Origin of the sequence: Helicobacter sp. MIT 05-5293, assembly GCF_000765665.2 — a bacterium.
Lineage (GTDB): Bacteria > Campylobacterota > Campylobacteria > Campylobacterales > Helicobacteraceae > Helicobacter_C.
Genome location: NZ_JROZ02000002.1, coordinates 230,687 through 288,357, shown reverse-complemented (window position 1 = coordinate 288,357; position 57,671 = coordinate 230,687). Strand labels below are relative to the sequence as shown.

At 38.6% G+C, this 57,671-nt stretch carries 60 protein-coding genes and 2 tRNA genes (2 of these 62 running past the window's edge); 30 read left to right on the top strand and 32 right to left on the bottom strand.

Annotation, left to right across the window (positions count from 1 at the left end; genetic code table 11):
* The 5 genes in view from aroC to LS68_RS05925 are tightly spaced (at most 7 nt apart) and all read right to left on the bottom strand, a layout consistent with a single transcriptional unit that may run on beyond the window.
* Positions 1–692: the 5' portion of a chorismate synthase gene (aroC, locus tag LS68_RS05945; RefSeq protein WP_034373340.1), read on the bottom strand. 388 nt of this gene lie to the left of the window's left edge; the window shows 692 of its 1,080 coding nt (coding positions 1–692); it begins with the start codon at positions 690–692; its stop codon lies off the left edge, out of view.
* On the bottom strand, positions 693–1,376 hold the full coding sequence (rnc, locus tag LS68_RS05940) for a ribonuclease III (protein WP_138091216.1): 684 nt from the start codon (positions 1,374–1,376) through the stop codon (positions 693–695).
* Between the two features lie 2 nt (positions 1,377–1,378).
* A complete protein-coding gene (rnhA, locus tag LS68_RS05935; RefSeq protein ID WP_034373347.1) occupies positions 1,379–1,807 on the bottom strand; it encodes a ribonuclease HI in 429 nt (142 codons plus the stop codon).
* Positions 1,782–2,897, bottom strand: coding sequence for a hypothetical protein (locus LS68_RS05930; protein ID WP_034373350.1), 1,116 nt, complete (start codon positions 2,895–2,897; stop codon positions 1,782–1,784). The genes rnhA and LS68_RS05930 overlap by 26 nt, the downstream gene beginning before the upstream one ends.
* Before the next feature lie 7 nt (positions 2,898–2,904).
* Positions 2,905–3,747 (bottom strand): peptidylprolyl isomerase, encoded by an 843-nt coding sequence (locus LS68_RS05925; protein ID WP_034373353.1) that lies wholly within the window; start codon positions 3,745–3,747, stop codon positions 2,905–2,907.
* A 114-nt stretch (positions 3,748–3,861) separates the two neighbouring features.
* Here LS68_RS05925 and LS68_RS05920 point away from each other — a divergent pair, with 114 nt between their 5' ends.
* Positions 3,862–5,034, top strand: coding sequence for an MFS transporter (locus LS68_RS05920; RefSeq protein WP_034373356.1), 1,173 nt, complete (start codon positions 3,862–3,864; stop codon positions 5,032–5,034).
* 37 nt (positions 5,035–5,071) lie between these two features.
* On the top strand, positions 5,072–6,010 hold the full coding sequence (locus LS68_RS05915) for an alpha/beta hydrolase-fold protein (protein WP_052100509.1): 939 nt from the start codon (positions 5,072–5,074) through the stop codon (positions 6,008–6,010).
* 67 nt (positions 6,011–6,077) lie between these two features.
* Here LS68_RS05915 and LS68_RS05910 read toward each other — a convergent pair whose 3' ends face one another.
* Positions 6,078–6,623, bottom strand: coding sequence for a phospholipase D-like domain-containing protein (locus LS68_RS05910; RefSeq protein WP_034373359.1), 546 nt, complete (start codon positions 6,621–6,623; stop codon positions 6,078–6,080).
* A gap of 81 nt (positions 6,624–6,704) precedes the next feature.
* On the opposite strand from LS68_RS05910, the gene LS68_RS05905 reads away from it, so the two are divergent.
* The 6 genes from LS68_RS05905 (at position 6,705) to LS68_RS05880 (ending at position 12,259) form a co-directional block, all read left to right on the top strand.
* Positions 6,705–8,735, top strand: a complete 2,031-nt coding sequence (locus LS68_RS05905) for a hypothetical protein (RefSeq protein ID WP_138091214.1) — start codon at positions 6,705–6,707, stop codon at positions 8,733–8,735.
* Positions 8,732–9,334, top strand: coding sequence for a guanylate kinase (gmk, locus tag LS68_RS05900; protein WP_034374103.1), 603 nt, complete (start codon positions 8,732–8,734; stop codon positions 9,332–9,334). Before LS68_RS05905 ends, gmk begins: the two co-directional genes overlap by 4 nt.
* Before the next feature lie 70 nt (positions 9,335–9,404).
* Positions 9,405–9,641, top strand: a complete 237-nt coding sequence (tatA, locus tag LS68_RS05895; RefSeq protein ID WP_034374100.1) for a twin-arginine translocase TatA/TatE family subunit — start codon at positions 9,405–9,407, stop codon at positions 9,639–9,641.
* Positions 9,642–11,231 carry an arginine--tRNA ligase gene (argS, locus tag LS68_RS05890; protein WP_034374097.1) on the top strand — a complete coding sequence of 530 codons (1,590 nt, stop codon included), beginning with the start codon at positions 9,642–9,644 and terminating at the stop codon, positions 11,229–11,231.
* A 1-nt stretch (position 11,232) separates the two neighbouring features.
* The gene (locus LS68_RS05885) at positions 11,233–11,928 is read left to right on the top strand and encodes an AzlC family ABC transporter permease (protein WP_034374095.1); all 696 of its coding nucleotides are present in this window, start codon (positions 11,233–11,235) and stop codon (positions 11,926–11,928) included.
* Entirely contained in the window at positions 11,918–12,259 is a 342-nt protein-coding gene (locus LS68_RS05880; RefSeq protein WP_034374092.1) for an AzlD domain-containing protein, read from the top strand. Before LS68_RS05885 ends, LS68_RS05880 begins: the two co-directional genes overlap by 11 nt.
* A gap of 22 nt (positions 12,260–12,281) precedes the next feature.
* Here the strand turns inward: LS68_RS05880 and LS68_RS05875 are convergent, their stop codons facing one another.
* On the bottom strand, positions 12,282–12,779 hold the full coding sequence (locus LS68_RS05875) for a flavodoxin (protein WP_034374089.1): 498 nt from the start codon (positions 12,777–12,779) through the stop codon (positions 12,282–12,284).
* 166 nt (positions 12,780–12,945) lie between these two features.
* On the opposite strand from LS68_RS05875, the gene LS68_RS05870 reads away from it, so the two are divergent.
* The 4 genes from LS68_RS05870 (at position 12,946) to LS68_RS05855 (ending at position 20,465) form a co-directional block, all read left to right on the top strand.
* Positions 12,946–15,714, top strand: coding sequence for a TonB-dependent receptor (locus LS68_RS05870; protein WP_138091212.1), 2,769 nt, complete (start codon positions 12,946–12,948; stop codon positions 15,712–15,714).
* A 104-nt stretch (positions 15,715–15,818) separates the two neighbouring features.
* On the top strand, positions 15,819–18,518 hold the full coding sequence (locus LS68_RS05865) for a TonB-dependent receptor plug domain-containing protein (RefSeq protein WP_138091210.1): 2,700 nt from the start codon (positions 15,819–15,821) through the stop codon (positions 18,516–18,518).
* Positions 18,519–18,570: 52 nt separating this feature from the next.
* Entirely contained in the window at positions 18,571–19,638 is a 1,068-nt protein-coding gene (locus LS68_RS05860) for a cytochrome c peroxidase (protein ID WP_034369905.1), read from the top strand.
* 137 nt (positions 19,639–19,775) lie between these two features.
* Positions 19,776–20,465 carry a hypothetical protein gene (locus LS68_RS05855; RefSeq protein ID WP_138091208.1) on the top strand — a complete coding sequence of 230 codons (690 nt, stop codon included), beginning with the start codon at positions 19,776–19,778 and terminating at the stop codon, positions 20,463–20,465.
* Positions 20,466–20,528: 63 nt separating this feature from the next.
* Here LS68_RS05855 and LS68_RS05850 read toward each other — a convergent pair whose 3' ends face one another.
* From LS68_RS05850 to LS68_RS05790, 13 genes are all read right to left on the bottom strand, one after another.
* Positions 20,529–21,362 (bottom strand): MetQ/NlpA family ABC transporter substrate-binding protein, encoded by an 834-nt coding sequence (locus tag LS68_RS05850; RefSeq protein ID WP_138091206.1) that lies wholly within the window; start codon positions 21,360–21,362, stop codon positions 20,529–20,531.
* Positions 21,363–21,391: 29 nt separating this feature from the next.
* Positions 21,392–22,234: a MetQ/NlpA family ABC transporter substrate-binding protein gene (locus LS68_RS05845; protein WP_138091204.1), complete on the bottom strand. Its 843-nt coding sequence runs from the start codon at positions 22,232–22,234 to the stop codon at positions 21,392–21,394.
* A 24-nt stretch (positions 22,235–22,258) separates the two neighbouring features.
* A complete protein-coding gene (locus tag LS68_RS05840) occupies positions 22,259–22,969 on the bottom strand; it encodes a methionine ABC transporter permease (RefSeq protein ID WP_034369118.1) in 711 nt (236 codons plus the stop codon).
* Positions 22,962–24,011, bottom strand: coding sequence for a methionine ABC transporter ATP-binding protein (locus LS68_RS05835; RefSeq protein ID WP_034369117.1), 1,050 nt, complete (start codon positions 24,009–24,011; stop codon positions 22,962–22,964). Before LS68_RS05835 ends, LS68_RS05840 begins: the two co-directional genes overlap by 8 nt.
* A gap of 96 nt (positions 24,012–24,107) precedes the next feature.
* On the bottom strand, positions 24,108–24,872 hold the full coding sequence (locus LS68_RS05830) for a pseudouridine synthase (protein ID WP_034370767.1): 765 nt from the start codon (positions 24,870–24,872) through the stop codon (positions 24,108–24,110).
* Positions 24,873–24,876: 4 nt separating this feature from the next.
* Positions 24,877–25,974 carry a tetratricopeptide repeat protein gene (locus LS68_RS09925; protein WP_034369115.1) on the bottom strand — a complete coding sequence of 366 codons (1,098 nt, stop codon included), beginning with the start codon at positions 25,972–25,974 and terminating at the stop codon, positions 24,877–24,879.
* Between the two features lie 67 nt (positions 25,975–26,041).
* Positions 26,042–27,250 carry a 2,3,4,5-tetrahydropyridine-2,6-carboxylate N-succinyltransferase gene (locus LS68_RS05820; protein ID WP_199741490.1) on the bottom strand — a complete coding sequence of 403 codons (1,209 nt, stop codon included), beginning with the start codon at positions 27,248–27,250 and terminating at the stop codon, positions 26,042–26,044.
* A 12-nt stretch (positions 27,251–27,262) separates the two neighbouring features.
* Complete coding sequence (locus LS68_RS05815; RefSeq protein ID WP_052100542.1) at positions 27,263–27,775, bottom strand: hypothetical protein; 513 nt, start codon at positions 27,773–27,775, stop codon at positions 27,263–27,265.
* Between the two features lie 3 nt (positions 27,776–27,778).
* Entirely contained in the window at positions 27,779–28,105 is a 327-nt protein-coding gene (locus LS68_RS05810; RefSeq protein WP_034374025.1) for an AtpZ/AtpI family protein, read from the bottom strand.
* Positions 28,095–29,390 carry a glutamate-1-semialdehyde 2,1-aminomutase gene (hemL, locus tag LS68_RS05805; RefSeq protein WP_034374028.1) on the bottom strand — a complete coding sequence of 432 codons (1,296 nt, stop codon included), beginning with the start codon at positions 29,388–29,390 and terminating at the stop codon, positions 28,095–28,097. The genes LS68_RS05810 and hemL overlap by 11 nt, the downstream gene beginning before the upstream one ends.
* 204 nt (positions 29,391–29,594) lie before the next feature.
* The gene (locus LS68_RS05800; RefSeq protein ID WP_034374031.1) at positions 29,595–30,155 is read right to left on the bottom strand and encodes a YceI family protein; all 561 of its coding nucleotides are present in this window, start codon (positions 30,153–30,155) and stop codon (positions 29,595–29,597) included.
* Between the two features lie 207 nt (positions 30,156–30,362).
* Positions 30,363–30,439: transfer RNA gene (locus LS68_RS05795), tRNA-Met, on the bottom strand.
* Between the two features lie 67 nt (positions 30,440–30,506).
* Positions 30,507–31,085: a hypothetical protein gene (locus LS68_RS05790; protein WP_052100543.1), complete on the bottom strand. Its 579-nt coding sequence runs from the start codon at positions 31,083–31,085 to the stop codon at positions 30,507–30,509.
* A gap of 222 nt (positions 31,086–31,307) precedes the next feature.
* Between LS68_RS05790 and LS68_RS09580 the strand changes: the two genes are divergently transcribed.
* The 5 genes from LS68_RS09580 (at position 31,308) to LS68_RS05770 (ending at position 37,671) form a co-directional block, all read left to right on the top strand.
* A complete protein-coding gene (locus LS68_RS09580) occupies positions 31,308–31,490 on the top strand; it encodes a hypothetical protein (protein WP_158621827.1) in 183 nt (60 codons plus the stop codon).
* The gene (locus tag LS68_RS05785; RefSeq protein WP_158621826.1) at positions 31,483–33,060 is read left to right on the top strand and encodes a DUF2972 domain-containing protein; all 1,578 of its coding nucleotides are present in this window, start codon (positions 31,483–31,485) and stop codon (positions 33,058–33,060) included. The genes LS68_RS09580 and LS68_RS05785 overlap by 8 nt, the downstream gene beginning before the upstream one ends.
* Before the next feature lie 113 nt (positions 33,061–33,173).
* Positions 33,174–34,385, top strand: a complete 1,212-nt coding sequence (locus tag LS68_RS05780) for an aspartate aminotransferase family protein (RefSeq protein WP_034374136.1) — start codon at positions 33,174–33,176, stop codon at positions 34,383–34,385.
* A gap of 38 nt (positions 34,386–34,423) precedes the next feature.
* A complete protein-coding gene (locus tag LS68_RS05775; protein WP_052100550.1) occupies positions 34,424–35,527 on the top strand; it encodes an SAM-dependent methyltransferase in 1,104 nt (367 codons plus the stop codon).
* A gap of 143 nt (positions 35,528–35,670) precedes the next feature.
* Positions 35,671–37,671, top strand: coding sequence for a methyl-accepting chemotaxis protein (locus tag LS68_RS05770; RefSeq protein WP_138091198.1), 2,001 nt, complete (start codon positions 35,671–35,673; stop codon positions 37,669–37,671).
* A gap of 109 nt (positions 37,672–37,780) precedes the next feature.
* On the opposite strand, the gene LS68_RS05765 is transcribed toward LS68_RS05770, so the two are convergent.
* The 6 genes from LS68_RS05765 to LS68_RS05740 all read right to left on the bottom strand — a co-directional run bounded on the left by LS68_RS05765 (position 37,781) and on the right by LS68_RS05740 (position 42,311).
* Complete coding sequence (locus LS68_RS05765; protein ID WP_052100482.1) at positions 37,781–38,833, bottom strand: acyl-CoA dehydrogenase family protein; 1,053 nt, start codon at positions 38,831–38,833, stop codon at positions 37,781–37,783.
* Positions 38,833–39,363, bottom strand: a complete 531-nt coding sequence (locus LS68_RS05760; protein ID WP_034372832.1) for an OsmC family protein — start codon at positions 39,361–39,363, stop codon at positions 38,833–38,835. The genes LS68_RS05765 and LS68_RS05760 overlap by 1 nt, the downstream gene beginning before the upstream one ends.
* A gap of 97 nt (positions 39,364–39,460) precedes the next feature.
* Complete coding sequence (locus LS68_RS05755) at positions 39,461–40,216, bottom strand: ABC transporter ATP-binding protein (protein WP_034372837.1); 756 nt, start codon at positions 40,214–40,216, stop codon at positions 39,461–39,463.
* The gene (locus tag LS68_RS05750) at positions 40,209–40,970 is read right to left on the bottom strand and encodes an ABC transporter permease (RefSeq protein WP_034372841.1); all 762 of its coding nucleotides are present in this window, start codon (positions 40,968–40,970) and stop codon (positions 40,209–40,211) included. Before LS68_RS05750 ends, LS68_RS05755 begins: the two co-directional genes overlap by 8 nt.
* A complete protein-coding gene (locus LS68_RS05745) occupies positions 40,967–41,932 on the bottom strand; it encodes an ABC transporter substrate-binding protein (RefSeq protein WP_034372844.1) in 966 nt (321 codons plus the stop codon). The genes LS68_RS05750 and LS68_RS05745 overlap by 4 nt, the downstream gene beginning before the upstream one ends.
* A 288-nt stretch (positions 41,933–42,220) precedes the next feature.
* Positions 42,221–42,311: transfer RNA gene (locus LS68_RS05740), tRNA-Ser, on the bottom strand.
* 127 nt (positions 42,312–42,438) lie between these two features.
* On the opposite strand from LS68_RS05740, the gene fabD reads away from it, so the two are divergent.
* From fabD to LS68_RS05715, 5 genes are read left to right on the top strand one after another with little or no spacing between them, the layout of a single operon-like run.
* Complete coding sequence (fabD, locus tag LS68_RS05735) at positions 42,439–43,371, top strand: ACP S-malonyltransferase (RefSeq protein ID WP_034372847.1); 933 nt, start codon at positions 42,439–42,441, stop codon at positions 43,369–43,371.
* A 9-nt stretch (positions 43,372–43,380) separates the two neighbouring features.
* Positions 43,381–44,079 (top strand): 5'-methylthioadenosine/adenosylhomocysteine nucleosidase, encoded by a 699-nt coding sequence (locus LS68_RS05730; RefSeq protein ID WP_034372849.1) that lies wholly within the window; start codon positions 43,381–43,383, stop codon positions 44,077–44,079.
* 3 nt (positions 44,080–44,082) lie between these two features.
* Complete coding sequence (locus tag LS68_RS05725) at positions 44,083–44,610, top strand: phosphoglycerate mutase family protein (RefSeq protein ID WP_034372852.1); 528 nt, start codon at positions 44,083–44,085, stop codon at positions 44,608–44,610.
* Between the two features lies 1 nt (position 44,611).
* On the top strand, positions 44,612–45,055 hold the full coding sequence (locus LS68_RS05720; RefSeq protein ID WP_034372853.1) for a prepilin-type N-terminal cleavage/methylation domain-containing protein: 444 nt from the start codon (positions 44,612–44,614) through the stop codon (positions 45,053–45,055).
* On the top strand, positions 45,042–45,470 hold the full coding sequence (locus tag LS68_RS05715; protein ID WP_034372855.1) for a hypothetical protein: 429 nt from the start codon (positions 45,042–45,044) through the stop codon (positions 45,468–45,470). The genes LS68_RS05720 and LS68_RS05715 overlap by 14 nt, the downstream gene beginning before the upstream one ends.
* Here LS68_RS05715 and LS68_RS05710 read toward each other — a convergent pair whose 3' ends face one another.
* Entirely contained in the window at positions 45,471–46,304 is an 834-nt protein-coding gene (locus LS68_RS05710; protein WP_052100483.1) for a TIGR02757 family protein, read from the bottom strand. It abuts the gene before it with no gap.
* A gap of 76 nt (positions 46,305–46,380) precedes the next feature.
* On the opposite strand from LS68_RS05710, the gene LS68_RS05705 reads away from it, so the two are divergent.
* From LS68_RS05705 to LS68_RS05675, 7 genes are all read left to right on the top strand, one after another.
* The gene (locus LS68_RS05705; RefSeq protein ID WP_138091196.1) at positions 46,381–47,763 is read left to right on the top strand and encodes a TolC family protein; all 1,383 of its coding nucleotides are present in this window, start codon (positions 46,381–46,383) and stop codon (positions 47,761–47,763) included.
* Positions 47,764–47,775: 12 nt separating this feature from the next.
* Positions 47,776–48,753, top strand: a complete 978-nt coding sequence (locus LS68_RS05700; protein WP_034372860.1) for an efflux RND transporter periplasmic adaptor subunit — start codon at positions 47,776–47,778, stop codon at positions 48,751–48,753.
* Positions 48,754–48,821: 68 nt separating this feature from the next.
* Positions 48,822–49,010 (top strand): 50S ribosomal protein L28, encoded by a 189-nt coding sequence (gene rpmB, locus LS68_RS05695; RefSeq protein WP_034372865.1) that lies wholly within the window; start codon positions 48,822–48,824, stop codon positions 49,008–49,010.
* 28 nt (positions 49,011–49,038) lie between these two features.
* A complete protein-coding gene (locus LS68_RS05690; protein ID WP_034372867.1) occupies positions 49,039–50,166 on the top strand; it encodes an NAD-binding protein in 1,128 nt (375 codons plus the stop codon).
* On the top strand, positions 50,159–51,379 hold the full coding sequence (gene argJ / locus LS68_RS05685; RefSeq protein ID WP_034372870.1) for a bifunctional glutamate N-acetyltransferase/amino-acid acetyltransferase ArgJ: 1,221 nt from the start codon (positions 50,159–50,161) through the stop codon (positions 51,377–51,379). Before LS68_RS05690 ends, argJ begins: the two co-directional genes overlap by 8 nt.
* Positions 51,380–51,492: 113 nt before the next feature.
* Positions 51,493–51,720: a YdcH family protein gene (locus LS68_RS05680; RefSeq protein ID WP_034372873.1), complete on the top strand. Its 228-nt coding sequence runs from the start codon at positions 51,493–51,495 to the stop codon at positions 51,718–51,720.
* A gap of 159 nt (positions 51,721–51,879) precedes the next feature.
* Entirely contained in the window at positions 51,880–52,584 is a 705-nt protein-coding gene (locus tag LS68_RS05675; RefSeq protein ID WP_081950963.1) for an endonuclease, read from the top strand.
* Positions 52,585–52,588: 4 nt separating this feature from the next.
* On the opposite strand, the gene LS68_RS05670 is transcribed toward LS68_RS05675, so the two are convergent.
* The gene (locus LS68_RS05670; protein ID WP_034372877.1) at positions 52,589–53,494 is read right to left on the bottom strand and encodes a J domain-containing protein; all 906 of its coding nucleotides are present in this window, start codon (positions 53,492–53,494) and stop codon (positions 52,589–52,591) included.
* Positions 53,495–53,670: 176 nt separating this feature from the next.
* Between LS68_RS05670 and LS68_RS05665 the strand changes: the two genes are divergently transcribed.
* Positions 53,671–54,438 (top strand): sulfite exporter TauE/SafE family protein, encoded by a 768-nt coding sequence (locus LS68_RS05665; RefSeq protein WP_034372880.1) that lies wholly within the window; start codon positions 53,671–53,673, stop codon positions 54,436–54,438.
* An 85-nt stretch (positions 54,439–54,523) separates the two neighbouring features.
* On the opposite strand, the gene LS68_RS05660 is transcribed toward LS68_RS05665, so the two are convergent.
* From LS68_RS05660 to LS68_RS05645, 4 genes are all read right to left on the bottom strand, one after another.
* Positions 54,524–56,182 (bottom strand): cation acetate symporter, encoded by a 1,659-nt coding sequence (locus LS68_RS05660; protein WP_034372884.1) that lies wholly within the window; start codon positions 56,180–56,182, stop codon positions 54,524–54,526.
* Positions 56,179–56,538 carry a DUF485 domain-containing protein gene (locus LS68_RS05655; protein WP_034372887.1) on the bottom strand — a complete coding sequence of 120 codons (360 nt, stop codon included), beginning with the start codon at positions 56,536–56,538 and terminating at the stop codon, positions 56,179–56,181. Before LS68_RS05655 ends, LS68_RS05660 begins: the two co-directional genes overlap by 4 nt.
* 156 nt (positions 56,539–56,694) lie before the next feature.
* Positions 56,695–57,243, bottom strand: coding sequence for a hypothetical protein (locus LS68_RS05650; RefSeq protein WP_034372890.1), 549 nt, complete (start codon positions 57,241–57,243; stop codon positions 56,695–56,697).
* A gap of 9 nt (positions 57,244–57,252) precedes the next feature.
* On the bottom strand, positions 57,253–57,671 hold the 3' portion of the coding sequence (locus tag LS68_RS05645; RefSeq protein ID WP_034372893.1) for a cytolethal distending toxin subunit B family protein. Its footprint extends 406 nt past the window's final position; the window shows 419 of its 825 coding nt (coding positions 407–825); the start codon falls outside the window, past its right edge; its stop codon occupies positions 57,253–57,255.

Genomic DNA, 57,671 nt, shown 5'->3' with positions numbered 1-57,671 from the left:
AGAGATTCAGCCAATGCACCATCAAGCTTATGATACAAAGGCTCTCCTAAACCGATAGGCAAATGCTCTGCGCAGACTATTGCTACCCCACCGATACTATCGTGCTGATTTCTGACTTTGTGAATCAATGCTTTTTGTGTCTCTTCGACTTGGTGATCAAGTGCGTAAATCTCACTCTGCGATGCAAATGCAAAATCATACTCGTTTGCTTCTATATCGCCAATCGCGCTGATACCGCTCTTGACCACAATACCAAACTCTCGCAATAACATTTGAGCTATTGCTCCTGCGGCGACTCTTGCTGCACTTTCTCGAGCCGAACTACGCCCACCGCCGCGATAATCCCTAATACCATATTTGTAAAAATATGTAAAATCCGCATGTCCGGGACGAAAAATGTCTTTGATATTATCATAATCACGACTTTTTTGAGCTGTATTCTGCACCCAAAGTGCAATTGATGCGCCTGTGCTTTGCCCTTCAAAGACACCACTTAGAATCTCAACTTTATCAGATTCTTTGCGTTGTGTGCTAAAAGCATTGCGTCCGGGCGATCTACGCTGCATCATTGAATCTAAAAATGCTGTATCAATCTCCAAACCTGCAGGCATTCCATCAATCACACAGCCAATGCCTGCGCCGTGAGATTCTCCAAAAGTCGTAACACGCAATCTTTGACCAAAAGTATTCATTTACAAATTCCTTTCTAATTGTTCAAGGGCAATTTTTGCACATTTTTGTTGAGCGTCCTTCTTAGAATTTCCCTTTGCTTGAGCATATATTTTGCCATCAATACTAAGAGAGATTTCAAAACTTTTCTTATGATCAGGACCGCTTTCTGCGATAAGAGTATAAACGGGGATTTGCCCAAAACGCGCTTGAGTGATTTCTTGCAAAGCAGTTTTATAATCCATAAATAAAGAATCTAAATCAATACGCGCGTAATTCATCTCTAAAAGACGATTGACGATTTTTTGGACACATTGCAGATGAGATTCTAAATAAATCGCGCCTATCAACGCTTCAAACGCATTGGAGAGAATCGATGCTTTATGACGCCCTTTATTATTTTCTTCACTTTGAGAAATCAAAATATGATCCCCCAAATCAATTGATTGGGCAATTTTCATAAACCCTTTTTCATTCACGATACACGCGCGGAGTTTTGAAAGCTCTCCTTCTTGTGCAAGAGGAAATTTTTTAAATAAATATTCGCCCACAAGTAAATCCAAAACCGCATCTCCTAAAAATTCAAGACGCTCATTATTATAAGACTTTTTACAACTCCTATGTGTGAGAGCTTCGATTAACAACTGATGATTCTGAAATTTATATTGTAAAGCAGATTCTAATGCAGTAATTGAAGTATTAGACATAATCATATTCCTTGTGCATAACGATAAGCTTGTTCTCTAGCGAGTTTGTCGCACAGCTCATTTTGTGCATTACCCGCATGCCCTTTTACCCAATGTGCGATGACTTGATGAGACTTGCTACAATCACAATAATGACGCCACAAATCAGGATTCTTGACATTCTTAAAATCCTTTTTTATCCAATTTACAAGCCATTGATTGATGCCCTCGCAAACATATTTAGAATCACTATAAAGCATCACTTGACAAGGCTCTTTAAGTATCTTGAGAGATTCTATCACCGCAAGAAGTTCCATACGATTATTAGTCGTATGTGATTCTCCCCCACAGAGAATCTTTTGATGTTCTCTAAAAGATAGAATCCCGCACCAACCGCCCGGTCCGGGATTACCCAAAGAAGAGCCATCACAATAAAGAGTAACTTGTTTCATAATCAACCTTTTGGATTTTACAAATCAAATCATTGCAAAGTAATTCACCGCAATGAGGGCATCGAGGATTCTCAAAGGGAAAAATATTATTGCAGCTGTGGCAACGATATTCAAAGTTTAATGTTGTTTGAAACTTACAATAACGTTGCAAGATTCTCATATTATCAAGCTCAAACATTTCGCATGCTTTTTCATCATAAATCCAACCTTTAGCACGATACACATCGAGAATCTGTGGATTTGTGATGCGCTCAAGTGGAACATCTTTGCGCTCAAAATCCCATAAAATATCAATCATATTATTGACTTGATCTTGACTTAAAGCATTGGCTTGCTCCCAAAAAAGCGTATGACTGACACTTTTAAAATAAGTTAAAATAATTTTTGCCAACTTAGGTTGCTTGGCTTTGATGTCATTCAGACTTTGAATCTTGCTTGAGAAAGGCAGAGTATGGTCGTTTATCAACAAAAGCGTAGAAAGGTAAAATTTATTCAACAAAAGCATATTTTCAAATCGTTTCTGTTCGCTGACACTCAAAGGCGCAAAGGTAAATGATGAACGCGAAAAATCTGAAGCTTTTTGCACATCATAAATCTCCTCAATACATTCTAGCGCATCAATAGCGTTTTTGTATTCGCTCAAATGCTCATAAGTTTTTAATAAGTGCATTAAAACTTGCGGGTTGCGTGGGTAATTTTTCAGAATCTCTAAAAAAATATCCTTTGCCCGCTGCAAAAAACCCGCCATATAATACGCAATGCCCAAAGATTGCAGAATCTCAATTTTATCTTTAGGATTCTGTAGTGAATCCAAAATACCCAAATAAATCTTAATCGCCTCTTGAGCATTACCACTCTGGATATAAGAATGTGCGATAAATTCCAAAGTCGGCAAAGGATTCTCTGAAAGCTTAAGAAACTCCTTGACACCATCTGCATGCCCCATGACATCATAGGATTTTGTCAGATTCTTGAATGATTCTTCTTTCTTTTTGTTACGATAACGATTGCGTGAAAAATCAATAAAAGCCACTGCGGCTATAATAGCAATAAATATAACGATACCAAAAAGCGGGTCTGTATAGGGCATAAAAACTCTATTCTCTTAATGTAACAATCTTTGCGCTGGAGCGAATCTTATTAAAATGATCCTCTAAAATCGTCTGTTCCTTTTGTGCCATCAATTTTTGGTGAATATAGCCCTTTGCTTCTTCAAAATCCAAAAGACGCTCTCCCAAACGCTCTTTGACATAAAAACTCACAAACCCTTTGCCACCTGTGGTTAGCACGGGTGTAAATTCATGTTTAGGTGTCGTAATAAAAAGCTGCATAATTTGCGGATTGAGCGAAGAAAGATTGATTGTCTCTTCAATTTTCTGCACACCTTGCACATTTTGCTTGGGTGATTTGATTGCTTTCTCTAAAAGACTATCAGAATCTGCAAAATATCTTATCGCCTGCACTTGTTGAGGGATTGAAAAATCTTTTTTGTGCTGTGTGTAATAGGACAAAAGCTCTTCTTCGCTTGTGATATTGATATTTGACGCAAGAATCCTCTGCATAAGTTCTTTTGTTTGTAGCTGTTTTTTCACCTCATTACGATATTCTTGATAACTCATACCTTCTTTGGCAACCTTAGCAATAAGCTCATCTCTACTAAGATTATTCTCCGAAGCAATCAATGCAATTTCTTCATCGATTTTAAACTCATCGATACTGATCTTAAAACGTTCAATCTCATCATCTTTTAATCTCTCATTGATTAACAAATCAATCGCCGCATCTCTTGAAAGATTCATTTGGGATTGGAGTTTAGAGATTTCATAAAGCGTGATAGCATGTCCATTGACGCGTATGGCAACGCCTGCGACAACTTCCGCATAAAGTGCCGAGCAAAGACACAGCATAAAAGCGGTAATTATAGGGAATCGAAACAACATTAATTTCCTTTAAATTTACTTGGCAAAATCATAAAATTACGAAATTTATTTTAACATATTCAAAGCAATTGAATGTATAATTTCGATTTTTTATTTTGCCTTATGGAGTGCAAGATGCCGCGATTTTCGTTTGACACAACAACCAAAACGATTTTAGTATTAGCATTGAGTAGCTTTTGTATGGGTGTTACAGAGTTTATCATTGCGGGTGTTTTGCAAGATGTGAAAGTTTTTTTCGACATTGATTCAAACAAAGCAGGGCTGCTGACGACAATGTATGCTGTGGGTGTGGTGATAGGCGCACCTGTATTGACTATCCCTCTTAGTGCCTTTAATCGCAAGATTCAGCTGATTTTGAATCTTAGCGTTTTTGCACTTGCAAATTTCGTGATTTATATCAGCGATAACTTTTGGATCAATGTGATTGCGCGATTTGTCGCTGGGACGCAACATGGTGTATTTTTTGTGATTGCCACACTCACAGCCTTACAAGTCTCCCCCAAAGGCAAAGAATCAAGCAACCTTGCTCTAATGGTTTCAGGGCTAACGATTGCCCTTGTGAGCGGTGTCCCTTTAGGAACATTCATCGGGCAAAGCTTTGGATTCAAGGCTATTTTTTTATTGATTTTTGTTTGCACCCTTATCGCCATAGGACATGCCTTGATTTTTATGCCCAATCACCTCAAAGGCTCACAAACACATTTCTCTTCACTGCTTAAAGCATTTTTACACAAGCCTCTCCTTAAGGCTTATGCTATCACGATATGCACTTGTGGTGGGGCATTTGTGCTTTATACTTATGTGTCTGATTTACTCGTGTATAAAAGTCATTTTGACGAAAAAAGCATCGGTCTTATCTTGTTGCTTTATGGAGGATTCGCAATTTTAGGAAATCTCTTTGGTGGAAGACTTGCAGACAACAAAGGTTCGATTCTCGCATTAAAAATCGTCCTAAGTCTGCAAGTCATCTTCTACGCTCTGATTTCACTCACAGCCTATTCTCAAGTGCTTGTCGTCATAAATCTTGCATTAATGGGATTCTTATCCTTTGCATCAATTCCAGCCCTCAAGCTTAACGCAATGAATGCAGCGCGAAAATGCACCCCTCATTCAATGGATAGCTCTGTGAGCGTGAATGAAGGTGCATTCAATGTCGGTATTGCTTTGGCTAATCAAGTTGGTGGATTTGTGGTCATTGCACCCTTTTTAGGTATCAGTTACAATCCTTTATTTGCCTCGCTTTTTGCCTTACCCGCATTGATATTACTTTTTGTTAGCAAACCATAATAAAAATCCACACAATTAAACAAAATAAAGGCAAAATATGACAACAAATGCTCAATCAAGTCTCGCGACACACCCAATCTCCCCAAAAAACATACAAAAATGGGTAAAAATCATCATACTTTTATTTTTAAATGTCATAGCTCTTGATGCGAAGCCTTCCCAAGAAATCCCGCCTATCAGCGACCAATCTCATACATTATTTGAGATTCAATCACTCTATATTCGCTCAAAAACAAACACCAATTATCATATTCAAATCGCCAAACCCCACGCGCCTGCACCCCAAAATGGCTATCCGATTCTGTATATGCTTGATGGTAACGCGTTTTTTCCACGCGCACTTGATATTTTTATCTCTATTTGGCGTCAATATCCGCAAATCACTATCCCTATAATTATAGGGATTGGACATGATAGCCCACTTGCTTTTGATACTAAAGCACGCACTTTTGATTATATGCCCACTTTAGATTCTCAACTTGCAGCAAAATTTAGCGGTGGCGGTGGCGCAAAAGACTTTCTTGATTTTATCACGACAAAACTTTTGCCCCATATCCACAAAAATTATTCTATTGATTCACAAAAAAGTGCATTTTTTGGGCATTCTTTCGGAGGAATCTTTGCCCTTTTCGTGCTTTTTAACGCTCCGCAAACATTCAGCCATTATATCAGTGCTTCGCCTTCTTTATGGTGGGGAGAAGCAAGCTTTATCCCTACACGCACACCTTTGCTCACTCATTATCCTACCTCAATCATCATCACACGCGGAAGCAAAGAAGTAGGAAAAGACACAGAAGTGATAAACGCACAAAAACTTGCCCTCACCTTATCCCAACAATCCCCAAATCCTGCATCTGTCGTATATATCGAGCTTGAGGGAAAAACACACGGGGGCAGCATACCCGATGCGATGAGCGTTGCGATTAAAAATCTTCTGTGCGCCCCAAACCTATGCCCAATCCCCTCCAAAAAATAAAGATTTACTCTTTAGAATCTCACTCATTGCGCCCATAAAATGTAGATTCTAAGATTCTAGTAAAATTTCAGAATCCTGCGCATGTTTTTTTCATTCGCTCATAAGCTGCAAGAGCCTTTTGCACAAAGCCTTTTTGATGCGTAAAAAGCAGGGTTTCATAATTGTTTTCAAACGCATTTTTGCTCCAATTCGCCGAACCCAAAATCAACAAATCCTGATCAATGATTGCCATTTTTTGGTGCATAAGCCCATAAAACTTTTTATTAGCAGAAAGCTTACCGCTAAGCAAACACACCGAAATGTTATTGTATTTTGCCAAATAGCCAATAGTGGAGTTTGCATTCTTGATATTGCTTTCTTTATCATAGATAATAGAGATTTTTACGCCTCTTTTTGCACTATCACGCAAAGCCTTAGCAAGCTCATTATTTGTGAAGCTATAAACACTGATTTTAATGTCATTTTGGGCTTTTGAAATGGCATTTTTGAGCGCATTAAAAGCTTCTTTTTGTTCATAAGGCATAAAATACAATACTTCATTCGCAAATATCGGCGTGTTAAATACACTCACAATCAAACAAATTTCACATATTTTTTTAATTTTTTCTTTCATTTTTGTTCCTTTTCATTTGGATTTAGATATAATTTTAAGTTATTATTTATTAAATACGCAATAAATTTCTGGGAGCTGATAATGAAATTTTTATTAATCAACACCAACCAAATCGTTCAAAAACTTGTCGAAATTACTGCAAAAAAGGCAGGAGCTGACCTCACTACGATTAAAGATTCTAGTGAAATGGGTGATTTGGGACAATATGATTATATCATCATTGATGATGATTGTCTGAATCTTGACAAAGACAAATACCTTGACGCTCTCAAAGATAAACGCAAATGCCTTATCCACAACAAACAAGCCAAAAGAATAGAGGGTTTTGATGATTATGTCCAAAAACCATTTTTACCCACAAGCATTCTTGATGTTTTTACTGCTCAATTGGCAAACGCTTCTACAGCACCTCTACAACCCCAAGCTAACGAAGAGGCGACAACTGCGCCGACTGACGCTCCTGCCGACATTCCTGAACAAGAGCCTATCAGCCTTGATAATCTCGATGAAGGCTTAGGAGAAATTGATTCTCTTCTCGAAGAAGACCAGCATTTAGACACGCCCGAAGCACAAGAAGATACGGAGAATCAAGAATCTACCCCAGATATTGAAAATACTTCTAATGATAAAGAAAGCAACAGCAGAGAGATAGGATTTGACCTAGAAGAAGTGATTGATGAGACAAGAGAAGATGCACCCCCAGCCGATGATGGGCTTGATATTGATTTAGACTTTACCAACTTTGACAAACTTCAAGACCCCGCACAAGCTGATAGCTCTAGTGCAGGTGATGAAGCAGAAGATGCACTAGATTTATCAACATCTGACAATGTTTCAGAAGGAAATAATGAAGAAATCAATCTCGAGGATGATTCTATCCTTGAAGATGAAGCTGATCTCTCACTTGACCTCAATACAGATTCTGAACTCGGCACTTCTGCTGAAGAGTTTTTATCGGAAAATATCAATAGTGGTGAAGATGTAGGAGACATACCCCCTGCAGATCCTATACCTATGAGCGATGAACTCAATGAAGAGATTGAGGCACTTGACATTCCATCTGTAGAATCCGAAGACGAACCCGCAGATTCTACAGAATCTACTGAAGAAGCTTTAGACTTGAGTGCAGAAAGTGAAGAAGAAACATCTTTAGAAAATGATTTATTCGATGATGCAGAGCCTCTTGACTTGGGAGATTCTGATGCGTTAGGAGATGATGTAAGTGATCTTGCGAGTGAGGGAGAAAATAGCGAAACAGATGCACTTGATGAAAGTGCAGAATCTGCTCAAACCGATGAATCTTTTGAAGACATTACAGAATCTACTGAAGATTCTACCGAAGATTCTGTTGATTCTCTCGATTCTGCAGATACAGATTCAGCAGCACCAGAAGACGAGATAGATTTGGGAGAAAATGCTACAGAAGATGCTACTTTAGAAAATGATTTATTCGATGATGCAGAGCCTCTTGACTTGGGAGATTCTGATGCGTTAGGAGATGATGTAAGTGATCTTGCGAGTGAGGGAGAAAATAGCGAAACAGATGCACTTGATGAAAGTGCAGAATCTGCTCAAACCGATGAATCTTTTGAAGACATTACAGAATCTACTGAAGAATCTGCAAGTTTAGAATCCGAAGATATAGCAAACGATGAAGCATCTTTGGACGAAACACCATCAAAAGTGCTTGATTCAGAGCAAGTTAGCGAAGTAGCACAAGCTCTTGACGCACTTGATGAAAGTGCAGAATCTGCTGAAAAATCCGATTTTGTTACGCTCAAAGAACCCGAAGTAGCACAAGCCTTAGGAGAAGAGATTGAGGGATATGAAGAAGAAAATGCTCAATCTGCAGATTCAGATGAAGATTCAGTAGCAATATCCGACACAGAATCTGCCAAAGAAGAATCTGACATTGCTCCTATCGCCAAAGAATCCCCTGCAAACAATGAGGCATCATCTGTGGGTGAGACACAAGAAGCACAAATTGTAAAAAATATGATTGCAAGCTCTGTCCAAAGTGGTATCTCAAGCCTTAGCTCAAGCAATCTCAAATCAATGCTTGATGGGCTTGAAGTAACAATCAACATTAGCTTTAAAGATAAAAGCAAATGAGCAAGGGAGCTGTGCTTATCATATCAGGACCAAGTGGCTGCGGTAAAAGCACCTTGACCAAAGCCCTTTTGGAGGAAATCCCTCATATTTATTTTTCTATCTCAACGACTACACGCACTAAACGAGAAGGTGAGATTGATGGGGTGCATTATCATTTTGTCAATAAAGATCAGTTTTTACAAGACATTAAGGCGGGTGTCTTTCTCGAATGGGCAGAAGTGCATACAAATTACTATGGCACTTCGCTTAAGCCCGTGCAAAAGGCTCTTGCAGAAGATAAGATCGTGCTTTTTGATGTCGATGTGCAAGGGCATCAAAGTATCAAAGAGCATTTTGGTGATTTTGCAAAATCTATTTTTATCACCACCAAGACAAAAGATATTTTGCGTCAAAGGCTGATTTCTCGCCAAAGTGATGACCTTCAAACTATCGAATTTCGCTTGATTCAAGCACACAACGAAATGCAACATATCCAAAATTTTGACTATGTGATTATCAATGACGATATTAACACCGCAAAAGAAGCTATCATTGCTATCACACGCTCACTCAAATATCAGCAAATTGATCGCTTTAGTGAAATTATCCGCCAATGGTAAGGGTAATTTATTTAAGAATCGATAAGAACTTTTAGCTATAATATTTAACACTTTTCCCTAAGGAGACTATATGACACCCCCTAGCATTACTCAATTGCTGATTATCCTACTCATCATTGTTTTGTTGTTTGGTGCGAAGAAGATTCCCGAACTCGCCAAAGGACTAGGTAGCGGCATCAAAAACTTTAAAAAAGCTGTCAAAGAAGATGACGAAGAGCAAAATGCAAGCGAACAAAGTCAAATCAAGCAAACAACAGCTACGACAGAAAATACAACACTTAAAGATTCTCAAAAACAAGAATCCTAAATGTATCATCACATCAAAACACTCCTTGAAAAAATATGTGAATGCGAAGTCGTGCTTGAAAAGCCTAAGAACAAGGAGCTTGGGCATTTCGCGACACCAGTTGCTTTCAGTCTTGCCAAAATAAAAAGAGCCAATCCTAAACAAATTGCCCAAGAGATTGCCTCAAAACTTGACACTTGTAAAGAATTTGAAAAAGTCGAGGCAGTGAATGGATATATTAATTTTTTCCTCTCATCATCTTTTCTCAAGCTTTCTGCACGGCTTTTTTATACTGATACGCAAAACGCACCCTTGCAAGATTCACAAGAAAAGATCCTGCTTGAATTTGTGAGTGCAAATCCCACAGGACCTTTGCATATCGGACATGCTAGAGGTGCAGTATATGGTGATGCACTTGCACGGGTAGGGAGACATTTAGGATATGCTATCACGACTGAATATTATATCAACGATGCAGGCGCACAGATTCAAATGCTTGGGTTATCAATCCTCCTTGCAGGGCAAGAACATCTCCTTAAACGCAATGTTACCTATCCGGAGAGTTACTATCGCGGGGAATATATTATCGATTTGGCAAAATTAGCGTCTGATCATTTTGGCACAGAGATTTTTGAAAGCGAAGATTCTATCCCTACCCTTGCAGCATTCGGCAAAGATCGTATGCTTGAAGAGATTAAAAATAACCTCACACAAGTGGGTATTAACTTTGATCATTTTGTGAGCGAAAAAGCCCTTTATCAGCGTTGGGAACAAACACTTGATACTCTTAAAGCACATCAGGGTATTTATGAGAGTGAGGGCAAAGTGTGGATTGCCTCCTCAACATTAGGCGATGAAAAAGATCGTGTGATCGTGCGTGATAACAATGAGCCGACTTACCTTGCAGGTGATATTATCTATCATCAGGACAAATTCCAACGCTCTTTTGATCGCTATATCAATATCTGGGGTGCAGACCATCATGGCTATATTGCGCGTGTGAAAGCAGCTATCCACTTTTTGGGCTATGATGAGAACAAACTTGAGGTGCTTCTCTCTCAAATGGTAAGTCTGCTTAAAGGTGGGCAACCCTACAAAATGAGCAAACGTGCGGGGAATTTTATCTTGATGAAAGATGTTGTTGAAGACATCGGTGCAGACGCATTACGCTTTGTGTTTCTCTCTAAAAAAGCTGACACACATTTAGAGTTTGATGTCGATGAACTTAAAAAACAAGATTCTAGTAATCCGATTTATTATATCAACTATGCCAATGCAAGAATCCACACTTTGCTTGAAAAATCGCAATTAAAACCTCAAGACATTATGCAAAATGACAAAGATTTAGACATTGATTTTGATGCAAAAAATCTCCTTTTTGAGGCACTTATGTGTCCGCACACGATTGAAGCAAGCTTCAAAGACCGCGAGATTCAAAAAATTTGTGAATACCTTAAGAATCTTGCTGCAAACTTCCATAGTTTTTACAATGCACACAAGATTTTAGGCACTCATAATGAAAAAGATTTGCTCTATGTGATGCTCATTGTGAGCAAAAGTATCACATTAGGAATGTCTTTGCTAGGTATTGTAGCCAAAACAAGAATGTAAAATGTCTCCTCGCTCCGTTGCTTTAGCGGCACTCAAAGATGCTTTTCCGCACACGATTCCGATTCTATTTGGATATGTGTTTATGGGTATGGTTTTTGGGATATTACTCCAAGCAGCGGGATATAACGCACTTTGGGCATTAGCAATGGCAATAATTATCTATGGTGGCACGACTCAATTTATCGCTGTGGGACTAATGGCATCGGGTGCTGGATTGTGGGAAGTTTTCTTAATTGCAAGTATGGTGAATGCAAGACAAATTTTTTATGCTATCAGTATGCTGGATCGTTTCAAATCTATGGGTAAAAAATCCTATTATATGATTTATTCTTTGACTGATGAAACTTTAGCTCTTCTCAATCTCAAATCTCCCAAACAAGGTATAGACAAACAATGGTTTGATTTCTTTATCTCCTTGCTCAATCAAATCTATTGGATTATAGGCTGTGTTTTGGGAGCATTACTTGGGTCAGCGTTGGTTTTCAATACGCAAGGGATTGATTTTGTGATGAGTGCGATTTTTGTCGTGATTTTTATCCAATCATGGAAAAATCCTCAATCAAGGATTCCCGCGCTTATCGGTGTGGGTGTAAGCATCGTATGTCTAGTAATTTTTGGCAAAGACTTTTTGCTCCCCGCACTCATTGGCATTACTTTACTTCTGACTTTATTAAGAAAGCCTCTTGATGTCGCCTGAAACCCTGCATTCTCTTCTCATCGTAGCTCTTATAGGGATTAATACCCTCCTTAGCCGTGCTTTGCCTTTTATGATTTTCCGACACAGCACACCCCCATATATTACCTTTCTCGGTAAATTCCTGCCTAGCGCAATTATTGCGATGCTTATTGTGTATTGTCTTCGTAATGTTGATTTATTTAATGCGCCTTTTGGGCTGAATGAAATTATCGCTGTGAGTATTGTAAGTGCCTTGCAAATTTGGCTCAAAATCCCTGTAATTAGTATCATTATAGGGACAATCTCCTATATGATACTAGTGCAAAGCGAGATTCTAAAGAATCTCTTTTAAATAATGCGCAAAATAATAGAATTTATGCGAATGATGGCTTGATCGCTTCTACCCACGCTTGAATGCGTTGTGCGCTCAAATCTTCTTGATTGACTTCATCAATAATCAATCCGACAAATTTCCCATCGACAACTGCTTGACTATCATCAAATGTATAGCCATCTGTGCTTGTTTGCCCGATTACTTTTCCCTTTTTAGACACTTTTTGATAAATTGCTGCAATACCATTACAAAAAGTATCACTATAAATTTCTTGATCGCCTAATCCCACAAGCGCAATTGTTTTGTTTGCAAACGCATCATCATTAAGCCCTGAAATAAAGCTATCCCAATCATCTTGCAAATCTCCTGAACCATAAGTAGGTGTCGCAAGGATCAGATTCTCAAATGAATCTAAATCTTCTTTTTTACAAGAAGACACATCAAACACTTCACAATCCCCTACTGCGCTTGCAATCCTTTGAGCAATATCTTGAGTCGCTCCACCATCACTGCCATAAAATAAACCAACTTTTTTCATATCAACTCCTTTTTAACTTTAAAAATAATGAGAGTTTTTATTTTATCGTATAAAAGACAATGACATAAGAATCACACTATATTTAAATTAAGAATTATTTTTATTTTATTTTAATATTTCATTGATTATTATTCGCTCCGAAATTGAATTTTGGAGGGTAATAATAATGAGGATTAAGTTTTACTTAAGAAGCTATATATATATATCTGCAATTTTGCTTTCTACAAATGTCTTACTCGCTGATACAGATTCACCGCAATCTTCTTTAACAAACCCAAACAACACGCGCTCTAGTGCGGACTCTGATACGAAAACTACAGATTCTATAAAATCAGTCAAACTCCCCTCATCAGTCGTTACGACCACTTCCCAATTAGAAGAGTATCAAAGCGGGGAAATGATCAATGAGTCAATGATAGAATCCAACCCCTCCGGCAATGGCGACATCACAAGTATCCTTAGAATCTTGCCCAATGTGCAGTTTGATAATGCCCAAAGTAAAAGTAGCACACCCGGTGAAATCGACCCTGCCAATATCAGCATCAGCGGCGGACTTTACTATCAAAACAACTTCCAACTTGATGGATTCAATATGAATAATGATTTAGATCCAGCGGGATCGCAAGGAAGTAATCCTGTGGCTGCCACTGCACTACCCGGGAGAAGCCAAGGGTTAAATATTGACACCTCACTTTTAGAATCTATTGTCGTGCAAGATTCTAATGTTTCGGCTGCCTATGGGGGCTTCACCGGTGGGGTAGTCGAAGCAAATACGAGACGCCCTACCAAAAATTTTGGTGCAAATGTAAGTTATCAAATCACACAAGGCAACGCTGACCCTCATAAATTTTCACTCACAAATTATCATATCTACGAAGCAAATGACCAAAGTTACAATAACTTTCTCAATTCCTCTTCCTATGGGAATCAACCCGAATTTATCAAGCATCTTATCCGTTCAAGTATAGAATCTAAACTCAATGATAAAAGCGGTGTAATTGCAAGCTTCACCACCACGCAGAGCTTTATCCCCCTCAATGCTTACGCTAATACATATATGAGCACTACTCGTGATGACACACGAAAAACACAAAAAAGACAAAGCTATAATTTCTTTATTAAAGGCTATTATGACCCCATAGAATCCTTAAGAATTGAAGCAAGTTATACTTACGCCCCACAATATAATGAGTATTTTATCGTGAATACCAAAGATTCTGATTTTTATCTCCAAAGCGGCGGACATCAAGCAGGGATAAAGGCACTATGGGAGAATCTTCTAGGTTTGCTAACCGCACAAAGCAACTTTAACTATATGGAAAACTCACGCAGTGGTTCAGCTCAACACGCAAAAGGTTGGCGAGTATCAGATGAAAAAAATTGGAGTAGCGATAAAAACGGCACGGTTTCAGAGGGTGGCTATGGAAATGTCGATAGCACGCAACTTAATCTTCACCTTAAACTTAACCAGAGCTTCAAGCCTATTGAACTTTTCTCATTATGGGAGCATAAAATCAATACAGGACTAGAAATTGGCTATGTAAATGCAAGCTATGAAAGATTAGGTGATACAATTTTTGGTGGGACTGCTTGGCTTTCGCCACTTACAAATGGTATGACTTGTATTGATGAATTTTGCTCCACTTCCCCAGTGCATTATCAAATTAATACTTGGAAAGACAACAAAGGACAATTTGCCAATAAAGCCACCCTTTACAAAGCAGGCAAAATCAATATAGATAACTTTGATTTAAGTCTCTATGCCGAAGATGATATGAATTTCCATTTAGGCGCATTTGGTGAAATCAATACACGCTTTGGACTAAGACTAGATTACGACACCTATATGAATAAAGCTCCTATCGCACCGCGATTATCACTTAATTATATTGCGCCTTGGAGCTATGGAGAATATGGCAAAAACTTTAAAAGCACTTTGATTTTTGGAGCAAATCGCTACTATGGGCGCAATCTCTTCACCTATGCTCTTATGGACGGACGCTCTTCACTTCAATACACCGTGAGTAGAACCGACCCATCGACCTCATGGGACAATGCCACAAAGACACAAAATAAAAATGATACAAACTTTGCGCAACTTAAAGTGCCTTATGCTGATGAACTTGCAGTAGGGATTTCACAGCAATTATATATATTTCAAGCAGTCGCAAAATACATTCATCGATTCGGACGAGATGAAATTCGCAGAGCATGTAAAGACCCAAAAACAGGACAAATCAGCGCATATAACTGCACAAGCAATGTCACTGGACTAACGGATACTTTACGCTTTGTCTATACCAATGATGGGCAAAGTGATACTGATGTGATTACTCTAAGTGTGCAAAATATCCAGCCTATCCAAACTTTTAGCATTAAACACCATTATATGCTTGCCTTTGATTGGACAAATGTCAAACGAAATTATGCTGATTACAGCACAAATCTTACAGACGATGAGCTTAGCAACCAACTCATCAGTTATGATGGGAAACTCATACGCTATGCCGATAGACCCGCAGAAAATTTTATCCGTCCTTATACCTTGCGACTTAGCACCACGCATAATTTTAATATCGCACGCACCAAATGGCTATGGAACAACTTCTTCCGCTATCGCGCAGGGTATAAGACAATGGCAAGCGTTAGGGAAGCCGATAAAGATAGCTTTGTAATCGATGGTGTGCTGACCAAAGTTGATACATTTAAGGCTTTTGACATCAGAGGGGCTTTTACTTGGGATATGCGTATCGGCTTTGAAGTCGATGTGTGGAAAGGAAATACTCTATATATGAATCTCGATATTTATAATGTGCTTGATAGCAAAAATATCGCGATTGCAAGTGCAAGCTATTCCGCAACCGCAGGAACTACTGCTATCCCCGTTTATGAAGTCGGGAGGCAGTTTTGGCTACAAGTAGGCTATAAGTTTTAAAAGAAACAAAATCACATAAATTTTATAAATCGATAATTACTTTTATTTCATTTTAATATTCTATTCATTATTATTCGCACCAAATTTAGGTTTTGGGGGTAATAATGAGATTAGATTTTAGCTTAAAAGCTATATATATATATATATCGACAATTTTATTGTGTATAAATCCGCTGTGGGGGGACGAAGATTTACTCGATTCTCAATCTCGTAAAAATACAGATTCTCAATCCCAATCAACTGCGACAGATTCTATAAAATCAGTCAAACTCCCTTCATCAGTCGTTACGACCACTTCCCAACTGCAAGAATACCAAAGTGGCGAGACAATCAGTGAATCAATGATAGAATCTAACCCCTCCGGTAATGGCGACATCACAAGCCTTTTAAGAATCTTACCCAATGTGCAGTTTGATAATGCTCAAAGCAAAAGCACGACACCGGGTGAAATCGACCCTGCAAACATTTCTATCAGCGGCGGATTATTTTATCAAAATAATTTTATGGTTGATGGATTCAATATGAATAACGATTTAGATCCAGCGGGAGGAACAACCAATGGTCCTGCCGCTTTAAAAAGTGGGCGTTCTCAAGGTTTTAATCTCGATACCTCACTTTTAGAATCTATTGTCGTGCAAGATTCTAATGTCTCTGCTGCCTATGGGCGATTTACCGGTGGGGTAGTCGAAGCAAATATCCGCAAACCACGCTCTGATGGTTGGCATGGGGGTATTAGCTATCAATACACGGGAGATAATTTCACGCATTATTTTATCCATGAGAGTGCAGAATCTGCCTTTGCAACCTCAAGTGATGAAAATTATCAGCCACATTTTACCAAACATCTCATCAAAGCCAATGCGGAGGGCTATATCACACAGAATCTCGGCATCATTGCTGCCTTTTCCACCACGCGTAGCTTTATACCACTTAACGCTTACTCTAGCTTGATTAAAAGCGGCACAGAATTTGGCACTATACGCGAACAAAAGCGTATCAGTGACAACTACTACATCAAGGCACATTACAATCCCACAGAAAGCTTTACCCTAGAGGCAAATCTCGGCTATATCCCGCAATTTAATACCTATTACAACAATACTATGAAAGATAGTTTCTATACCATGCAAAGTGGAGGTTGGCAGGCTGGGCTTAAAGGGCTATGGGATACCAAAGTCGGGCTTTGGACAAACACGCTAGGCTATTCACGATTAGAAAATTCAAGACGCAGCGATAAAAGCTATGTATTTAGCTGGTATGCGAGTGATGAAAAAAATTGGGCAATCAATTCCGCCAACAGAGCTGCAGAGGGTGGTTATGGTGATAATGATCAGATTCAAGATACTTTAAACTACAAATCCGATATGAGCTTCGAACCTCTTGATATATGGCTGACACGACACACTTTTCGTGTAGGTGCAGAACTCAATTATCAGAAATTGACCAATAACCGCTTGACCGAATACTTTGGCTTCAATAATCCTGTCAATACTAATAATGTAAATTGCCCTAATGGAGCGGATAATTTAGGGCTTTATGGTTGCAGTAATGTAAAACCCAACACAACTACCCAAAGTAGTTGGAGTGGGCAATACTTTAATGCAGTAGCTATTTATCTCCCTGTCAGTAAAGTCTCATTTAACAACCTCTCGTATGGATTCTATGCCGAAGATGATATAAACTTTCATCTAGGAGGATTAGGAGAAATCAATACGCGCTTTGGCTTACGATTTGACGGCGATAATTATATGGATAAACACACCCTTGCTCCGAGATTCTCACTTAATTATGTAACGCCCGTAGAGAGAGCCTATCAAAGCACTTTGATCTTTGGGGCAAATCGCTACTATGGGCGCAATCTCTTTTCTTATCGATTGTATGATTATTTATCCACCACACAAGCGACTTTTACTCGCTCTTCTCCCACTGATAATTGGGTCAAAGGTTCTCCTGCTAACAATCCTACTTCTTCTACTTTGTTTAGTCGTCTCAATGTCCCCTATGATGATGAACTAATGGTGGGACTTTCGCAAAATTTAGGGATTTTTAGCGCGGTGCTAAAATACATTCATCGTGAGGGCAAAGATGAGATTATGCCTGTAGGAGGCAGAACAGCTGCAGGAAGCACAACCCCTCCTAGTGGATACAGCACTGCTTATAAAGTCTATACCAATGACGGAAGCTCACGAAGCAATATCGTTACACTGATGATCAGTAATGCCGCGCCTATCGATACTTTTGGCGTGAAGCATTACTATCTCCTTGCCTTTGATTGGACAGACACCAAGCGGACTTACAATGCTTTCAGTGCTGATGATGCGTATTATAACAACACAGATATTATGTATAATGGGCAAGTGATCAAATACCGCGATCGCCCGGTGGATAATTATGCACGCCCCTATACTTTGCGTCTCAACACCACACATACTCTTAATATGGGGCGCACTCGTTGGCTCTGGAATAACTTTTTTAGATACAGAGCAGGATATGAAAGAATGGTAACACTTGCTCGCACAGACCCAAATTATGATACTAGCTTTAACGGCACTCAATACGGCAAAATGGACTTTAAAGGGGCTTTCACTTGGGATATGCGTATAGGACTTGAAGTCAATGTATGGAAAGGGAATACTCTGTTTATGAATCTTGATATTTATAATGTCTTAAATGCTCAAAATCTAACGACTGCAAGCGGCACAAATGGTAGCACTCTTCCTTCACTTGTTGCTGCTGCAGCCAATTCTATCCCCGTCTATGAAGTCGGGAGGCAGTTTTGGCTACAAGTAGGCTATAAATTTTAAGAATAGTAATGATAAAATTCATTAAAGCTATAAGGTGTAAGGAGAAGATTCTATGCTGATAGAAACATTACTTTTTATCTGTCTGAAAAATATGCCAAACCCTATGCCACAATCACCTCAATCTCTGCGCACAATGTATCTACAAGATCCTAGCACTTGGACAAAACCTTGGGTAGATAAAGGCATCATATGGGAAGAAATCGGTGCATTACCGGATACAGCACCTTATCCAGATTCTAATCCCTATTCAGAATCTAAATTCAAACTTGGTGAAAAGCTTTTCAATGATCCGCTATTATCTAAAAGTGGGCAAATCGCTTGCGCCTCATGCCACGATAAAGAACTAGGCTTTGGCGATGGGCGAAAGGTCAGCTATGGGCATGATAGACAGCTTGGGGAACGCAATGCGCCGAGTGTCGCAATGAGCGCATTTGGAGTAGAAAAATTTTGGGACGGGCGTGCGCAAACACTAGAAGAACAAGCACTGATGCCTATTGTCGATCCAAAAGAAATGGCTTATGATCCCAAGAAAGCCGCACAAAGAATCGCTCAAATCCCTGCATACAAACAAGCCTTTAAAGAAGCCTTTGGCACTGAAACGATCACACCTACCCTTATGGCTCAAGCGATTGCGACTTATGAACGCGGACTGATGCCACGAAACAAGCAATTTGATAGATTCTTAAAAGGCAGCACAAAAGCAATGAATGACCAAGAAATACAAGGCTTACACCTCTTCCGCACTAAGGGGCGATGTATGAATTGCCATAATGGCGTGGCTTTTAGTGATCAAAGCTATCACAATTTGGGTTTGAGCTTTTATGGGAGAAAGTTTGAAGATTTAGGGCGATACAATATTAGCAAAGACCCGCAAGATGTGGGGCGTTTTAAAACACCAAGTCTGCGAGGAGTAGGACAAAGCAAACCCTATATGCACAATGGTTTATTCCCGCATTTACGCGGTGTGATCAACTCCTACAATGCAGGAATGTTCCGCCCTAAACCCACAAATGAGCAAGAAACCGATCCGCTTTTTCCTACGACTGATCCGCTCTTGCGTCCGCTGAATCTCACTGAAGAGGAAATACGAGCCCTTGAAGCGTTTTTAAACACGCTTTAAAGCGGTGTCGCCAACCCATAGAAAATTATTATGAATTAATTTAATTTTTAAATTATTATTTGTAGAATAAAAACATTATTAAATATCATTATCATAATATTTAATAATAAAATATTTTTACTTAATTGGAGGTTTTTATGAAAAAAATACTTATTTTTACACTCCTACTTTGTGGAGTATCTAGCTTTGCGATAGATTGGCGGGTAGGTGTAGGTGGGTCATATAGTCTCTATGCAGCTAAGGGTGAAAAAGATGTTAAGGACATCGGAGGCTATTTGACTTTGGCTGCAAGGGAATCCACAGAAAAGCTATTGTTTTCTACTGGCTTTGATATACATTATGGTAAATCCAAACAAGACAGCGCAAAAACGAATTTTGCACTTGGGAATTATCACTTAAAAGCAGGTTTTACACCATTTTCTGGGTCTGTTAAGCCTTTTATTAATCTTGTTTATTCTTGGGATTGGCTTTTAAGAGATGGGGCAATAAATGGCAGTAATCTTGAGACAGGACTTCATATGATAGGAGCAGAAGTGCAAGCTATCATCAAGGGCAATAAATCTTCTATTGAATACGGCGCAGGCTATCACTATGTGTTTCATGGTTATCACTATTTGGATAAAGTCCGCTCAAGCATTGATGATTATAGCTATGCTATTAATGCGTTTGTCGGCTATACCTATGAGCTTTCTGAAAAACTAGCATATTTTGTCAATGCAAAAGCAAAGGGTTATTTTCTCGCACAATCAGATTCCAATACTCCTACTTTCAGTCGCCCAAAGACGGAGCATATTATAGCTATGCTTGAAGTCGGGCTTCAATTCTAATGAATACAGATTCTAAAATCCCCAAAAGATTTTAGAATCTTACTCAAATCCAATGACGATTAGCTAGAAAACCGGCAATACTTCGCCTTGATATTTTTCAAGGATAAAATCCTTGACTTTTTGGCTTTGCAAAGCTTCTTTGAGCTTTAAAATCGCAGGATCATCAACCCTTTGTGATTTTACCACTAAAATATTTGCATAAGGAGATTCTGAACCTTCTAAAAAAAGCGCGTCCGCACCCTTAAGCCCTGCTTGCAACGCGTAGTTTCCATTGATCACTGCTGCATCAACGCTATCAAGTGTGCGTGGGATCATCGCCGCTTCAATGGGTTTAATCTTGAAATCTCTTGGATTCTCAATAATATCAATCTCACTTGCATTAAGATTCTCAACATCTTTAAGTGTGATTAAACCTTTATGATGAAGTAAAATTAACGCCCGCCCGCCATTACTTGGATCGTTGGGAATCGCTATCGTGCTACCATTAGGGATTTCATCGACACTAGAGAACTTTTTAGAATAAAATCCTATCGGCTCAATATGGATATTTGCCACCGGCTCTAAGTCAAATCCTCTTTCTGTTTTAAGAGAATCTAAAAAAGGTTTGTGCTGATGAAAATTCGCATCAATTGAGCCATCATTCAAGCTGACATTAGGCGTTACATAATCCGTAAAATTCACGATTTGCAGCTCAATGCCTTGCGCACTCAAATCTGACTTAATCACCTCTAAGATTTCTGCGTGTGGCACAGGTGTCGCGCCGACTTTAAGAATCGTCTTTTCTGAAGACTCGCTCACTGCATTCGCTTGTAAATCTTTAGTTTCTTTATCGCCACACCCCGCAAAGATAATCCCTGCGCTTAATCCTGCAAGCAAGAGATTCTGTATTTTTTTCATTATTTTTCCTTTTACTTATTAAAGCGCGACTATTGTGCGCTCACGGGAATAATCTCGCCTTGATACTTTTCCAAAATAAAATCTCTTGTTTCTGGGCTTAAGAGCGCATCACGCAATGCTAAGATCAATTCATTGTCTTTATTGTCTTCTCTTGCAACCAACACATTGATATAAGCAGATTTATCATTTTCATGGAAGAATGCTTCTTTAATACTCATTTTGGCTTGCAAAGCATAGTTTGCATTGATCACTGCTGCATCAACGCTATCAAGGATAAGAGGTAAAGACGCTGCTTCCATAGGTTTAAAAATAAATTTCTTAGGATTCTCTACAATGTCTAACTCACTTGAGCCTAAATCACTAGGATTAGCAAGCTTAATCAAGCCATTATCATGCAATAAAATAAATGCTCTTGCCATATTTGAAGCATCACCCGGAATCGCAATCGTGCTGCCATCAGGAAGTGAAGCAAGATCGTCATATTTTTTAGAATAAAGACCAAGCGGAACGATATAAATAGGTGCGATACTTACAAGATGATAACCCTTTTGTGCATTGGTATTATCCATAAAAGGCTTGTGCTGATACATATTCGCATCAGAACTGCCTTCAGCTAAAGACACATTAGGCACAACATAATCAGTAAAAGTTTGAATCTGCATATCGATGCCTTGTGAAGCAAGGATTGGCTTTACAAACTCAAGAATCTCTGATGCAGGCACAGGTGTCGCACCGACTTTAAGCACTTTGGGAGCATCTGCTGCCTGCTCACTCACTTCTTTACTATCATTTTTATTTTGTTCGTTACTCGAACACGCCCAAAAGCTTGATATTACAAGCACTCCTAATAATACACGCCAAATTTTTGTCATTTTGTCTCCTTTTGTTAAAATAAACTAACGATATTTGCGTAATCTTTTCACAATCAAATCGCCACTTGATTGGATAAACTGCACCAATACAATGATGCAAATCACCGCATAAAGTAAAATATCTGGCTTAAAAGATTGGAATCCAATACGATAAGCCAAATCTCCAAGCCCACCTGCACCCAAAGCACCTGCCATAGCAGAATAACCGACCAAACTAACGGTTGTAATCGTGATTGCATTCACAAGAGAAGGCATAGATTCTCCAATCATCATTTTTACCACACAAAGTTTATTTGCGCCCATACTGATGGTTGCTTCAATCAAACCTTTATCCACCTCATCAAGTGCATTTTCAAAAAGCCTTGCGATAAAAGGTGTCGCCGCAATCAAAAGTGGTATCACTGCTGCGGTGCTTCCGATGCTCGTCCCTATCAAATAACGTGAAAGGGGCAAAAGTAAAATAATCAAAATAATAAAAGGAAAAGAGCGCACAACATTCACAATCGCGCTCACAACGCGATAAGTCAAGGGCATAGGCATAATGGAAGTAGGCTTTGCGATACTCAAAAACACGCCTAAAGGCAAACCTAAAATACTTGCAAAAATACATGAAAAAACCACCATATAAATGGTTTCACAGACTGATTTTGCCAAAGTAAAAGCAATCGGATTGGTAAAAATACTCCGCAATACATCAAGATAATATTTCTCTAAAAAATCCAAGACTTCAAGCATTTTCTGCCTCCTTTTCTGGATTCTTATGCACCTTATCACAAATCTTTTCTTGAAGATGTTCAATGGTTACGCCATTTTCTACAAGCCATGAAAGCGCATTGTCAATCTTTGATTCTGTAGCAGAAAATTTAATCACTAAATGCCCGACTTCACCGCCTCTTAGCTCATCAATGCTCCCACTCAAAATATTAACATCAACATCAAACTTCCGAATCATTTGACTAATCAATGGGGATTGTGCGTTTGGACCTGTGAAAATCACCTTATACACATTGTGCAAATCTCCTAAATGTGTGATGAAACTTTGCTCATCTTGAGGCAAAAATGAAATTAATTCTTTTGTAATAGGGTGTTTGGGCGAAGCAAAAACTTCTTTCACACTCCCCCGCTCTACGATTTCACCATCACTTACTACGCACATTTTATTGCAAATCTCTTTAACAACCTCAATTTGATGAGTGATCAAGACTACACTTAAATCTAATCGTTGTTGAATATCTCGCAAAAGTGCGAGAATGGATTTTGTCGTTTTAGTATCAAGAGCAGAAGTTGCCTCATCACAAAGCAGAATCTTTGGGTGATTGGCTAAAGCCCGAGCAATCGCTACTCTTTGCTTTTGCCCACCACTTAGTTGGCTAGGATAATGATGTGCTTTCTCACTTAATCCTACTAGTTCTAAAAGCTCATTGACGCGGGGTTTGATGAGTTTCTTATCCCATTTTGCTATATGCAAAGCAAATGCGACATTATCAAAGACATTTTTTGCACTCAAAAGATTAAAATGCTGAAAAATCATTCCCATTTTTTGACGCTGTTTCTGTAAGGCATTTTCTTTAAGTGCCAACAAATCCACACCATCAATGACCAAAGAACCTTCTGTCGGTTCTTCTAGGCGATTGATAATGCGTATCAGTGTGCTTTTACCCGCGCCTGAATATCCTATGATACCCATAATATCGCCCTTTTGCACCTCTAAATCAATATTTTTTAAAGCAACAAACCCATTTGCATAAGTTTTACTGATTGATGTGAGCTTGATCACTCATACTCCTTAAGAAAATTCAACAATGAATATTAATGGAGTGGCATTATATCACAAATTTTAAAAAATACAATATGTAAATTAGAATTTTTGTTATTAATCTGATAGAGAAGAAGTTTTTTTCATAAAGTCGCGTAAAGCTTTGTATTCATCTTTTGTAAAAAATCGACTCTTCCCACAAGGCAAAGCATTAAGATGCACAAATCCATAGCTTACGCGCTTAAGATCCAAAACCTCGCAATGAAAATGAGCAAAGAATCTCCGCAATTCACGATTTTTCCCCTCTGTGATGCTGACTTTTAATTTAGTATATTTTTTATCGCTTTTTATCACTTCATAAGATTCAAAGGGCGCAAATTCCATAGCGATGATTTTACTTTTTTCATGCCCACCTGCGCGTGCATCATCGCATTTTAGCCCATTCTGCATCGCCTCTATAACCTCTGAAGTAAGCGCACCGCTAAGTTTCAGAATATAGGTGCGTGGCAGAGCAGATTCCATAAGTGTTTTAGCAATCACTTTATTATCAGTGAGAATCAAAACCCCCTCACTTGCAAAATCTAGTCGCCCCACGCTTACAAAATGCCTAAATTTAGATTCTAAAGTATCATAAATTACTCTTCTCCCGCGTTCATCGCGTTTGCTGACAATCTCACCTTTGGGTTTATGATACACGATGCAAGTATAATTCTCTTGCGGTGTGATTTTCTTGCCATCAATATAAACATTTTGATTCTCAAGTAAAACTGATTGAAGTGTGGCTTTACTTCGTTGGATATTGACGCGCCCCTCTATGATAAGCTTGTCGGCTTCGCGTCTTGAATATTTAGTGTGATGAGCAATATATTGGTTTAAGCGCATACCTTTATTTACCCGATGCCCTGATTCCACCACTAACAGTGCCTCTTGTGCGCATTAAAGAAAAATTATGGCAGCCTGATTCTATCCCATAATCACAAGCCAAACCAAAAAGCTCTGTTGCCTTTCTCTTATCTTGTCGGACGCCAAGACCTCCATCATAAAGCACACCTAGATTATTACAGCTTTGAATATGCCCACTATCACACGCCAAAGTAAAATATTTTGCAGCATTGTAATAGCTTTGCTCTGCTCCATTTGAGCCAGTGGCATACATCCAGCCGAGATTTCCACAGCCCACAATATCACCCTGCTGACATGCGACATAATTCATCTCGACATAGCTCATCTTATCTCTTGTCATACCATAGACATTGTAAGTATTACTCATCAATCCAAGATTATAACAACCCAAATCGCTTCCCAATTGACACGCGCTATTATAATACGCCAATGCTTTTTGATAGTCTTTTTTAACTCCTACGCCATTAGCATACATCCAGCCTGCATTGGTGCAACCTAGAGAATCTCCGCCTTGACAAGCTACCACATACAATTGAGAGGCTTGTGCTTTGTCTTCTTTTACTCCATCGCCATTATCATAAGCCATAGCTAGATTCGCACAAGCGACTGCATCTCCACCCGTGCAAGCTTTGTAATAAAAATCGACAGCCTTTTGTGGGTCAGGCACACCACTACTTGCCCCATACATATAAATCAATCCCGAGCCAAAACAACCCGCTGCATTGCCTTGGTCGCAAGAACGCACAAAAAGATCAAGTGCGCTTTGATAATCACCTGATTTTGCAAAATCCATAGCAAGTTTTAAAGAAGTATTGGATTCATTTACGACTTCAAGCATATCTTCAATGGGTGCGCCTCCGATTTGATTAGCCGGTGTGAGAGGCTGCGAGCCTAGCAAACTCGGCATATCATTATTTGCTAAAGGGGGTAAAGGAAGAGAATCGGGAGCATTTGCAGCTGATTGGAATCCATTCTCTGTAGGGCTTGTTTGAATTGTCGCTCCTTGAGTATCTTGAGGTTCGCTATATCCCAAACTTACTACTATCACCAAAGAAACCGACAACAGCCATATTTTTTTCATTATGCCTTCCTGAATTTAAGAATATTTTTGCAGACTAAAGCAAAAATAATACCAAATACAGCACAAATCAATGTAAATCTTGATTGAGCTCTATTTTGCGATCACTCCTGAAAGCTATCATTTTGCCACTTTGACTATCACATCGGAAATGAATGCCATTTTTACCCGAAAGCTCACGCCCCTTATAAAGATGACTTTCTTTGATGACAAAAGTATCATTGATTTGAGCAATTTTTTGCGCTTCTTCGGGTTTGATATAAAACACACCGCCTGCAAGCACAGCAATACCACCATCGACAATACACCCATCACCCAAACTAATACCTGTCGAGCTATTCACACCCAAAAGACAATTTTTGCCGATTGTGATAGGCTCTGAATTCCCTCCACTAAGCACACCTAAAATACTTGCTCCACCGCCAATATCTGTGCCTTCACCCACGACTACGCTAGAGCTAATGCGCCCTTCATTCATACAAGCCCCCTGCGCTCCGGCATTAAAATTCACATAACTTGCTCCGGGCATTTGCGTGTATCCACCTGTGCCTAAATACGCACCAAAACGCGTCTTTGCAGAATCTAACAAGCGAATATTGTCATATTGTGGAATCACCTGCATCAAATATCGTGGAAACTTATCCACAAAATCAATCGCTGGGAAATTACCTTCGATTTTTAAACGAATCTCATTTTCACGCAACCACTCCAACTCATAGGGTTTATTACCACTCCAAGCGACATTTTGCAATAAACCAAAAATTCCATCAAGTTGCAAAGAACGCAAAGGGGCTTTCCCCAAAGAAAGCGCGAGAAGTTTAAGATAAGCAGATTGCACACTTTCACATTTCTTATCACGATAAATCACGCAAAAATGATACCGCGCCCTGCCGCCTTTTGTCCTAAGCTTGCCTTTTTTAGCTTGTTTTTGCAATTCAAGAATAACTTGAATATTTTTGTGCGTTTGATCATCTTTGAGCGATTCACTCAAGAATGGGCTATAAATTTCAAGTGCTTTTTCGATAAATGCTTGATTGACGCCATAAATCGCTTCATTTTCGGATTCTAAAATGACACTATCACTTGCTTTCGCACTTTCGCAAAGCACCGCATAAGTGCCAAGATTCTCACCTTGCCAATTAAGCACAGGATAAGTCGCACTTAAAATTTCTTTTGACTTCTTGCCAATTTCTACGCGTGCGATACCAAAACCAAGAGGTTCTCGATATTGAGGGCTCTTTTGGTATTCATCTACAAATAATTTAAATCGTTCCATAATATTACTCCTTCGTCATTTTTTTATTCGCCATTGTATAGAATCTAGCTTAAAATTTGCCATTTTTAAAATTTTCAATGCGCCAAGACCCACTAAACTTAGTATCGCTAAAACAAGCCCAATCGAAAAACTTTGCATACTAAACAAAGCATTTTTGATTAAAAACCATATTCCACCTGTCAATGCAATATAGCCTAAGATTCTTAAGAAAGAAAAGCTAATTTGTGTGCCTAAGATAAATTTTGAAACACCTTGAGATTTTTTTGAATTGTCTTCATTTTCATTGTGAGAATCTGCTAGATTCTCACTATTAATCTCTGCAGCTTTAGAATCTTCTGGCATTACATTACTTAAAGACTGCTCACTTTGCACCTTACGATAGACCGATAAAAATGAGCTCAAAATGATAAATGCAACGCCCAAAAACGCTACTTCAAAGCTCGCAAAAGATGCAAAACCAAACAACGCGCTAATCGCACCACCCACTAATGCTATCCCGATTAACACACACATACCGATAACTAACAATCTCTAATCCTCATCATCGTCATCATCTTGAGGTTTATAGGTGTAGCGAGGATTATTTGCAAGCTCTTGTGCTTCTCTCTGTTGTCTTTTGTAGGCTTTGTAAAGATTGAGAATCGCCGCTGCAACCCCCCAAGCTACACCAAGCCAAAAAAGCCAACGGATTCCAGTGAGTTTTTGCAAACCAATGCCGATACCGATACCTAATAACACCGCTACAACGATTGAAATACCTACACTCAAGTCATTTGCGCCTGAAACGACTTTGGCAAATTTTGGCTGTGTATCTTGAGAATCTTGTGATTCTTTTTGTTCTTGAGAATTATTGCTCATAAAGTATCTCATCAAAACTTTGTTCGGCTTTTTCAAGCACTTCTTGAATCAATGCCTCATTCATCGGTGTGCAAATAAAGCCCGTCTCAAATTGCGAACATGCAAAATACACACCCTTTTCTAGCATTTTTTGATGAAATTTGGCAAACATTGCTGTATCACTTCTTTTGGCATCATCAAAGTTTTTGACTATTTTGTCATTAAAAAAGAATCCAAACATACTGCCTCGATGATCGACCTGTAAAGGAATCTTAAATTTTTGCGCAATCTCTTTAAGTCCAAGAGTAAGCTGCTTTGCAAGTGAATCTAGTCTTTGATAAATTTCGGGTTGCGCTTTGAGCTTTAACAAACACGCGAGTCCTGCAGAAACGGCGATAGGATTCCCACTCAATGTTCCTGCTTGATACACTGCACCCACAGGAGAAAGCATATCCATTATATCCGCCTTGCCCCCAAATGCAGCAAGAGGCATTCCTCCACCAATCACCTTACCAAAAGTTACTAAGTCTGCTTCCACTCCATAAACACCTAATGCACCCTTAAGCGAAGCACGAAAACCGCTCATCACCTCATCGATAATTAAAAGCGCATCATATTTATTGCACAAATCTCTTAGTTGTGTTAAGAATGCCTTGTCTGCAGGGACAAATCCCATATTTCCCGCCAATGCTTCGATGATCACACAACCCACATTTTGACTTTCTTCAAAACATTTTTTCACAGATTCTATATCATTGTATCGTGCTACAAGAGTGTGTTTAGAGAGGTCTTTTGGCACACCCGGCGAGCTTGGTGCTCCAAAAGTCGCGCAACCGCTCCCAGCAGACACGAGCAAACTATCCGAATGCCCATGATAACAACCCTCAAACTTAATAATATCATCTTTGCCACTAAAAGCCCTCGCGAGGCGAATCGCGCTCATTGTCGCTTCAGTGCCAGAGCTTACAAGTCGCACTTTTTCGATGCCTTCATACATTGAAATAATCTGTTTTGCAAGGGTTGTTTCTTTCTCTGTGGGTGCGCCAAAGCTTAACCCGTCTTTGACAGATTCTAAAAGAGCAAGCTCAATCTCACTATCACGATGCCCAAATATCAAAGGTCCCCAGCTTTGCACAAAATCAATATAAGCATTATCATCTTCATCATAGATATAAGCCCCCTCTCCACGCGCAATAAATCGTGGCACTCCTCCTACTGAACCAAAAGCTCTCACCGGCGAATTTACACCACCGGGAATCACTTGCTTGGCTTCATTAAAATCATTGATACTATGGATTAGATTCATTCACATACCTCTTTTGGCTTAAAAATCTTAATAATGCAATTATATACAGAAAATAATAATCTACTAAATATTTTTGTCTGTATTGACAGCCTAAGGCTGCTTTTAGGACATTGTCATTTATTAATGGGGGAAGGGGTTCTTTAAAAAATAAAGCTAACCCAGATTCTAAAGAATCTAGGTTTAGACTTAATATCTTGTCGATAGTTACTTTACAGGGACTTCAAGCGCAATGCCTACTTGCGACCAAGTGATACCTTCGTGGAGATCTAAAACCGCATCTTGCAATGACGCTCGTGCTTTTTCTAAACCAAACTCACCCATATCAATCACACCTTGAGCGACAAGCAAACCTTTAGTGATTGTATAAGACATAGGCACTTTATTTGTTTTGCCATTCATTTTGACACTTGCGAGAATTGTTCCTTTATCCTTGCCTTCAATCACATCTTTAAAAGTTACTTTGATAGGATCTTTTTTTGCAAAATGTTCAAAAAAGTTTGCTTTAACAGTTTCGTTTTTCCCTTCATCATTGAGATTTACTTTTAAAATATCCATTGTAGCTGTAGCATTATTGAGTTGAGATTCCAAACTTCTGATTTTATTAGGTGTGCCAAACTTAAACACTACATCATCAAAAGTCCCTGTTACCGCAACTTTTGCAGGGGTTTTATAAGCTGTCCATTTCACTACTGCTTTAGAAGTGTCAATTGTCGCAGCACTTGCAATTGCACCAAAAATCACCATTCCGGCAATTATTTTTCTCATCATTGTCTCCTTTTTAATTTTAAGTAGAATTTCATTATAAACAAAAAATATGACAAAATCTTAACGCTGTGATATTTTGATTCTGTAATCAATCTTAAGGGTATTTTGGTAACTTACGCAAAATCTCTTGTGTTTTAGAATCTAAAGCAGATTGCGGAAGATTCGGGGATTCTAAAAAATTGTAGATTATTTGAGATTGTCAAGTGATGGTGTCAAGGGGGAGACTTGAACTCCCGACCTCCGGCTTATGAGACCAGCGCTCTAACCAGCTGAGCTACCCTGACATTAGTTTGTTTTGTAATGAAAGATAAAAGCGGTAATTGTAAGAAAAAAGTGTTTAAAAGTCAAGTTTTAAGTTTGAATGGGAGTAAAATCAAGATTAAGCATCACATTTTTTGCGTAAGCATTCTTGTAGCGTTCAATAAAGTCTTCAATCATTGTATTCTCTATGCCAAATGCCCGATAAGCATAACGCATTTGCAAATCAACAGGAGTATCTTGTTGCGCTTTACCCTGATAAAAATCTGTAAAACGATAAAGACTTTGCGCCATTAATAACTTTTCAGAATCATTCATACCCTCTGTCGCCCACAAAAAAGCCCTATATTCCTCATCACTCATTAATTCCAGCACTTTAAGCCCATAAGTAATACGATTTTTGTGTTCTTGTTGCGATTGATCATGCTCTTCTTTTTCCTCTATCTGTGCAAAGTAAGCATCTATCTCTTTGCTCCCACTAGTCGCATTTGCTTGAATGTCTGTCTGCGTTGATTCGGGGGTGGATTCTGTGATTGTATCTTGGCTCTTTGACTTTTGCGCTCTTTCCAAACTCTCATTGTCTTGTAAAGCGGTGGATTTTTCATCTTTAGAATTGATGCGCGCGTAATGATTATTTCCGTGCATTAAAGCATAGTTAGATTGTAGCTGCATACCAACCTCACGATATTATTTTGATTATTTTTAGATTCAACAATGACAAATCTTCTAGCAAAAATCACTCCAAAATTTGCACTTCTCAAACAAAATGAATGGTAGTTTTTCTTAAAATTTTCCTGATTGAAACCCTCCAAAGAATTGGTGGAGAATCTTATCTCGCCCTTAAGCCTTTTTCGCTACTATTGCTTTTTATTTTTGCCTTGAAAGGATAATGTCATGATTTGCACATATAAAGTCATTAATGGGGGGGGGGCATCACAAACTTTAGCTAATCCTCTCTGTCTTCTCACACTTTTCTTTTTTTTCTTTCTCTTTTTTGTGTTTTGTTTGTCAATCCTTTTACTATTTTCTGATGTCATCTCGCTTGTTTCTTTATCTCAAAGGATTCCCAATGAGTAAAGGAAGTCAGATTCATAAAAGATTTGGTTTAAAGTTTGCCATAGCTTATAAAGCAAGAAAGATAAAGAAAAAGATTGCAAGCCAAGTTTTTTATCAATCTTTACAAATGCCTTATTTGATTTTGCATTCACAAAATCCTAAGAGTTTCAAAGAAAAATGGAGAATCTACCGCACTTTAAGAAAATACAAGATTCTAATCACTCATTCCAAAAGCTTAGCATTTATATTGAAACAAGATATTTTACAATGGCTAGAATCTAAAGAATGTAAAGAGCAATATTTAGACACAAATCACCCTTATCCGCCATTACTAAATCCTAAGAACATAGATTATTTAAATATTCCTGCAGAATTAGCTTGGGAGATGAATTTGCCTTTGCCACCATATTATGATTTAATATGGCTTAAACTTGATGGGAACGGACATAATGCCTATCGTAAGTTTATGGAACTCTGCAAAATCAACAATGTTAATCAAGAATGGACTACGCAAGATGATAAAAAGACGCACTATATCCCTTGTTATCATGCTCTTTTAACAAATCCTAATGCCTACAATCTTATCAGTGTGCATGAATATTTCACACCAAGCCACGCAAAGTTTTGTGCATTGATTGATAAAAAAGTCCCCGCAATTTGTAATGTCAGAGATCCGATAGAAACTTTTAAACATTTTCTTAATCATCTTGATAGCTGGGATTGCACACCACTTACTAAACGCTTTAATCTCACCTGCCATTATAAAGATCTTTTTCCTACGCTTTCTTATGCGGCTTGCCATACAGAGAATCCGTCATCATTATTTAGCTCTAAAGTGCCACTCATTAGCTCATTATATATTTATTCCCACGCAGGTTGGCAAAATCAAAGCATATCATTTTACAAACGACTAGAATATCTTAAGAATCTTACTCACATAGAATACATAGATATGAGTGAGATTTCCAAAGACAAGGCATTTGATACTTGGATAAGGCTTGCCAATCAGTTTGGCTTTACTCCGCCCAAACTTGAAGATAAATATATCTTTGAGGGTAGAATCAACAACAATACGGGAGAATTTATGCACTTTCCTGTGGTTTTATATGCCCACCCTAATGATATTGAGAAAACCACAGAAGATTTAACAAGCCTAAGTTTAAAGGGTGGAATTGAGATTGTTTTGACCTTGAAGCAGCGCATTACACAAGAACAAAGAGAATCTTATCAAGACATCACGGACTTCACCTTTGAGACGCCATTATCATACCGCGAGATTAGGATTCTGATAAAAAATGAAGAATTATCTACCTTAAAGGCAAATGCTAAACTATTGACACGCATTAAGGAATTTTTGGCTGGATATATTGCTGCTTATCACAATGAACTAGCGCGTATCAAGGCAGCACTCATAACACCTCAAGACATTTTAGAATACCTCAAAAAAGATGAGCATAAAAATTTGCGCAAAGAGATAAAAGAAAATCTTGCAAAATCACTCGAAGATGTGCAAAATAAACGCCCTGATATTGTAGAATCGTGGAAGTATTATCAAGAGTTTGTTAAGATTTGTCAAAAAAATCTTCAATAACCTTTAAAGCTTTTTTGACTAAGATTGCTTCCAAAACTTTTAATAAGGATAGGACAATTATTCACATATTTAAGAATCATTGTCGCATTTTCATAATTTAAGGAGGCTTTGTGATGAATCCCAATCTACAAACTATCGAAGCACTTGACGATACTTATGTGCTTCACACTTATGCACGCTCTAAGGTAGCATTCATACGCGGTCAAAATGCTACCCTTTATGACACACAAGGGCAAGATTATATTGATTTTGGTGCGGGCATCGCCGTATGTAGTGTAGGACATGCCAATCCTCGTCTAGCAAAGGTGATTGCCGACCAAGCACAGAATCTTTTGCACACCTCCAATCTCTACTATATTGAACCTCAAGCGCGGCTCGCCCAAAAGCTCATCGAACTCTATCGACAAGATTCAGATTTTACCGATCCTATGCGGGCATTTTTCTGCAATTCTGGAGCAGAAGCAAATGAATGTGCGATAAAAATTGCTCGCTTATTTGGCGAAAAAGAAGGGCGATACAAAATCATTACTTTAGAATCAAGCTTTCATGGTCGGACTATCGCCTCATTGAAAGCCACCGGGCAAGACAAAATGCACCAACATTTTGGTCCTTATCCCGATGGATTCGTGCGTGCAAAAGATATTGATGATATAATCCATTGTGTCGATTCTCAAACTTGTGGCGTTTTGATTGAGTTGATTCAAGGAGAAGGTGGCATATCTCCTATGGACAAGAAAAAAATACAAAAACTCGCTTCCGAACTCAAAGCTCGCAATATTCTACTGATGGTTGATGAAGTGCAAAGCGGCATTTATCGCAGTGGTGAGATTTTCGCATCAAAACTTTATGGTATTAATCCCGACATTATCAGCACTGCCAAAGGTTTAGCCGGTGGTGTGCCTATTGGAGCAGTCATTACAACACTCACGGATATTTTTCAAGCGGGTGATCACGGGAGCACCTTTGGGGGGAATTTCCTCTCCGCAGCTGCAGGTATAGAGACGCTAGAGATTCTCCGAGAAATCCACGAAAGCGGCGCACTCACTCACACTATAGAATCTTTTCATCAAGAGCTTGATAATCTCCTGCAAACATTCCCTCATTTGTTCAATCATAAAGTTGGCATAGGCTTAATGTGTGGGCTAAGCGCGAAAAATGAAACACTCCAAAAAGATATTATTACCGCTGCGCTCAAACATCGTGTGCTTGTGCTTAAATCCGGCAAAGGTGTCGTGCGCCTTCTTCCTGCTCTTACAATTAGTCAAGAAGAAATCAAAGAGGGCTTTTCGCGTCTTCATAACGCTCTCAACACTATCCAAGCATAAAATCGCAATCTTGCGATTTGCTTTCCCAAAGGAGATTTATGGGTATCATAAGCTTTGGCGAATTTATGCAAGAAAGTCTCTATGGGCATACAAACAAAGAACGAGAATCTCATATTCTTTCATCATCTCAAGAGAGACAAAAAGGCTACTATGCAAATCCTCATCGTGTCGGAAAACAGGGGGATTTTTATACTTCGGTAAGTGTCAGCCGATTTTTTGGCGGTGCGATTGCGCAATACATTTTAAGCTTACTAGAAGATTCTCATCTCACCTTACCACTTACAATCGTTGAAATTGGTGCAGATAAGGGCTACTTGCTCTCTGATATTGTGCAATTTTTAGACGCTCTAAGTCTTAATGTTTTGCCTCAATGTCAATTCTGCACTATCGAACCCTTTTTAACACTCCAAGAAGCCCAACACTCCCATTTCAACGCACTCAAACTCTCCCAAAAGACTACCTTTAAGATTCACAATCATCTTGATATGCTTCTTGATGACCCTTCTATAAAGCAAAGCAGTCTTATTTTCGTGAGCAATGAACTTTTCGATAGTTTCAAGTGTGAAGTCATCACGCCCACACAAATGCTCTGCATTCAACGCGAAAAGAATCAATGGCATGGTATTTGGAATCCTATCCCTCAAGATATTGCTCAAAAAGCGCAAGACTATAATATTTCTAGCGGTGTGCTGCCTTTTTGGGAAGATTTTATTGCACACATCGCCACTATAAGCCAATCTTACAAAATAGCTTATTTTTTAAGCTTTGATTATGGATATTATGATAATGCCTTTGGCGATGCGCGTGATGTGAGATTTTATGCCTCTCATCAAGTCGAGAATCTTGATAATTTTCTCAAACAAAATGGAGACTTTCAGACTCTCTATCAAAAAGCAGACATAACTTATGATGTCAATTTGTCTCTACTTGATAGATTCTTTAAATATCATCACTTCACGCGTGTTTTTCAAGATACACAAGCACAGATTCTCATTCACAAAATGCGTTTATTTGACCTCTTAGAATCTTTTAAAGAATCCATGACAAGCGAACAATACATCAGGGAAATCAATAAAGTTAAAACTTTAATATTGACTATGGGGGAAAGATTCAAGGGTTTTTGTTACAAAATTGATACTTAGCCGAAAAATATCCTATAACATCTTTTAGATTCTGTATATTTTATAAAACTAACTAATTTTTTCAGGTATAATGAATTGCATTTTGTTTTTTAAAACAAAGTGTTTTTTGCGATAGAAAATTTTAAAATTTAAAGGACAAAATTATGTTTAGATCGGTAACAACTAAGATTGTAGCCACAGTTGTTGTTATTGTGGTAATACTGCTGACCATAGTAAGTATTTTCAACTACAAAAGCACATCAAAAAATACAATTGAAGTTTTTTCAAGCTTACAACAACTTAGTCTCGCTTCGTCTTACACGACCATTAACATAACAATGAATATTGAAGCACAGCAACATCTAAAAATGATTGCCGATATCCTATCACATTATGATGAAGAAGATATTTTGCCTCAAAGAAAGGCTTTACTTGACGCTGCAGAGCTAATCAAATATCCTGCTGTTTATGTCGTCTATGAAAGCAATGGAAAAATGCTCACAGAATATCCAGATGAAAATCACTCAAAACTATCAAATACATGGGACATCAACAAGCCTGATAAGCGGACAAGCGCATGGTATGTAGAAACCAAAAAAGCAAATGCTCCTATTGTTACTCCTGTTTATACCTCCACAACCGGTAAGCATGAGGGGAAAAAGCTCGCTACTGCAACTATGCCTTTAATCAAAAATGGCAAATTTGCCGGGGTGATTGGTGTAGATATTTTTGTGGAAGGATTCCAAGAACGATTTAAAAACTTTAAACGCCCAGAATTGCCAAGTTTAAATATTTTTATTGCAGACAGCACAGGTAAAATTTTCTCACATGAAGATACGACATTGACAAACGATCCCACAAGAGACCCTTTGCCTGTAGAAATTGCCTTGACCAAAACTTTAGAGCAAGGCAATAAAGAGGGGCATTTAGTATATGAACACAGAGGGGCTACACGAACCGCTTATTTTAAACAATTTCCATTTGGTTGGACAATTGTCTCCGCAGCAAATATCAATAATTACACAGAGGCTGTGAATGAAGTATTCTTTGAGGTTCTTGTCATTGCTGTTATCTTGATTCTCGCAGGCAGTGCGATTTTATTCTTTATCATTAAAACGATGCTAAAACCCTTAGAAAAAATTAAATGTGGGCTTTTAGACTTTTTTAAATATTTGAATTACGAGATTCAAACCATTCCTCAACTCCCAAATGTCAAAACTAAAGACGAATTCGGTGAAATCTCACATGCCATCAACGACAACATTGAAAAAACACAAAAAGGACTAGAGCAAGATCAAGCACTTGTCAAAGATTCTCTTTCTGCTATTGAAGAAGCTAAAAAAGGTTATGCAACTAAGCATATCACTTTAGTAGGATTCAATCCTCAACTCAATACGCTTAAAGATTCTATAAACGAACTCTTAGAATTACTTCGTTCTTCTGTGGGAAAAGATTTACCACAACTCATGGAAGTCTTTGACTCCTACACCAAATTAGACTTTACCACAGAAGTAAAAAATGCTAACGGAAGAGTAGAAGTCGTAACCAACACATTAGGAGAAGAAATCAGAAAAATGCTTCGCACAAGCTCTGATTTTGCTCACACACTTTCTGAAGAAGCAAAGTCTCTTGCAGAAGCAGTTACTAATCTTACTAACCTTACTAATTCTCAAGCAAGCAGTTTAGAACAAACTGCTCAAGCAGTAGAAGAGATCACTTCATCAATGCAAAATGTCAGTGGTAAGACAGGAGAAGTGATTCAACAAAGTGAAGACATTAAGAGTGTGATTGGTATTATCCGAGACATTGCAGACCAAACCAATCTCTTAGCTCTTAATGCAGCTATTGAAGCAGCAAGAGCAGGAGAACACGGCAGAGGATTCGCAGTCGTTGCTGATGAAGTAAGAAAACTTGCAGAAAGAACTCAAAAGTCTTTAGGAGAAATAGAAGCCAATACAAATCTTCTCGTGCAATCTATCAATGATATGGGAGAAAGCATTAGAGAACAAACCACAGGTGTTACTCAAATCAATGAAGCTATCTCTCATTTAGAATCTGTTACACAAGAGAATGTAGAGATTGCTAATGCAAGCTCTGAAATCAGTGAGAGAGTAGATAAGGTTGCTAAAGATATTTTAGATGATGTGAATAAGAAGAGGTTTTAGGGATATTAAGTAAAACACATAAAGATATGCCAAGATTCTAAGACTTAATGTTTTTTATTAATGTCTTAGAATCTGAATGGCATCTTTGAGGACTAAAAGCTTTAGGCTTCTAGGATTCTAAAACTTTTGCAATATGCTTGATAGAGGGCGTTACAATCGCTACAAAATATGATTCTATTAATAATTTCGAAGCTAAAGAATTTTGCAAATATCCTTTTGTCCCCGTAGCAAGCATACAATTTTGTGCTACAAGCAATGTAAGCGAAGCACAATCACTCTTTAACTGCAAAACATCGTGAAAATATTCCTTACGCGTATCAAAGGGTGTTTGTGCTAGGGTTTGCGTGCGTTTTAATAGTGAATCTTTTTGCGAGATAAGATTCTCTAAATTCATCGGCAAATAAGCATTCACGCCGTTTTTGCTATGTGATTCTTTCGTGATTTTATCTATCCCACTTTGAATCAAACCTAGTGCAATTCCTATTTGAAGCAAGACAAACCCGGGCATAATTTGCGGAAGCTTTGCTTCTAAAGGATCGCTAATAATGCGCTTTGCACTCAAAAAGTAATCCTTAAGTATCACACTTTTTGTCGCAGAACCTTCAAGCCCACAAAATTTAATCTCTTCTTTCAAGGCGACACTTGTCCCATTACATTCTACAATACCCATCACATAATGGGGAGATTCTGTTGGCTCATCTGATTCCACTTTGGCAATCGCACCAAAATAATGCCCCTGCTCTATGTTGGACACCCAAGGCAAAGTGCCATTGATAAGGTATCCTCCTGACACTTTACTCGCTTTAAGCTTGATAGATTCCAATCCGGCAAAAGATTTCACGGGATTAGAAAGCCCTGTGCCACCGAGAATCGCTCCTTGTGAGACTTTCGCAAAAAGTTCAGAATCTGGATTTGCGCTATTATAAAGATACCACGCAAGGGCTTCTTGAGCCCACACACAAAATCCCGTATTGCCACAAACGCAAGACACTTGAGCAATGACTTCTATGGCTTCCATTAGCCCCTTTTCTCCTTGCGTCAAAAACGATTGATAAGCTCCAGCCTTGCCTAATTCTACAAGAATAGATCGCGGATAGAATCCTTTGTGAATCGCAACAACATCTTTGTGCAACCTTTCAAGAATAGGTGTAAGCGAATCCATTACGACACTCCGAGATTCACCGCACGCAAAATTGTATTTGCCACCGGTGAATATTTAGTCGCGTGGGCGATAAGCTCTTGTTGTGTTTTTTCATCAGCATTAGATTCTAAAATCACTTTCACGCGCACATCAGTAAAGCCTAATGGCTTATCCTTACTCAAATCACCTGTTCCCCACACAGCCGTGATATTCAAATCCCCCTCAAGCTCTAATTCAAGTTTGGTAATCACGATATTTTGAGCAATCGCATTTGCATGGATTCCTACTGCCAAACAACTCCCAAGTGCAGCCAAAAGTGCTTCACTTGGGTTAGGAGCGGTATCTTCACCAAGAAGTGTTGGTGGCTCATCGACAATATAAGCTGGCAAATCACGAATGTAATTTGCGTGGCGGAATTTTCCCTCTGCAACCGTCTTACATTTGAGCGTTTTAATCACATTTGGATTCTCTTTACCTGCCTTAATTAATCCCTCTAAACCTGCTTTATCAATCGGGTCTAATCTCGTGCAACTTGTTTGAACAATTTTCATTTTTTATCCTTTTTTTGTAAATTTTTTCTAGGTTCAAATCCTAGAACTTTAAGAATCCTAAAGAGATTCTCAAAGTTCTAGGATTCTTAGTGGAATACTAAATCTGATATTCCACTTCAAAGCGATAGGTTTTGAGATATTCGGCAATCTCTCTTTTAAGCTGCACGAATCGCAAAGAATTTCTGTCTTGCTTATCAACACGCACAGGAATATCTGCGACAATTCTTCCGGGATTTGGCGACATTATCACCACTCTATCGCCCAAAACAATCGCCTCTTCAATATCATGCGTTACAAAAATCATCGTTGTTTTGAGATGATGTGAAATATCCAAAAGCTCATTTTGCAAACTATTACGCGTAAAATTATCCAACGCAGAAAAAGGCTCATCTAAAAGCAGAATCTTTGGCTTAGCGCACAAAGCCCTAGCAAGAGCGATTCTTTGCCTTTGTCCGCCGCTAAGTTGAGATGGGAATTTGTCGGCAAATTTTTCTAAATGCACAAGTTTAAGATATTCCAATGCTAACTCTCGCGCTACTTTCTTGCTCTTTCCCTTAGCTTCTTGCGCAAAAGCGACATTATCAAGCGCATTTTTCCATTGCAAAAGCGCGTAATCTTGAAAGATTTTAATACAATCTTTGGGTTTGCTTCTTTGGGTAAAGCTTTGATTATCAATAATCATCTCACCTTCTTGAAAATCCAAAAATCCACCAATAGCATTTAAAAGCGTTGTCTTGCCGCAACCACTTGCACCCAAAAGCACGATGAATTCTCCCTCTTTGATACTTAGATTTACAGAATCTAATGCTTTGGTTGTGCCAAAAAATTTTGAGCAGTTTTTGATTTCAATCATTTTTTTCTCCTAAACTCTTACGAATCCATTTTTCTAATACATTAAATCCCGCATAGATTCCATAGCCTAAAATCCCTATCCAAATCACTGCAACGATGACTTGATCAATCTGCAAAAGATTGCGCCCATCAATAATCAAATACCCTAATCCGCTTTGAATCCCGAGCATTTCTCCAGCCACAAGGTGAATCCAAGCAATAGAAGCAGCGAGTTTTAATCCACTTGCGATATGTAAAAATGCCCCGGGTAAAATAATTGAAGTAAAAATCAACCGCTCGTTTGCACCGAAGTTTTTTGCCATTTTTAAAAGTGTAGGATTGATTGAGCGCACACCAGCAATACATAAGGATAACACAGGGAAAAACACCGCATAAGCGATAACAAAAATCGCCCCACTTTCACCGATTCCAAGCCATAAGACAATAATAGGAAGCCACGCGATAGGTGAAATAGGTCTGAATAGCTGGATAAAAGGTTCTAAGAGAATCTCCAAACTCGCATATCGTCCTAAAATCAGCCCGATGACAATAGCACTACTTGCTCCGATACTTAGCCCGATGACAAATCGCTTTAGAGAATCTTTGATAGCTTCTTGTAATACACCGCTTTTAAGCATTTCCAAAAAAGTCTCCCAAACAATGCTAAATGGCGGGATTGAATGTGGATTAGCAAACTTCACTGCCAAAAACTGCCATATCGCCAAAAATACTATCACCAAAGCCACAGAGGCGATTCGTAGGGAAATTATCTTCATAAGGACACCTCCTCTATAAAAGAAGAATCTACAAAGTCCTTAAATGTAAGATGTGCAATTTTTTCATTACTGATATGAGATTCTTGCATATCTTGCAAGACACGAGAAATGTCCTTAGGTGTCAAAGCAAGAGATTCATAAATCACTCTTTTATCTTGTGCTAACAGATTCTCAATAATCGGAGCTTTTTGTCCTAAAAACTTTATAGAGAGATACGCACTCTGCTGCGGGTTGTTTTTTATCCATAATGCACATCGTGCAAAGTCTCGTATTATTTGCACAATTTCTTGTCTCCTTTGCTCTAACACACTTTGCCTAAAACTAAGCACACAACAGATATGTGAATCTATAATATCTTTGGACAGAATCCACACATCACCTATTTCACGATTTTCTGCGCTGATAGCAAAAGGTTCAGCCACAATAAATCCATCAATATTGCCGTATGCTAGTGCAGAGAGCATCTCTGGAGGAGACATATCAATCAATTGAATATCTTTTACAGATAAACCATTGTCTTTCAGTAAATTTGTAAGTAAGAGATAATGCGTAGAGAATCTGCTAGGTATGGCGATTTTTAATCCTTTAAGCACATGAATATCTCTCTTGCCTGAAGAAAGGATTAGACCCTTTTTGACAATCAATGCCGAACCATTGCGATGAGCAGCTATCAAAGCCTTAAGATTAACACCTTGAGAATAAAGCTTTAGACTCAAAGGTGTCAAAATAAATGCACCATCGATAGAATCTGCACGCAAAGCTTCGCTCAATTCCACCCATGAGGCAAATTTGACAGGAGTAAAAGGTGATTTCATTACTTCTTTGGCAATAATCAGCAAATGATCTGTGATGGGCAAATAACCGATTTTCAAACTTTTAAAATCATTGCCATACAATGAAAATGGCAAAGTAAATGAGGAAAGCAATAGACTAGAAGTCAAAATAAAATGTCGTCTGTTCATTTTAATCCTTAGATAATTTATAAATTTCGGGAATAATATCTGAAAAAAATTAAAATTACAATATGTAATTTTAATTTTTTTGCATATTTTCTGTTTTTGATATTTTACAAAGCTGAAGATTCTAGTGTGAGATAAGTATCCTTTAGAATCTAAAATTATGAAGATTCTATAAATTAAGCAAATGACTTTGATGCTTGAACAAAGCATAAATGCTTAAAATCAAAATGGAGAAAACTTATTTTACAAGGAAATTTTAATTACGCGGAATAAAGTAAGTTTAAACAAAAGTGGCGGACAGGGAGGGATTCGAACCCTCGGTAATCTTGCGACTACGCATCCTTAGCAGGGATGTGGTTTCAGCCAACTCACCCACCTGTCCTTTTGAAAAATTAAAGAACGCTAATTCTAACAAAAAATCATAAAAATACACTTAACGCTAGAAAATAAAAGCAAAATAATGCTACAATCTTGACTTTGGTAAATGAAATTTATTTAAGGACAAAAGTATGAAATACGCATTTATTTTTCCCGGGCAAGGCTCACAAAGCATCGGTATGGGCAAAGAATTTTATGAGAATTTCACTCTTGCAAAAGAGCTTTTTGAGGAAGCATCTGATGCAATGAATATTGATATGAAAGAGCTTTTATTCGAGGAAAATGATAAACTTGCATTGACACAATACACTCAACCCGCTATCTTCCTTGTGAGCTATGTCGCGCACCAAATCCTCCAAAATGAATATCCTCTCTTGCCTAGCATTGCAATGGGGCATTCTTTGGGAGAAGTGAGTGCAGTTGTGATGAGTAATGGGGCAAACTTTGCCGATGGTATCAAGCTCACACACAAACGCGGGGCATTAATGGCAAAAGCATGTGAAAATAAAGATGCAGGAATGATGGTTGTCGTAGGATTAGAAGATTCTAAACTAGAAGCATTCTGCCAAGAACAACAAACCAATGGAAAAGATATATGGTGTGCGAATTATAACGGCGATGGGCAAATCGTATTGGCTGGGAGCAAAGCTCATTTATCAAGTGTAGAATCTGCCATTAAAGCTTTAGGAGCAAAAAGAGCTCTTCTACTTCCTATGTCGGTCGCAAGCCATTGTCCGATGCTAGAATCTGCCGTTAAAGATTTTGAAACACTTTTAGAACAAACACTTAATACTGATTTTAGCAATCCCATACTTTCTAATGCCACACTTGAAGAATATAATACTAAATCACAAGCAATCCCTTTGCTTGGCAAACAACTTACCCAACCGGTGCTTTACAAACAATCAATTCTAAAAATTCACGATGAGATTGATGTTTTTATTGAATTTGGTCATGGCAATGTCCTTAAAGGTCTTAATAAACGACTTACGCCAAAACCCACTTGGAATATTGGGAATCTTGCGAGTTTGCAAGAATGCTTAGAATCATTGAAAAACAACTAAGGAGACAAAATGATTATAGGGATTATAGGAGCAATGGTAGAAGAAATCACTCCATTACTCGAACGACTAAAACACTATGAAAGCAAAAATATCGGGGGAAATACTTACTATGAAGTAAAAATCGGCGGACATACGATTTATATTGCTTATAGCAAAATTGGAAAAGTCCATGCTGCACTCACTTGCAGCACGATGATACTGCATTTTCAGTGTGAAAAAATTATCTTTAGCGGTGTGGCTGGTGGATTGAGCCCGGATTTGCATATTGGCGACTTGATTCTAGGGAGCAAACTCTGTCAATATGATGTCGATATTACAGCATTTGGACACCCTCTAGGCTTTATTCCCGAAAGTCGTGTTTTTATAGAATCTGATGAGACGCTTAATGCAATCGCGCATCGTGTCGCACAGAATCAACACATCAATCTCAAAGAGGGTATCATTGCTTCAGGAGATTTATTTATCGCTGATAGTGGCAAAAAACAATGGATTATCCAACACTTTGGAGCAAGTGCTGTTGAGATGGAGGGTGCGGCAGTCGCTGTCGTATGCGACTTACTCAAAGTGCCCTTTTGTATTTTGCGCTCTATTAGCGATAGTGCTGATGGTAAGGCTGATGTGAATTTTGATGAATTTTTAGAGAGTTCCGCAAAACGCAGTGCAGATTTTGTAATGATGATGATTGATCAAATCTTGGAGAAAAAATAAAAAATGAAAACAATTACACTTTTAAGACATGCAGATACAATCAGCAGGGAAGAATTCCGTGTGCGTGGGGATAAAAATGACTTGCTCCGCCCTTTAAGCAAACTTGGAAAATCTCAAAGCAAGGATATTGCACATTTTGTCAGTCATCACCTTACATTTGACACACTTATCAGCTCCCCTGCCAAACGCACAAAACAAACGCTCAAGCCGATTGAAAAAAAATACAAAAAAGCGAAGATTCTTTTAAGCGGAGATATTGTGCCAGATTGTGGTTTGGAGGGCTATCTCAAACTTACACAAACACCTACTTTCAAACGAGCTCACCATATCCTCATCGTAGGACATCAGCCTGATTTAGAATCATTTGCCAAATACCTTTGTCCGTATTTTAATAGTGCGTTCCCTAAGGGCATTTTGATACGATTCCATCTTAACAATGAGCTTGATCACGAATCAGCTACACAAGGTCTAGCAGGAAAAGGTATGATTGATTTTGTGCTTCCTCCTTATCTTTTAAGTGTGAAAGATTGATATGCGACAAGCTTTCAGTATGATGGAGCTTGTCTTTGTGATTATTATTTTAGGGATTCTCGCCGCAATTGCATTGCCACGATTATCTCTCACGCGAAGTGATGCACAGCTCATTGCCATAGAAAGTGATATTGTCGGCGCGATTAACACAATCCAACGCGAAGTGTTTAGTCAGAATCTTGAGCCAACCACCCTTAATGGGACAATGATGATTGATATTGCAGGATTAAGTCCCTCGCGCTGGATTGCTCAAGGTAACGGAATCAAATTAGCCAAAAACAACAGCATTGATAGTGCAAATGATTGCATTACGCTCACACAAGAAAATGGCAACCTCATCTTTGAAATCCAACCTAAAGCCGATTCTAGCCTATGCACCAAACTTTTAGAACGTCATCAAACAAGACGCGAGATTCCTCTTAGTCGTTCTAATGCAATTTTCTAAACAAACAAGAGGTGCATTTAGTGCGCTGGAATTGATTTGTTTTATTGTGATTATTGCAATTCTTTTAAAAATAAGTCTGCATTATATGGGAAATGTCCAAGAACGAATGTGTATTTTGCGTCTCAAATCCAAACTCACTCACACTCAAGAAAATCTTTCTAAATACTACACGCAAATGTTTATGCGCTCAAGCCCAATTGACAAAACCTTTGTCCAAGATTCTCTTTACACAATGCAAACACCCTCTTCATCGTGCTACTTTTCATTTGAGAATCAAAGACTAGTCGCTCATATTGGCTCTTCTCATTTAGCGTTTTTTATTGACCCTATCAGCCTTGATATAAATCCGAGAATCTACTGCACACTCACTGATAGATTCTGTAAAGATTTTGTCGATAAAACATTAGAGCAATGATTAAGAGAGAATCTTAAATTGTCCCAAACGATACAGCGCAAAGTCGTATTTAATCGGGTCATCTTTGTCAATCTTTATTAGTGAATCTGTCGCCATTAATGCGCTTTGAAGGTCATAGCTTTTGCGTGAGAGGATTTTGAGCTGATGACAAAGTGCAAAAGTATGCGTATCAAGAGGTAAGATAAGGCTAGAGGGCTGAATCTGATCATTCCAAAAACCCATATCAATTTCATCACACCGCACAAGCCAGCGCAAATACATATTCCACCGCTTCAAAGGCGAAGTATTTTTGAGCTTTTGTGTATAAGGACTATCAAAAACAAAAGGCTTTCCTATCAGAAAATCCAAACCTTTACTCGCATAAGTCTGCAAAGATCGCAACTTCTGGATACAAGAAAAAATGGCAAAAATCATACGGCAATGCGTAGGATTAGAGCTAAGATTCCAAGATTTGAGAAGATATTTAGGCGTGTGCTTATAAGAATCCACAAAATACTGCTTAATACCGCCTTGCGCAATAATCTTACTCATAATGATAAAAATTTCTCTAATATCACATGCGGTTTGGAATCGATAATAAGGAAACTCCGCACTATCAATAGTATTTAATTGAGGAGATTCTAAAAGCGAAAAATCAAGCTTTTGGAGCGTCTGCACAATCATCTTTGCATTGCCATAAGACAAAAGCGCACAAATCAAAGCAATCTCATCAAAATAAGGACTTTGTGTGTAATTTTTAGCAACCCACAAAGGATCGGGTCGTGATAAACTCAATTCATCAGCACAATTTCGTTGATGATAATGAAACTCAAGCAATGCTTTTAGTGTTTGCAAAATACTCCCTTTTGATTTGCTATTTTTGGTTAGAATCTCACATTCTAACAAAACAATAATTAAGGAAGCAATATTTATGAAAATAAAAGGGTTTTTGCTCCTTTTAGGGGTTGCTTTAAATGCTTTTAGCGCGGAGTATTTGGAGTTTCAGAAAGCCTATGAATATGTATTGTCAAACAATGATGGGCTTAAATCCTCCGAAAGTGCCACACAAAAACAAGAAAAACTTCATCAAGGCACAAAACTCATCTACCTCCCACAAGTCTCATTGTCTGCCTTTTATGTGCGATTACAAGATCCGATCAATTTACATTTGTTTTCTTCAATGGACAATTTGGGGAATCTAGGTGCAAGTATGCCTGCCCTTGCCCCTTTGTTACAAGGTCTCTCACAACCTATCACAATCCAAGATCAAAACATCACTGCTGGAGCTTTAAATATCGTTTATCCGCTTTTCACAGGTGGCAAACGTTATTTTGCTAATGCAATATCTGATCTTATGTATCAAGATTCTCTTTTAGCTCTTAAGTTGAAAAAATTAAGCTTATTTGAGGATTTGTCCAAGCTTTATTATGGTGTTGTGCTTAATGAACAGATTCTGCACACTCTGCAAGATAGCCAAGAAGGGCATCTCACACATTATGAAAATGCTCAAAAACTGCAAGAAAAAGGGCAAATAGCGCGTTTAGAAGTGCTTCAAGCACAAGTGAATTACGATAAAGCGACAATCAATGTCCAAAAGGCAAATGACTCGCTTGTGATTGCACGAATGGCACTTGATTCTATCTTGAATATTGATTCTAAGAATCTGACCGAGCCTACCAAACTCATCTCATCAATCAAGATTGATAATGAAAAAACACTTAAGCCTCTTGAATATTTCATCTCTCAAACCCTTGATGTTTATCCTGCCTTGCAAATAATGGACAATAAAATCAAACAAAGCGAACAGCTTACGCGTATGGAATTTTCATCATTTTTGCCCGAAGTAGCATTATTTGGAAGCTATATGGTCAATGACCAAAGCTCTATACTTGAAAAAAGCATACCAAATTGGTTTGTAGGAGTAGGTGCAAAATGGTCGCTCATCACACCCACAGGGAGAATCCAAAAGTATCAAGCAAGTAAAATCGCCACATTAGAAGCAAACTACGCGACTGCCCAAGCGCGTAAGGACTTAAAAACGCTTTGCGAAAAGACTTATAATGAAGTTTTATCTTATAAACAGCAATATTTTAGCCTTGATTCTTCAATTGAACTTGCTAAAGAGAATCTGAAACTTCGAGAAAAAGCATTCTTACAAGGCATAAGCACCAGTGCCGAAGTGAGTGATGCAAGAAATATGCTATCTTTAGCGTTGATTGAGCAACAAACCATTGCTTATAATTATGCTATTTCTCTTGCGCGTTTGATGGCTTTGAGTGATAATATCGAAGATTTTTATCGATTCTTTCAATGACAAAGGAGTTTTATGAAACATTTTAGCATCAAAATAATAGCTCTTGTCTTCATTGCATTGGCATTTTTGCTTTGGCTCGCGGTAAGTTTTGTGCGTGCTTATCAGCCTAAAGATGAGAAAATTTATGCACAAGTTGAAGCGCGAGAATATGCTATTTCTTCAAAAGTAGCGGGGAGGATTGAGAATATTTTTGTCAAAAAGGGTGATAGTATCAAAAAGGGTGATTTGATTTATAGTATTGATTCGCCAGAGCTTCAAGCAAAATTAGAACAAGCAAAAGCAGGATATGAAGCCGCTAAAGCCCTAAGCACAGAAGCAAATCAAGGAGCAAGGGTAGAAACAATCCAATCAGCTAAAGATTTATGGCAAGGGGCAAAAGCAATGGCAAATCTTGCCAAAAGCACTTATGACAGAATCGAATCTCTCTACAAAGATGGTGTTATCAGTCAGCAAAGACGCGATGAAGCATATGCAAATTACACCACAGCCAAACATAACGAAAATGTCGCCTATCAACAATACAAAATCGCTTTAGATGGTGCGACTAATGAAACAAAAGCCGCTGCAAGAGCCAAAGAAGATGCCGCTGCGGGGCAAGTCAATGAAGTAGAAAGCTATGCTAAAGATACTCAAGCTATTGCCCCAGCTAATGGGGAAATAAGCAATGTTTTGTTACACGAAGGCGAACTTGCTCCGAGCGGATTCCCTGTGGCAATGATGATTGATATGAAAGATGCGTGGATTCGTTTCTCTGTGCCAGAAAATCGCCTCAAAGATTTCCCCAAAGGACAACATTTTAAAGCTTTTATTCCTGCATTAAATACAGAAGCTGAATTTGAAATAACCTATGTTGCAGCAATGGGAGACTTTGCGACATGGAGAGCGACAAGCGCAAATAAAGGTTATGATGTGAAAACTTTCGAGGTTGAAGCTTATCCTACGACAGAGATTCAAGGATTGCGTGTCGGAATGAGTGTTCTACTCAAATAATTTTTTAAGGTGATTTTGTGGTAAATTTGACTAGAATCTACCACTTATTTTTATACTAAAGGTTGATTATGGCAAAAAAATGTTTTTTTACGGGCAAAGGTCCAATGGTAGGCAATCATGTTAGCCACGCAAACAATAAAAAGAAAAGACGTTCGCTTCCAAATCTTAGAAGTATCCGTATCAAGCTTGAAGATGGTTCGAGTGTGAGAGTAAAAGTTGCAGCTTCCACTTTACGGACAATGAAAAAATATTCATAAAGTGTTTTTAGAGTAAAGGCGTAAAGCCTTGTTTGCAAAAATTAAAAAAATTCTCAATCTAGGCAATCGCCCAAAACCTGATATTAATTTATCAGGAGAATTGTATGAACAGCTTAAACCTTTCCGTCTTCCTTTCGTTCTTGTTCAGCTTTTCTTGCTTTTTGGCACATTAGGATACTTAATCCTCGAAGACTATGATTTAATGCAGGCTTTTTTTCAAGCCTCTTACACTTTCACAAATACAGGATTTGGTTCGCTTAACGAAGATAAGTTTGGAACGATTACTATTTTATTCACCGTGCTTTTGATGATTTGTGGTGCGGGGGTGGTAACTTTTGGCGTAGCTTTTATTATGAGTGTAGTCAATGATGGTAAGCTCATTGCATTAATTAAGGAGCAAAAGATGATTTATAAAATAGCGCGTTTGACAAATCATTATGTGATATGCTATCACAATGATTTTACTATTGAGTTATGTCGGCAATTTTTAAAATCCCATATTCCTTTTGTGGTTGTCGATAATTCGCCAGATTTTGCAGAACAAGCGCAAAAACATAAATATCCTTATTACATTGTCGATGATCCTCATACGCAAATTGCGATGCTAAAATCCCACCTTTCCAGTGCAAAAGGCATTGTAAGTTTTTCTAAAAATCCTGCAGATAATATTACAATGATTGTAAGTGCGAGACTTTTTGAAGAAGAGCTACATCGGAAACCTTACTACATCATCGCCACTGCAAACTCGCAAGAAGAAGCACAAAAACTCAAAAAAATAGGTTGCGATTCCGTTGTTTCAGCTTCAGAATTAATGGCACAAAGAATCTCCGCAATGGCAGTGCGCCCCGATATGGAGAATCTTTTAGAGAGATTCTTATACAAACGGGACACATTACTTGATTTGGAAGAAATCATTGTCCCACGCTATTCATGGCTCGTGCTTAAAAAACTCAAAGAAGCACATTTCCGTGATGTAACCAATGTCTCTGTCGTAGGACTTACACAAAAAGATGGCAAATATATCACGATGCCTAATGGCAACACAGTCGTCTCAAGCGAATGCAAACTGCTTGTCATCGGCTCAAGTGAAAGTATCCGAGCAACCAAACGATTGATCGTTAAAAAACAAAAACCACGGGAGGTGGATTATGTCTAAATTTGAAATCTTTCCTATTCAAGGAGGTATCAATGCCCCAAAAGGATTCTATGCTGATGGCGTGAGTGCAGGTTTAAAGTCGCCATTAGAAAATGGTGCGCCTGCACTTGATGTAGCTTTTATCCATTTTGAAGAACCACTTATGCCTTTTGCAATTTTCACGAGCAATCGATTCCAAGCTGCGCCCATAGTGCATTTTAAACAATTTGTGCAGGGCAAAAAAAGTAATTTCGTGCTGATTAATACTAAAAATGCAAATGCCATGACGGGTCAAAAAGGTGTGCAAGATGTGCAGGAGATTCTCCACACTCTTCAGAAGAAATTTCCTCACATTCAAAATCCCATAATGTCTAGCACAGGAGTCATAGGACAATATTTGCCCAAAGAAAAAATCATCTCTTCTTTTGAATCTTTTTGCTTGTATGCAAATGACCCTCAAGCTCACTCACGGGCGGCTGATGCGATACGCACGACAGATTCTTTTAGCAAAGAAATTGCTTTAAGAGTAGAGTTAGAATCTGGAGAAAGCTTTTGCATCGGCGCAATGGCAAAAGGTGCAGGAATGATTGAACCCGCCTTAGCCACAATGCTGTGCTATATCACAACTGATGCGTGTGTGCCAGATTCTCATGCAGAATCTCTCCTCAAAGAATGCGCTCATACGACTTTTAATGCCATCAGCGTAGATGGGGATACAAGCACAAATGATTCTGTGTTTTTATTTGCTAATCATAAAAGCGGTGCGTATGATGAAGAAGCATTCAAAGAAGCTTTGCGTCTTGTGATGCACAAACTTGCCACAGACATTGTGCGTGATGGAGAAGGTGCGACCAAGCTTGTAGCTTTTGAAGTCAAAGGCGCACTCAACGAACAAGAAGCCATTAAGGCAGCCAAAGCTCTTACTAATTCTCCACTTGTCAAAACAGCAATTTTCGGCGGTGATCCTAATTGGGGAAGGATCGCTTCTACTATCGGCTCTTGCGGGGTAATGGCGAAAGAAGAAACGCTCAAAATTTATTTTAACGATGTGCTTGTGTTTGATTGTGAAAAGATTCTCTTTGATGAAGCAAATGAAAAACTTGCCGCAGAAGTAATGAAACAAGAAAGCTTTAGAATTGTATGCGACTTGGGCATAGGAGAGGGAAGCTTCAAGGCTTATGGTTGCGATTTAGGACATGAATATGTCAAAATCAACGCTGATTATCGCAGTTAATGCTTCTTTTATAGGATTCAAAGTTGATATTTATAATGAGTTGGCACAAAAATTTTTGCTATTATCAAATTTATCTTACAATATGATTTAGAATCTACATTTAAGGAGACCAAATGTTCCACGAATATCGCGATGAAGTTACCGCTCTAAAAACGCATGATGCGCATTTTGCAAAGATTTTTGAAGAGCATAATGAGCTTGATGATCGTATCCAAAAAATCGAAAATGGCGAAGAAATGATGAGTGATATGGAGTTAGAAACACTCAAAAAGCAAAAATTGCGCCTCAAAGATGAAGCGTATGCTATGATCTTAGAATACCGCAAAACACATAAAGCTTAATCGCTGCCAATCATCTCTTGCAAACAGAGATGATTTTTGGTTTTGCAGATTCTATGTTTGCGACCATTCTTTCCTCTCACAACTAACACAATGTTTCTTATACATCACTATCACGACCAATCCAACCACACACACTCTCCCCAAAAAGGTTTAATGTATATCCGCTTTGTTTTTCGCTTAGTGATTCTTGGCGCGTTGGGTTTATTGCTGTGTGCGTGTGCAGGCAAGCAAATATCTCCTCAAAACACACCCAAAAATTTTGCCCAAAGCAAAGCATTTCTCAAAAAAGCCTACAAGGAGCATCAATTCACACAAGAGTTTTACTGCGGTGTAGAATTTGATACTGATACGCTAAAGATTATCTCATCAGACCGATACACCCCACGCAATGCCCTAACCAAACAAGGTAAGCCTAATATCCGTGCACAAAGAATCGAGTTTGAACATATTATGCCTGCGCATCGTTTTGGCGGAAACTTGCCTTGTTGGAAAAATGGCGGACGCAAAGCGTGCCAAAAAGATAAAAAATTTGTGCAAATGGAATCGGATATACGCAACCTCCTCCCGGCTATCGGAGAAATCAATGCCGACAGAAGTAATTATGCTTATGATGAGCCTCCCGCAAATATCGCCTACACACAATACGGAAAATGCCTCGTCTATACAGATTTTAAAGCAAAAAGATTCTATCCCGCAGATTATTCTAAGGGCTTGATTGCGCGTGTCTATTTATATATGAGCGCACATTATGGTATCACGCTTACACCTGCTGAAAAAAGGTTAATGCAACAATGGGACAAACGCTATCCACCTAACGAATACGAACGAGCGTGGCTTGATTTAAAAGATTCTAAAAATAAATGATTAGTTACGATGCGCGAAGATAATGCTTAATTTTCTCATAAGCTTCTTGAATCTTTCTAAAGCGATCATTGTAGCTTTCTACGATTTGCTCATCTTGTCCGAAAACATTATCAGGGTGATATTCTTTTGCAAGTTTTAAATAACGCTTTTTGACCAGCTCAAAATCATCTTGATAATGGCTCTCTAATGTCATATAGCAACCTCTTAGCACTCTTTCTTCATCGGTCAAAAACGAATCATCAAAGCTCCCCAAACCTCCGCGATTCTTAAAACTATCATAATCAAAATCCAAAATCACATTATGAATCACCTTAAAACTAATCAGATTCATAATACTTTCCCAAAAATAAGGCTTTGTGCAATCCAAATAAATTTCATCACGATCACACCCGACATAATAATCTTCAAAAATATGCGCAATGTATCGTCTAGCTACGCTATTGGCTTGATCCATTTTGAGCATTACACGTCTTGAATTAAGCAGTCTCAAGGCAATTTTCACACGTTGAATCAATGAATTTTTACTCACGATTTTAATACGAATAGGCAGATAAGTAAAATCAAGTAGGTTTTTCAAATCCTGCAAGGGCTCTTCTGTGGATTGATGCGTATCTTCTTTATCAGAGGATTCTGTATATTCTCCCTCGTGGCTTTCTTCAGAAGCTGGATTCACAGAATCTACAAGATTATGAATCTTTTGATGCTTTTCATCTTGCCCAAAAGCGTGATACGCCCAATTGACTAAATAATCTTTTTTAAATCGCTCTCCATCGTCCAAAATAAGCACGGTTCGTGAAAGGCGATAGCTTTTAGAAAAATATTTTTCTGCATAAGCAAGTGCCTTTTTCAAAAACTCGTTGTCTTCTTCTACGGTGATTTGAATATAATTCTGTGTGAGTGTAACATTCATCGTAGCTTTATATCCTTCAAATTGAACTTCAAACACATTTTAGTTTGACCTACCAAACATACGCTTTAAACCAATAAGCAAAGATAATTCCATTATGGTTTAATGCCAAATCACTCAACCAAATGACAATGCTATGCTATAATAAACACAACTTTTAAAAAGGATTCTTAAAACAAATGGGTGTAGAAATATTAATCGCTATTGGCTTGATAAGCGGTGTTTGTGCTGGATTCTTTGGGATAGGTGGCGGGGTTATCATCGTGCCTTCTTTGTTGCTTTTAGGGCTAGAAATGGAATATGCTATTGGTATTTCGATTATGCAAATGGTGTTTTCCTCGACTTTTGGCTCATTGATTAATATCTATAAAAAGAATCTTGCCATTGCTGATGGCGTTTTTGTCGGTATTGGAGGGCTTATTGGCGCAAGTTTTAGCGGACTTATTGTCGATACTTTGGATTCTAAAATCTTATTGCTTTTGTTTTTTGCGCTAAGCTGCGTGAGCCTCTACAAATACGCCTTTAATGTCAAGACACAAGCCAATCCCACGCCACCGATTCAAGATCCTACCAAACAAAAACTGATGATGATTTTTGCAGGCACACTTACAGGAATTTTTGCAGTTTCTTTAGGTGTCGGAGGAGGACTAATCCTCGCTCCTATCCTTGCTTACTATCTAGGATTTGATTCTAAAAAAGTTGTGCCAATTTCGCTTTTTTTCATCATCTTTGCTTCAATCTCGGGGAGCATCTCTCTTGCAGCGCATGACTTGATAGACTTTCACGCAGGGCTAATCATCGGCATCTCCTCAATGATAGGCGTAGCACTAGGAATCTATCTTATCAGTAAAACAAGTCTTAAAAACCACCGATACGCACTTTTGGGAATTTACGCATTTTCGATATTTATGACTTTGTGGAAAATCATTCAAGTTTTTACTGCATAGAGCCTTTAAAAAGCATCAGCATATTCTTTCTCATACGCTTCTTTACTGAATCCTTGGTGTTTTAGCAAATTCAAAAAGCAGTGCGTCAATGCGCAACTGCTTCAGAGATCCCTACACCGCTTTGTGCGCGGAAGTCTTGCGCTTCAAATCCTGCCTTGTCAATCTTTGCTCTCTCGGAAAAATCAAGTTTTGAAATCACAAAAATCGCAATAAAAGTCAGCGGCATCGTAAAAATCGCAGGGTGATCATAAGGGAAAATCGCACTCTCAAAACCAAAGCTTTTCACCCAAATACTTGGACTTAAAAGCACCAAAGTAAGCACGACAATAAGCCCTATCAAACCGCCCCAAAATGCACCTTTAGTCGTGAGATTTTTCCAATAAATACACAAAAGCAAAATAGGGAAATTTACACTTGCCGCAATCGCAAAGGCTAATCCCACCGTGAAAGCAACATTTTGATTCTCAAAAATGATCCCTAAGATAATCGCAAAAACACCAATCCCAATCGTAGCGAGTTTGGTTACCTTCATCTCAAGCTTAGGATCACATTGTCCATTTTTAACGACATTGACAAACAAGTCGTGGCTAATCGCACCTGCGCCAGAAATCGCCAATCCAGAAACCACCGCCAAAATAGTCGCAAACGCCACTGCAGAAATAAAGCCTAAAAACAAATCTCCACCCAAAACTTGTGCGAGATTCACAGCCACCATATTGGTGATTCCATTAAAGCTCCCATCAGCATTTGTAAAGTCCGGATTCCCTAATAAAAGCGCAATCGCACCAAAACCAATCACAAAGGTTAAAATATAAAAGTATCCGATTAAACCTGTCGCATAAAACACAGATTTACGCGCTTCTTTGGCATCTTTGACCGTGAAAAACCGCATCAAAATATGAGGTAAGCCCGCTGTCCCAAACATCAATGCAAGCCCCAAACTCAACGCAGAAATCGTATCAGGTAAGAATCCACCTGGCGACATAATGCTTTCTCCCTTAGGGTGATGCGCAATTGCTTGAGAAAAATAATAACTCAAATCAAATTTTGTCAAATACAAAATCATAATTGCCATAAAACTTGCACCTGCTAAAAGCAATATCGCCTTAATGATTTGCACCCAAGTAGTTGCGTGCATTCCACCAAAGACGACATAGCAAATCATCAAGATTCCCACCAAGATAACTGCCAAAGTATAAGGAAGCCCAAAAAGCACTTGAATAAGTTGTCCTGCACCTACCATTTGCGCAATAAGATAAAAGACAATCACACTCAAAGCTGAAATAGCAGAAATAATACGAATAGGCTTTGCTTCTAAGCGATAGGCTGTAATATCTGCAAAGGTAAATTTACCGAGATTACGAAACTTTTCTGCAATAAGAAAAAGGATAATAGGCCAACCTGCCAAGAATCCAATCGAATAAATCAATCCATCAAAACCATTAGTAAATACCAACGCAGTAATGCCCAAAAAGCTTGCCGCACTCATAAAGTCTCCGGCAATCGCTGTGCCATTTTGCATACCTGTGATATTGCCGCCCGCAGTATAGAATCCACCCGCAGACTTGCTTTTTTTGTTGGAAAGATAAGTGATAAACAAAGTCGCAAGCACAAAAGCTAAAAACATTCCAGTAGCAATGGGATTAAATGAGGTTTTGCTAATCTCACCCAAATCAAATCCCGCTCCTAAACAAGCACTACTCAAAAACCCTACACTGATTAAAATACCTGCAATATGTTTCATTCCTCGTCCTTATAGCTAATTTTTCCGCTTTGAAGAGCTTCGATCGCACCGCTTTCTTTTAATTCTTCAATGATAGATTCTTGATCCTTGTCAAAATACCAGTTTGCTAAGAATGTATAAAGCCCTGTAGCAATTACACACAAAGCAATCAAAAACATTCCAACCAGAATCCCCAAAGTAACAGAACTCGGTCCCAAACGATAACCTAAAATTTCGGGGAACATTCCCACGCCCACAATAAATACATAATAACAACCCAAAACAATAAGCGACAAAATAAGTGAAATTTTGTTTCTAAAAGATACAAAATTTCTAAACTTAGCAAGAGCTTTTTGCTGATTCTTAGGTATCTTCATCGCATTCTCCTTATTTTTAATATTTTCATACACCTTCCAAGTAGTTTTATTACAAAAGGTAACTATACATTACAATAAGTTATGTAATTCAAGTGGTATCTGTGAGAATAATTTCATAAATTTAGAAAATTAGTAACAAATATACTTTATTGATAACTATGGTTCAATCAGCTTTGCGGGCAGGTGCGCGGGCAAAATCAGCATGAGATTTTTGAGATTGACCCAATTGAGCCTATCAACACTGCAAGGATTGATGCCAATCCCGCGCCCAGAGGGCAAGCGGGGGTTTATAAAGCTCGACATGCACTCGGTTTTGTCTAGCACAAACGAGCGAATCTGCACCGCTGAAGTGGTTGTGGGGATAATCGTAAAAATCGTCTCAAGCTTTCGCGTTTGCAGGTCTTCTTCGCAAGATTTTAGCGCAAATAGCCCGCTTTCGTCAATCCCCAAACACATTTTAGGGTTGTTTGTATTCACAAACTGCACCGCGCCCAAGCCAAATGAATCAAAAGGGTCGCTTTTGCGAATCTCTTCATCAAGCATAATTTGTTTGAGATTCCAGTTTGGGTGTTCCATGTCGGGCGCGAGAATATCACCCGACAACGCGCTTCGCAACGAAAATGCAGCGGTGAAGTCGGGCAAATCTTCGGGATTATCGGCATATAAACTACTAGAGAACAAAATAAGAGCAAGTAGCTTTTTCATAAACAACTCCTAAAAGCGTCCAAAATGGACAGGAAAATGGTCAGACGAAAGATGTGCGCGCATGCTTGCGGCAATCAGCAACGCGGTGATTTGCGGCAGGGCGAGTGTTGTGCGAGTGTTGCTTGAGCGCCCCACCACAGCATAGTCAAGCGTTCGCGCTGTGCCTCTTGCGCCAAAGTGTGTCGCCGAACGCGGCGAGATGATATTGATATGATTGGTGATTCGTGTGTCTAGCCCCGCTTGCAGTGTCGCGGGTTCGCGGTTAAAATCGCCCGCAATCAGCCAATTGATTTCGGGCATATTGATAAAAAAATCATGCACTGCTGTTACAAGCGCGGGTGCATCGCCCCCACCGCTTGCAAGGGCGTGGATATTGAAAAACACATCATTGCCAATGCGAATGCCAATTGCCGGGCGCGAGGTATCGG

Coding starts and splice junctions, on each gene's coding strand:
- LS68_RS05920 (WP_034373356.1), top strand. CDS start 3,862: ATGCCGCGATTTTCGTTTGACACAACAACCAAAACGATTTTAGTATTA.
- LS68_RS05680 (WP_034372873.1), top strand. CDS start 51,493: ATGTTCCACGAATATCGCGATGAAGTTACCGCTCTAAAAACGCATGAT.
- LS68_RS05840 (WP_034369118.1), bottom strand. CDS start 22,969: ATGCTTGAAGTCTTGGATTTTTTAGAGAAATATTATCTTGATGTATTG.
- LS68_RS05660 (WP_034372884.1), bottom strand. CDS start 56,182: ATGAAACATATTGCAGGTATTTTAATCAGTGTAGGGTTTTTGAGTAGT.
- LS68_RS05725 (WP_034372852.1), top strand. CDS start 44,083: ATGAAAACAATTACACTTTTAAGACATGCAGATACAATCAGCAGGGAA.
- LS68_RS05905 (WP_138091214.1), top strand. CDS start 6,705: ATGAAATTTTTATTAATCAACACCAACCAAATCGTTCAAAAACTTGTC.
- LS68_RS05655 (WP_034372887.1), bottom strand. CDS start 56,538: ATGAAGATACCTAAGAATCAGCAAAAAGCTCTTGCTAAGTTTAGAAAT.
- LS68_RS05855 (WP_138091208.1), top strand. CDS start 19,776: ATGAAAAAAATACTTATTTTTACACTCCTACTTTGTGGAGTATCTAGC.
- LS68_RS05670 (WP_034372877.1), bottom strand. CDS start 53,494: ATGAATGTTACACTCACACAGAATTATATTCAAATCACCGTAGAAGAA.
- LS68_RS05785 (WP_158621826.1), top strand. CDS start 31,483: ATGAGTAAAGGAAGTCAGATTCATAAAAGATTTGGTTTAAAGTTTGCC.
- LS68_RS05780 (WP_034374136.1), top strand. CDS start 33,174: ATGAATCCCAATCTACAAACTATCGAAGCACTTGACGATACTTATGTG.
- rpmB (WP_034372865.1), top strand. CDS start 48,822: ATGGCAAAAAAATGTTTTTTTACGGGCAAAGGTCCAATGGTAGGCAAT.
- LS68_RS05700 (WP_034372860.1), top strand. CDS start 47,776: ATGAAACATTTTAGCATCAAAATAATAGCTCTTGTCTTCATTGCATTG.
- LS68_RS05650 (WP_034372890.1), bottom strand. CDS start 57,243: ATGAAAAAGCTACTTGCTCTTATTTTGTTCTCTAGTAGTTTATATGCC.
- LS68_RS05765 (WP_052100482.1), bottom strand. CDS start 38,833: ATGGATTCGCTTACACCTATTCTTGAAAGGTTGCACAAAGATGTTGTT.
- LS68_RS05665 (WP_034372880.1), top strand. CDS start 53,671: ATGGGTGTAGAAATATTAATCGCTATTGGCTTGATAAGCGGTGTTTGT.
- argS (WP_034374097.1), top strand. CDS start 9,642: ATGTATCATCACATCAAAACACTCCTTGAAAAAATATGTGAATGCGAA.
- LS68_RS05715 (WP_034372855.1), top strand. CDS start 45,042: ATGCAATTTTCTAAACAAACAAGAGGTGCATTTAGTGCGCTGGAATTG.
- LS68_RS05850 (WP_138091206.1), bottom strand. CDS start 21,362: ATGAAAAAAATACAGAATCTCTTGCTTGCAGGATTAAGCGCAGGGATT.
- gmk (WP_034374103.1), top strand. CDS start 8,732: ATGAGCAAGGGAGCTGTGCTTATCATATCAGGACCAAGTGGCTGCGGT.
- LS68_RS05915 (WP_052100509.1), top strand. CDS start 5,072: ATGACAACAAATGCTCAATCAAGTCTCGCGACACACCCAATCTCCCCA.
- LS68_RS05755 (WP_034372837.1), bottom strand. CDS start 40,216: ATGATTGAAATCAAAAACTGCTCAAAATTTTTTGGCACAACCAAAGCA.
- LS68_RS05930 (WP_034373350.1), bottom strand. CDS start 2,897: ATGCCCTATACAGACCCGCTTTTTGGTATCGTTATATTTATTGCTATT.
- LS68_RS05730 (WP_034372849.1), top strand. CDS start 43,381: ATGATTATAGGGATTATAGGAGCAATGGTAGAAGAAATCACTCCATTA.
- LS68_RS05860 (WP_034369905.1), top strand. CDS start 18,571: ATGCTGATAGAAACATTACTTTTTATCTGTCTGAAAAATATGCCAAAC.
- LS68_RS05790 (WP_052100543.1), bottom strand. CDS start 31,085: ATGCAGCTACAATCTAACTATGCTTTAATGCACGGAAATAATCATTAC.
- LS68_RS05800 (WP_034374031.1), bottom strand. CDS start 30,155: ATGAGAAAAATAATTGCCGGAATGGTGATTTTTGGTGCAATTGCAAGT.
- LS68_RS05865 (WP_138091210.1), top strand. CDS start 15,819: ATGAGATTAGATTTTAGCTTAAAAGCTATATATATATATATATCGACA.
- LS68_RS05925 (WP_034373353.1), bottom strand. CDS start 3,747: ATGTTGTTTCGATTCCCTATAATTACCGCTTTTATGCTGTGTCTTTGC.
- LS68_RS05830 (WP_034370767.1), bottom strand. CDS start 24,872: ATGCGCTTAAACCAATATATTGCTCATCACACTAAATATTCAAGACGC.
- LS68_RS05880 (WP_034374092.1), top strand. CDS start 11,918: ATGTCGCCTGAAACCCTGCATTCTCTTCTCATCGTAGCTCTTATAGGG.
- LS68_RS05845 (WP_138091204.1), bottom strand. CDS start 22,234: ATGACAAAAATTTGGCGTGTATTATTAGGAGTGCTTGTAATATCAAGC.
- LS68_RS05750 (WP_034372841.1), bottom strand. CDS start 40,970: ATGAAGATAATTTCCCTACGAATCGCCTCTGTGGCTTTGGTGATAGTA.
- LS68_RS05885 (WP_034374095.1), top strand. CDS start 11,233: ATGTCTCCTCGCTCCGTTGCTTTAGCGGCACTCAAAGATGCTTTTCCG.
- hemL (WP_034374028.1), bottom strand. CDS start 29,390: ATGAATCTAATCCATAGTATCAATGATTTTAATGAAGCCAAGCAAGTG.
- LS68_RS05775 (WP_052100550.1), top strand. CDS start 34,424: ATGGGTATCATAAGCTTTGGCGAATTTATGCAAGAAAGTCTCTATGGG.
- rnc (WP_138091216.1), bottom strand. CDS start 1,376: ATGTCTAATACTTCAATTACTGCATTAGAATCTGCTTTACAATATAAA.
- fabD (WP_034372847.1), top strand. CDS start 42,439: ATGAAATACGCATTTATTTTTCCCGGGCAAGGCTCACAAAGCATCGGT.
- LS68_RS09925 (WP_034369115.1), bottom strand. CDS start 25,974: ATGAAAAAAATATGGCTGTTGTCGGTTTCTTTGGTGATAGTAGTAAGT.
- argJ (WP_034372870.1), top strand. CDS start 50,159: ATGTCTAAATTTGAAATCTTTCCTATTCAAGGAGGTATCAATGCCCCA.
- tatA (WP_034374100.1), top strand. CDS start 9,405: ATGACACCCCCTAGCATTACTCAATTGCTGATTATCCTACTCATCATT.
- LS68_RS05720 (WP_034372853.1), top strand. CDS start 44,612: ATGCGACAAGCTTTCAGTATGATGGAGCTTGTCTTTGTGATTATTATT.
- LS68_RS09580 (WP_158621827.1), top strand. CDS start 31,308: ATGATTTGCACATATAAAGTCATTAATGGGGGGGGGGCATCACAAACT.
- LS68_RS05810 (WP_034374025.1), bottom strand. CDS start 28,105: ATGAGCAATAATTCTCAAGAACAAAAAGAATCACAAGATTCTCAAGAT.
- LS68_RS05870 (WP_138091212.1), top strand. CDS start 12,946: ATGAGGATTAAGTTTTACTTAAGAAGCTATATATATATATCTGCAATT.
- rnhA (WP_034373347.1), bottom strand. CDS start 1,807: ATGAAACAAGTTACTCTTTATTGTGATGGCTCTTCTTTGGGTAATCCC.
- LS68_RS05770 (WP_138091198.1), top strand. CDS start 35,671: ATGTTTAGATCGGTAACAACTAAGATTGTAGCCACAGTTGTTGTTATT.
- LS68_RS05910 (WP_034373359.1), bottom strand. CDS start 6,623: ATGAAAGAAAAAATTAAAAAAATATGTGAAATTTGTTTGATTGTGAGT.
- LS68_RS05745 (WP_034372844.1), bottom strand. CDS start 41,932: ATGAACAGACGACATTTTATTTTGACTTCTAGTCTATTGCTTTCCTCA.
- LS68_RS05705 (WP_138091196.1), top strand. CDS start 46,381: ATGAAAATAAAAGGGTTTTTGCTCCTTTTAGGGGTTGCTTTAAATGCT.
- LS68_RS05875 (WP_034374089.1), bottom strand. CDS start 12,779: ATGAAAAAAGTTGGTTTATTTTATGGCAGTGATGGTGGAGCGACTCAA.
- LS68_RS05760 (WP_034372832.1), bottom strand. CDS start 39,363: ATGAAAATTGTTCAAACAAGTTGCACGAGATTAGACCCGATTGATAAA.